Source organism: Kitasatospora sp. NPDC056273, from assembly GCF_042268845.1.
GTDB lineage: Bacteria > Actinomycetota > Actinomycetes > Streptomycetales > Streptomycetaceae > Kitasatospora.
The window spans coordinates 1-48,426 of sequence record NZ_JBHJSJ010000064.1 but is presented as its reverse complement, the minus strand read 5'-3'; the positions used below and the strand labels follow the sequence as shown (position 1 = coordinate 48,426).

Annotated in this window: 38 protein-coding genes and 1 pseudogene; 22 read left to right on the top strand and 17 right to left on the bottom strand. The window is 73.9% G+C overall.

Annotated features, from left to right (window positions below; all coding sequences use genetic code 11):
* Positions 1-9 precede the first annotated feature (9 nt).
* Together ACFCY1_RS35810 and ACFCY1_RS35805 are read right to left on the bottom strand one after the other, a co-directional pair.
* Entirely contained in the window at positions 10-183 is a 174-nt protein-coding gene (locus ACFCY1_RS35810; RefSeq protein ID WP_375877262.1) for a winged helix-turn-helix transcriptional regulator, read from the bottom strand.
* Positions 184-293: 110 nt separating this feature from the next.
* Positions 294-788: an ATP-binding protein gene (locus ACFCY1_RS35805; RefSeq protein WP_375877261.1), complete on the bottom strand. Its 495-nt coding sequence runs from the start codon at positions 786-788 to the stop codon at positions 294-296.
* A gap of 201 nt (positions 789-989) precedes the next feature.
* On the opposite strand from ACFCY1_RS35805, the gene ACFCY1_RS35800 reads away from it, so the two are divergent.
* Positions 990-2,243, top strand: a complete 1,254-nt coding sequence (locus tag ACFCY1_RS35800) for an XRE family transcriptional regulator (protein WP_375877260.1) — start codon at positions 990-992, stop codon at positions 2,241-2,243.
* Positions 2,240-2,752: a GNAT family N-acetyltransferase gene (locus ACFCY1_RS35795; protein WP_375877259.1), complete on the top strand. Its 513-nt coding sequence runs from the start codon at positions 2,240-2,242 to the stop codon at positions 2,750-2,752. Before ACFCY1_RS35800 ends, ACFCY1_RS35795 begins: the two co-directional genes overlap by 4 nt.
* A gap of 75 nt (positions 2,753-2,827) precedes the next feature.
* Here the strand turns inward: ACFCY1_RS35795 and ACFCY1_RS35790 are convergent, their stop codons facing one another.
* From ACFCY1_RS35790 to ACFCY1_RS35775, 4 genes are all read right to left on the bottom strand, one after another.
* Entirely contained in the window at positions 2,828-3,523 is a 696-nt protein-coding gene (locus ACFCY1_RS35790) for a hypothetical protein (RefSeq protein WP_375877258.1), read from the bottom strand.
* Positions 3,520-7,701: an NEW3 domain-containing protein gene (locus ACFCY1_RS35785; protein WP_375877257.1), complete on the bottom strand. Its 4,182-nt coding sequence runs from the start codon at positions 7,699-7,701 to the stop codon at positions 3,520-3,522. Before ACFCY1_RS35785 ends, ACFCY1_RS35790 begins: the two co-directional genes overlap by 4 nt.
* Before the next feature lie 96 nt (positions 7,702-7,797).
* Positions 7,798-10,266, bottom strand: coding sequence for a discoidin domain-containing protein (locus tag ACFCY1_RS35780; RefSeq protein WP_375877256.1), 2,469 nt, complete (start codon positions 10,264-10,266; stop codon positions 7,798-7,800).
* Between the two features lie 252 nt (positions 10,267-10,518).
* Positions 10,519-11,601: a LacI family DNA-binding transcriptional regulator gene (locus ACFCY1_RS35775; RefSeq protein ID WP_079272693.1), complete on the bottom strand. Its 1,083-nt coding sequence runs from the start codon at positions 11,599-11,601 to the stop codon at positions 10,519-10,521.
* Positions 11,602-11,751: 150 nt separating this feature from the next.
* On the opposite strand from ACFCY1_RS35775, the gene ACFCY1_RS35770 reads away from it, so the two are divergent.
* The 7 genes from ACFCY1_RS35770 to manA all read left to right on the top strand — a co-directional run bounded on the left by ACFCY1_RS35770 (position 11,752) and on the right by manA (position 21,743).
* Positions 11,752-13,041 (top strand): ABC transporter substrate-binding protein, encoded by a 1,290-nt coding sequence (locus tag ACFCY1_RS35770; RefSeq protein WP_375877255.1) that lies wholly within the window; start codon positions 11,752-11,754, stop codon positions 13,039-13,041.
* A gap of 226 nt (positions 13,042-13,267) precedes the next feature.
* Positions 13,268-14,140, top strand: coding sequence for a carbohydrate ABC transporter permease (locus ACFCY1_RS35765; RefSeq protein WP_375877254.1), 873 nt, complete (start codon positions 13,268-13,270; stop codon positions 14,138-14,140).
* A 6-nt stretch (positions 14,141-14,146) separates the two neighbouring features.
* Positions 14,147-15,088, top strand: a complete 942-nt coding sequence (locus ACFCY1_RS35760) for a carbohydrate ABC transporter permease (protein ID WP_375877253.1) — start codon at positions 14,147-14,149, stop codon at positions 15,086-15,088.
* An 82-nt stretch (positions 15,089-15,170) separates the two neighbouring features.
* Positions 15,171-16,427, top strand: a complete 1,257-nt coding sequence (locus tag ACFCY1_RS35755) for a glycosyl hydrolase (protein ID WP_117491474.1) — start codon at positions 15,171-15,173, stop codon at positions 16,425-16,427.
* A gap of 41 nt (positions 16,428-16,468) precedes the next feature.
* Positions 16,469-19,516 carry an alpha-mannosidase gene (locus tag ACFCY1_RS35750; protein ID WP_375877252.1) on the top strand — a complete coding sequence of 1,016 codons (3,048 nt, stop codon included), beginning with the start codon at positions 16,469-16,471 and terminating at the stop codon, positions 19,514-19,516.
* 65 nt (positions 19,517-19,581) lie between these two features.
* Entirely contained in the window at positions 19,582-20,514 is a 933-nt protein-coding gene (locus tag ACFCY1_RS35745; protein ID WP_375877251.1) for an ROK family protein, read from the top strand.
* A gap of 20 nt (positions 20,515-20,534) precedes the next feature.
* A complete protein-coding gene (gene manA, locus ACFCY1_RS35740; RefSeq protein ID WP_375877250.1) occupies positions 20,535-21,743 on the top strand; it encodes a mannose-6-phosphate isomerase, class I in 1,209 nt (402 codons plus the stop codon).
* Between the two features lie 60 nt (positions 21,744-21,803).
* Here manA and ACFCY1_RS35735 read toward each other — a convergent pair whose 3' ends face one another.
* The 6 genes from ACFCY1_RS35735 to ACFCY1_RS35710 all read right to left on the bottom strand — a co-directional run bounded on the left by ACFCY1_RS35735 (position 21,804) and on the right by ACFCY1_RS35710 (position 26,812).
* The gene (locus ACFCY1_RS35735; protein ID WP_049660531.1) at positions 21,804-22,199 is read right to left on the bottom strand and encodes a DUF2267 domain-containing protein; all 396 of its coding nucleotides are present in this window, start codon (positions 22,197-22,199) and stop codon (positions 21,804-21,806) included.
* A gap of 246 nt (positions 22,200-22,445) precedes the next feature.
* A complete protein-coding gene (locus ACFCY1_RS35730) occupies positions 22,446-23,024 on the bottom strand; it encodes a thioesterase family protein (protein WP_074005255.1) in 579 nt (192 codons plus the stop codon).
* Positions 23,021-23,218: a hypothetical protein gene (locus ACFCY1_RS35725; protein WP_049657510.1), complete on the bottom strand. Its 198-nt coding sequence runs from the start codon at positions 23,216-23,218 to the stop codon at positions 23,021-23,023. Before ACFCY1_RS35725 ends, ACFCY1_RS35730 begins: the two co-directional genes overlap by 4 nt.
* A gap of 371 nt (positions 23,219-23,589) precedes the next feature.
* Complete coding sequence (locus ACFCY1_RS35720) at positions 23,590-24,552, bottom strand: DUF6528 family protein (protein WP_375877249.1); 963 nt, start codon at positions 24,550-24,552, stop codon at positions 23,590-23,592.
* Between the two features lie 266 nt (positions 24,553-24,818).
* Complete coding sequence (locus tag ACFCY1_RS35715; RefSeq protein ID WP_375877248.1) at positions 24,819-26,207, bottom strand: NAD(P)/FAD-dependent oxidoreductase; 1,389 nt, start codon at positions 26,205-26,207, stop codon at positions 24,819-24,821.
* A 107-nt stretch (positions 26,208-26,314) separates the two neighbouring features.
* Positions 26,315-26,812, bottom strand: a complete 498-nt coding sequence (locus ACFCY1_RS35710; RefSeq protein ID WP_181970499.1) for a flavoprotein — start codon at positions 26,810-26,812, stop codon at positions 26,315-26,317.
* Positions 26,813-27,313: 501 nt separating this feature from the next.
* Between ACFCY1_RS35710 and ACFCY1_RS35705 the strand changes: the two genes are divergently transcribed.
* Positions 27,314-30,001 (top strand): LuxR C-terminal-related transcriptional regulator, encoded by a 2,688-nt coding sequence (locus tag ACFCY1_RS35705; RefSeq protein ID WP_375877247.1) that lies wholly within the window; start codon positions 27,314-27,316, stop codon positions 29,999-30,001.
* A 129-nt stretch (positions 30,002-30,130) separates the two neighbouring features.
* Here the strand turns inward: ACFCY1_RS35705 and ACFCY1_RS35700 are convergent, their stop codons facing one another.
* The 3 genes from ACFCY1_RS35700 to ACFCY1_RS35690 form a co-directional block, all read right to left on the bottom strand.
* Positions 30,131-31,060, bottom strand: coding sequence for an aegerolysin family protein (locus ACFCY1_RS35700; protein ID WP_074005251.1), 930 nt, complete (start codon positions 31,058-31,060; stop codon positions 30,131-30,133).
* A gap of 121 nt (positions 31,061-31,181) precedes the next feature.
* Entirely contained in the window at positions 31,182-31,502 is a 321-nt protein-coding gene (locus tag ACFCY1_RS35695; RefSeq protein WP_117486900.1) for a hypothetical protein, read from the bottom strand.
* A 227-nt stretch (positions 31,503-31,729) separates the two neighbouring features.
* A complete protein-coding gene (locus tag ACFCY1_RS35690) occupies positions 31,730-32,740 on the bottom strand; it encodes an FAD-dependent oxidoreductase (protein ID WP_375877246.1) in 1,011 nt (336 codons plus the stop codon).
* 126 nt (positions 32,741-32,866) lie between these two features.
* On the opposite strand from ACFCY1_RS35690, the gene ACFCY1_RS35685 reads away from it, so the two are divergent.
* The gene (locus ACFCY1_RS35685; protein WP_375877245.1) at positions 32,867-33,775 is read left to right on the top strand and encodes a LysR family transcriptional regulator; all 909 of its coding nucleotides are present in this window, start codon (positions 32,867-32,869) and stop codon (positions 33,773-33,775) included.
* A gap of 97 nt (positions 33,776-33,872) precedes the next feature.
* Here ACFCY1_RS35685 and ACFCY1_RS35680 read toward each other — a convergent pair whose 3' ends face one another.
* Positions 33,873-34,358 (bottom strand): cysteine/serine endopeptidase inhibitor, encoded by a 486-nt coding sequence (locus ACFCY1_RS35680; protein ID WP_049656984.1) that lies wholly within the window; start codon positions 34,356-34,358, stop codon positions 33,873-33,875.
* 260 nt (positions 34,359-34,618) lie between these two features.
* Here ACFCY1_RS35680 and ACFCY1_RS35675 point away from each other — a divergent pair, with 260 nt between their 5' ends.
* The 10 genes from ACFCY1_RS35675 to ACFCY1_RS35630 all read left to right on the top strand — a co-directional run bounded on the left by ACFCY1_RS35675 (position 34,619) and on the right by ACFCY1_RS35630 (position 46,486).
* Positions 34,619-34,810, top strand: a complete 192-nt coding sequence (locus ACFCY1_RS35675) for a hypothetical protein (protein ID WP_049656983.1) — start codon at positions 34,619-34,621, stop codon at positions 34,808-34,810.
* Positions 34,811-35,364: 554 nt separating this feature from the next.
* Positions 35,365-36,366: a TauD/TfdA dioxygenase family protein gene (locus ACFCY1_RS35670; protein WP_375877244.1), complete on the top strand. Its 1,002-nt coding sequence runs from the start codon at positions 35,365-35,367 to the stop codon at positions 36,364-36,366.
* A gap of 38 nt (positions 36,367-36,404) precedes the next feature.
* The gene (locus tag ACFCY1_RS35665; protein ID WP_375877243.1) at positions 36,405-37,643 is read left to right on the top strand and encodes an ROK family protein; all 1,239 of its coding nucleotides are present in this window, start codon (positions 36,405-36,407) and stop codon (positions 37,641-37,643) included.
* 78 nt (positions 37,644-37,721) lie between these two features.
* Positions 37,722-39,308 carry an ABC transporter substrate-binding protein gene (locus ACFCY1_RS35660; protein WP_375877242.1) on the top strand — a complete coding sequence of 529 codons (1,587 nt, stop codon included), beginning with the start codon at positions 37,722-37,724 and terminating at the stop codon, positions 39,306-39,308.
* A gap of 20 nt (positions 39,309-39,328) precedes the next feature.
* Positions 39,329-40,273, top strand: a complete 945-nt coding sequence (locus tag ACFCY1_RS35655; RefSeq protein WP_049655646.1) for an ABC transporter permease — start codon at positions 39,329-39,331, stop codon at positions 40,271-40,273.
* A 4-nt stretch (positions 40,274-40,277) separates the two neighbouring features.
* On the top strand, positions 40,278-41,126 hold the full coding sequence (locus ACFCY1_RS35650; RefSeq protein ID WP_375877241.1) for an ABC transporter permease: 849 nt from the start codon (positions 40,278-40,280) through the stop codon (positions 41,124-41,126).
* Positions 41,123-42,733, top strand: coding sequence for an ABC transporter ATP-binding protein (locus ACFCY1_RS35645; RefSeq protein WP_375877240.1), 1,611 nt, complete (start codon positions 41,123-41,125; stop codon positions 42,731-42,733). The genes ACFCY1_RS35650 and ACFCY1_RS35645 overlap by 4 nt, the downstream gene beginning before the upstream one ends.
* Positions 42,734-42,782: 49 nt before the next feature.
* Positions 42,783-45,200 (top strand): arylsulfatase, encoded by a 2,418-nt coding sequence (locus tag ACFCY1_RS35640; protein WP_375877239.1) that lies wholly within the window; start codon positions 42,783-42,785, stop codon positions 45,198-45,200.
* A gap of 184 nt (positions 45,201-45,384) precedes the next feature.
* Positions 45,385-46,038, top strand: coding sequence for a 4'-phosphopantetheinyl transferase (locus ACFCY1_RS35635; RefSeq protein WP_074005241.1), 654 nt, complete (start codon positions 45,385-45,387; stop codon positions 46,036-46,038).
* 64 nt (positions 46,039-46,102) lie between these two features.
* Positions 46,103-46,486, top strand: coding sequence for a barstar family protein (locus ACFCY1_RS35630; RefSeq protein ID WP_375877238.1), 384 nt, complete (start codon positions 46,103-46,105; stop codon positions 46,484-46,486).
* 31 nt (positions 46,487-46,517) lie between these two features.
* On the opposite strand, the gene ACFCY1_RS35625 is transcribed toward ACFCY1_RS35630, so the two are convergent.
* A complete protein-coding gene (locus ACFCY1_RS35625) occupies positions 46,518-47,438 on the bottom strand; it encodes a polysaccharide deacetylase family protein (protein ID WP_375877237.1) in 921 nt (306 codons plus the stop codon).
* Positions 47,439-47,673: 235 nt separating this feature from the next.
* On the opposite strand from ACFCY1_RS35625, the pseudogene ACFCY1_RS35620 reads away from it, so the two are divergent.
* A pseudogene (locus tag ACFCY1_RS35620) lies at positions 47,674-48,426 on the top strand (phosphoesterase); the annotation flags it as partial.

The window sequence follows — 48,426 nt, the reverse complement described above, 5'->3', positions numbered from 1 at the left end:
GCGGTCGGCTCACCCGAGCCGACCGCCGGGCGGCTCCGTTTCGGCGGCCCACCGGTGGCTCCAGGCGGTGAGCGGGCCGAGGGCGGTGACGAGGTCGGCGCCGAGCGGCGTGAGCCGGTAGGCGTCGTCGTGCGGGGCGAGCAGCCCGGCCTCGGTCAGCTCGGCGATGCGGGTGCTGAGCACGCTCGAACAGCTACGGGCGACCGCCGCCGATCCCGGGCCGGGCCCTTGCCGCCATAGAGGAAGCAGTCGTACCACTTCACCTACGACGAGATCACTCTCAGCGGGACGGCTCACGCCACCAAGCTCTGCGCGCAGAGGTTGCGCGCGGTGCCCCACCCGTACGTGGGGCACCGCGCCTCGTGGGATTCCAGGAAGTCGAACCACACGACCTTGCCCACCCCTTCCACCGGATGCCAGCCCCACGCATGAGCCAGCGCCTCGACGAGGATCAGCCCACGTCCGCTGGTCGCTTCCGGGTCCGCTCCACCGCGTTCGAACACCGGGTTGGAATCCGCGACCTCAACACGCAGCCGCTCGCCCGCGCGGCGAACGGTCACCGTGCAGCGTGCCTTCGAGTGCTCCATCGCATTCGCGATCACCTCGCTCGCACAGAGCTCCAGCTCTTGCAGTGCTTCCCCGGAGAGCGGCACATCCCAGAAGCGGACGATGTCCATCACCAGCCTCCGCGCTGGCGGCACGGCCGCGCTGTCCGGCGGGACATCCCACCCCAGGGGCACCGGAAACCGAGCGGTCTTGAGCGGGCTGACGATCATCTTCCACCCCATTGCTCCTCCATCACCCGTTCGACGGCAACGCGCAGTGAGTCACCAGGTGCGCCCGGTTGCTTCCGACATCAACTCAACGCCGACTCGACGCCGATGGCGAGTGAAAAACCTGGCTGCCAAGGGCGCCCTCAGAAGGAAAAACTGACCTTCCCTTTACACATGGACATGCGCCCTGAGTGACCATCGGGATACGCTGGGCACATGGTGGGCAACGCCGAACTGCGCGCCGTCATGGCGGATCTGGGGCTCACACGGGCCGACCTCGCGCACCTGGTCAACCAGGAACTCGTCGCCCTCGGGTGCCCTGGGACCCTCACCGTGAGGACAGTGGGCACTTGGCTCTCCGGACAGTCCCGTTGGCCTCAGGGCAGGATCCGTACCGCGCTCGAACGCGCGCTGAGGCGGACACCCGAGCAGCTCGGCTTCATCCCACACCGGACTGCCCAGCCCCAAGTGCCCTCGGAGGAACCTGTGCTCCGCCGCGACTTCCTCGCCGCTTCGGCCGCCGCCGCCCTCCCATCCATGATCGCCTCGCGCGGCCAGGCCGTCGGTCACACCGACGTCGACCGGCTCAAGGAGAGTCTCAGGACCCTCACCGCGCTCGATGACCACCGCGGAGGACACGGATCACTTGAGACAGCCGCTCTGGCCGGCTCCGATCAGGCACTCGGCAAGGTGGACAGGACGATCAGCGACAGCGTCCGGCGGCGTCTCTACAGTCTCGCCGCCGACTACACCGCCACCGCCGCGTTCTCGTGCATCGACGACCGCCGCTTGGACGACGCCGAACGGCATTTCGAGACGGCTCTGCGCCTTGCCGGCCTCGGAAACGACCACGTCACCACAATGCGGGTCTTCAACTGCCTCTCCATGGTGGGCTACCACCGCAACAAACCGGCGGTTGCCCTGTCGGCGGCCTGGGCCGCCCAGAACGCCCAGGCAGCCCGCCGCGACCCGCTCCTCGCCTCTCTCGCACACGCTCGGGCCGCCATCGCCCACTCCACCACGGGCGACCGGCAGGCCGCCCTCCGCTGCCTCGGCCACGCCCGTGATGCGCTGAGCCGCGTGGATGACCGCGAGCGCCCCACGTGGACCGACTTCTACGGCTCGGCCGAACTGTTCGCGCTGAGTGCCGTCGTCCACCAACACCTCGACAACAGCGCGGAGTCCGAGAGCGCATCACATCGTGCCCTGGCCGGGATCCCCCCGCAGTTCCGCCGCAACCGCGCCTCCGCCACCGCCCGCCTCGCACTCGCCCAGCTTGGACAGGGGGAGATCGAACAGGCCACCACCACAGCTAACAGCGTGTACACGTTGATGGGTGACGACCCGCTGCCACCGAGGCTGCTGACCCTCCTCGGCGACTTCCATCGCGGCCTGATCACCCTGGCACCGACCTCGGCGGTTACGCGAGAGTGGACCGACCGAGTCCACGCCCAGGGAGAAACCCAGTGACGATAGCCCTCCGCCGCTATGAGGCCGGCGGTCTTCCCTCCGAGCACGCGCAGTTGCTCATCGACGTCCACGCGGATGCCTACCGGGACCAGGCCGACGACCCCTTCGTCCAGCGCTTCCCGTGGTTCGCCAAGCACTGGACGTCCCGGCCCGGCTACAGCTGCGTCATGGCCTACGACGGCGACGAGCCGGTCGGCTATTCCTACGGTGCGCCGCAGGAGGACGGCCGCGAGTGGTGGCGTCAGCACATGCCGCCGCCCGCCGACGCGTCGACGTTCGCCGTCTCCGAGGTCATGGTGCGCCCCGACTGGCGGAAGCTGGGAATTGCCGAGCAGACGCACGAGGCGCTGTTGTCCGGACGGGACGAGGCGCTGGCCGTTCTCTATGTCGACGTGACCCACCCTCGTGTCCAGGCCATGTACGAGCGCTGGGCGTATGGGAAGGTCGGCGAGCACCGTCCGTTCGAGGATGCTCCGCTCTACGCCGTCATGGTCCGCGCTCTTCACTGACCGGCTGGTTCGGGCGGACCGAGGGAGCCATGCCCGCCGCACTCAGGGCGAGTGCGGCGGGCATGGTCAGGGGCGTCAGTGGCGGTGGTGGTTGTCGGGTTGGGCGGGGTCGCCTGGGTGTTCCAATCCCTCGACCAGGGTGAGGCGTTGGGCGCGTTCATGGTCGAGCCAGCGGACGAATGCTGCTCGGCGGGCGGCGGCGCGGAGGGTGGGGGTGGGGTCGTCGCCTTCCGGGGTGGTGTGGGTGGCGAGGAGGGCTGCCGTCCAGGGGCCGGCGGTGACCCACGCGCCGGGTGGGGCTGTGCGGAGGGCTTCGGCGAGGGCGACGGGGAGGGTGGTGGGGTCGGCCTCCAACTCTCCATCGGGGAGGGCCAGGTGCCAACTCTCGGCCGCCGGGCGGGCGGTCAGGGTGCGGTAGTGGGCGATGTCCTCGGGTGAGGGGTCGATGTCGGCCGTCACGGCATCGTAGACGGCGCGGACGGCGGCGCTGCCCTCGTAGGCGGCCGCTGTGATGGAGCCGAGTTCGACGGCGGCCTGCTGGTCGAGGCGGGCGGGGCCGTCAGGAGCCACGGGCAGGTCGCGTTCGGCGGCGACCGTCTCGCAGAGGGCTTCGGTCAACAAGACCTGCGCGACCCAGCGGGTCAGCTGGCGGTCCTCCGAACTGCCCGGTTGTGGCAGGGCGGTGGCGCGCGGGCCGTTCCGGAGGGCGGCGAGGCGGTGGTCGAGGGCCGCACGTGGGAGGGGGCGACCGTCGAGGAGGCCGAGGGTCATGCTTCCACCACCAGGGCGACGGTCGGGGCGTACTGGCAGCGGCCGAACCACATGACCTTCGCCAGGGCCCAGTACGAGCCCGGGTCGGTGGATTCGGCGACGGAGATGGCGAATTCGACCACCGACGAGCTGCCGGCCGGGACGGTGAAGCCGCGGACGGGGTCGGCGATGACGTCCCAGGTGCCCCAGGGGGAGACCAGTTGCAGCTCGCCCCGGATCTCGCCGCGGGTGCGGTTGGTGAGGGTGAGGGAGAGGGCGGTACGGCTGCCGGGGACGACGTGCAGGGTCTCGGTGGAGACCTCGACGTCCAGGCCGGTGTCGCGGCCGCTGGTGGCCTTGGTGCCCTGGGCGATCGTCCAGTCCTCGGGGGTGTCGCCGGGGACGGGCAGCAGGTCGGGCAGGTCGCCGACGGCAATGGTCACCACGTCCTCGATCTGCTGGCCGTCGTGCTCGATCCGGACGGCGGCGAAGTGCAGCCCGGGCTCGGCGTCGGCCGGCGGGGTGAGGGTCACCGGGAAGCGCAGGTGGCCGTCGGGTGCGAGCCGGTACGGGCGGCTGCCGAGGCTCGTGGTCCAGCCCTCGGGCGGGAGTACGACGGCTGTGCCCTCGACGGCCGCGTCCCGCAGCTGGGAGGAGAGGGCGACCGAGAGCGTCACCGGCTCCCCCGCCGTCCGCAGCAGTCCGGGCGAGGCGCCGACGGACACCGGGAGGTAGCCGAGGGGTGCCGGGCCCCGGTTGTGGAGCCAGTAGCGGGCGTGGACGGGCTGGGCCGTCTCCGCCACCGGGCCGAGGTCCGTCTCACCCGCCGGGGCGGTGACGGCCGGGGAGGCGAGCAGGGTGGCGATCTGCGAGCCGGCGAGGTCGAGGGCGGGGCCGTCGGCGGGGCGCGGGCGTTCCAGCAGGTCCGCGGCGCGCACCTCGTCCAGGCCGAGTGCGCCGCTGAGCTTCGCCGTCCGGCCGAGGCCGGTCGACTCGACCAGCCGGACGGTGAGTTCGCTGCCGAGCGGCGCGGCGGAGCCGTGCGCGATCGGGTTGCCGGTCGGCTTGAGGGTGCCGAGCAGCACCTCGCGCTGGGGTTCGACCCGCAGCCAGGAGAGGGTGGCCGGCAGCGGGCCTTCCTGGGCGGGGGCGATCCGGGCGTACAGCGGGTGGTTGAACTCCTGGCCCTGGGCGGGCAGTGTCTGGTCCCGCCAGTCGCCGTCGCCTCCGACCAGTGCGTAGCTGAACTCATGCGTCCAGTGCTGGAGTTGGAAGGAGGCGCCGTCGGGCAGGGTGCGCCGGGGCGGGTCGATCCAGACGCCGGACGGCCAGCCGGTGCAGGAGCGCATCAGCGACAGGTGCAGCGCGCCGGTGGTGTCGACGGCGAAGCCGGGCAGGCCGAAGCTCAGCAAGGCCACGGTGTGGTCGGCGAGTTGGTCCTGGACGGCGGACGGGCAGACGGCGGTGATCCGGGCGTCGGCCAGGTCGTCGACCAGGGCGGAGGGGTCGGAGACGATCAGTGCCGGCAGTGCGCGCAGGTCGCGCAGGTCGGCATCCGGGTGCCAGACCTCGGTGAGCGGGGTCGCCGCCGGTGCCCAGACCGCGCCGTGCGTCTTCAGGGCGGCCGCGTACTCCTCGCCCGCCAGGTCGATCAACTCCCGTGCCACCGGGTTGAGGTCCGGCGAGCCGACCACGATGCGGAAGTCCGGCAGGTTGGAGTCCACGTCCAGCCAGCCGTACCGCGCCCAGTCGGCACCCGAGGTGGTGGCGGTGACCCCGACCCGCGCCAGTGCGACCACCAGGGGGCGGGCGTCGGCGGCGTCGTCCAGGGTGGGGACGACGACCTCGGCCACGCCGAGGGCGCGCGAACCGGTCACCGTCCCCGCGCTGTCGGTCAGTTCGACCCGCGCGGTGGCGCCGAGGCCGAACCAGGTGTTGGCCGGGTTGTCCAGGGTCCACGGCGCCTCCGCCGAGTCCACGTCCGGCATCGCGAAGCCGCGCCCGACGACCGCTCCGGCGACCTCGCTGACCGGCAGGCCGCCGGGGACGTCCACCGGGAAGCGCAGCCGCAGCAGCCGGTCGGCGCCGGAGTAGTCCACCACCCGGGTGCGGCAGTCCACCCGGTCGAGGCCGCGCCACAGGGTGACGGTCTGCTCGTACCGGACGCCGTCGACCGTGCCGTCGATCAGCAGGCGCTCGCCGAGCGGCCCGGTCTCCCGGCGGACGGCGGCGTCGGCTCCCCCGGAGCCGGTCACCGGTCCGCTGGGCACCAGGTGCCAGGGGCCCTCGCCGAAGTCGGGGTGCTGCGGGTACTCCTCGTACACGCGCAGCTCGTTGCCGATCCGGCCGTCCTGGATCAACTCCCGGTCGTACAGGAGGTCCTGAACCGAGCAGAGGCCGCCGCCGCGAGCCGGGTCGGCGGTCACCCGGTACCGGCCGTTGCCGATCGTCAGGCCCGGGGCCACCGTCCACGGCTGCTCCGCCTCCCCCTCCACCAGTCGCCAGGTGCGCCAGCCGAGCGCGGGCACATCGGCGGCGAGGAAGCGCAGGGTGCCCCGGTCGACGGCGCTGGGCACGGGCGATCCGGTGTCGTCCAGCACCCTCACCGAGGTTGCGTCGGAGGGTAGTTCGACGGTGACGAGGTCGGTCCGGTCGAAGGAGAGCGTGTTGGCGACCACGACGGCCTGCCCCGCGCCCGCCGTGGAGATCCGCGCGGTCAACGCGTCCAGCGCCGCGTCCCGGACGCCGGAGGCCAGGTCGTACGCCTCCCGCCAGCCGCCGAGCAGGTCCAGGTACACCTGGTCGGACTCGGAGCCGGTGATCGCGTCGTGGTGGGCGCCGTAGGCGAGTTGGCGCCAGACCTTGTCGAGCGCCGCGGCCGGGTAGCGGCCGAGGCCGTGCACGGAGGCGAGCGTGGCGAGCTTCTCGGCGTCCACGGCCGCGACCTCGCCGGCCCGTTGGGCCTGCTTGGTGTCGATGTACGAGACGTCCTTGCCGGTGTACACCGGGTTCATGTCGCGGGTCTGCGGGCTGGGCCGCCGGCCGGTGGCCGCCAGCTCGGCGCGGACGGCGTCGAGGAAGTCGCGGGGGGTGGCGCAGACGAACCGGGGCCAGAGGTACCTGGCGGCCCAGGAGCGGTGGATCTCGGTGACCCACTTGTTCGGCGGAGTGTAGTCCGTGCCCACCGGCAGCAGCAGGTTCTTCGTCGCGCCCACGGGCTTGAGCTTGCGGTACAGCTCGTAGACGGCCTGTTCGGCGGTGGCGAGGTCCGGGGAGGAGTCCATCCACCAGCCGGCCGAGTAGTGGTGCGGCATGTAGTGGGTGAGCACGCCGTCCCCGCCGGGGGCGATCCACTCGAACTCGCTCGGGAACTGCATCACCCGGGCGTCGTCCTTGGCCTCGCGGAAGTTCTTCTGGATCGGGCCCCACTGGTGGAAGGGGCCGCGCGCCCAGGCGCTGCCGGTGAGGCCGGCCGCGGCGAGGTGGCCGGGGAACTGCGGGTCGTGCCCGAACACGTCGAGCTGCCAGGCGGTTCGGGGGTCGCCGCCGAGGATGTCGCGCTGGTAGCCGATGCCGTAGACGATGTTGCGGATGGTGGTCTCGGCGCCGGTGAGGTTGGTGTTCGGCTCGTTGTAGGTGCCGCCGACGAGTTCGACCTGGCCGCGTTCCAGCAGCTGCCGCAGGGTCTCGCGGCGCTCCGGGTGCTGGTCGAAGTACGGCTTCAGGTAGTCGACTTCGGCGAGCACGAACTTGTAGACCGGGTCCCGCAGGGCGAGGTCCAGGTGCGCGTCGACGAGGGCGAAGCCGTTGCGCTCCCACAGCGGCCGGGTGGTGGCGTCGGCGGAGAGCAGTTCCCACGGGGAGGTGTAGGCGGCCTGGGTGTTCCACCAGACCGGGTCGTAGTGGAAGTGCGAGACCAGGAACATCGTCCAGCCGGGCTCGGCGACCTCGACCACGGATTCGGCGGTGGCGTCGGAGGCCCGGACGGTGACCGGGAGTCGGTCGCCGGTCGAGGCCCCGCTGATCTCCAGCGGGACCTCGACCAGGCCCGTGCCGGTCGCCTCGCCGCGGACGCCCGGGCCGCTGACGGCGATCCGGGCGGCCGGGCCCTCCAGCGTGACCCGCAGCACTTGGCGCGGGGCGTCCTCGGGGCCGACGAACAGATCGGTGCTCTCGACGGCGGTGATGGTGACCGGCACGGGGGTGCTTCCTTTCCTCGAACAGGGCGGCACAGGACAGCGCGGGACAGCGCGGGACAGCGCGGGACAGCGCGGGACAGCGCGGGACAGCGCGGGCTACGCGCCCCAGGCCTCGAACTCGTAGACGCGGGCGGCCGGATCGCCGTTCTGGGTCGGCGTGTTCACGACCAGCCGGACGTAGCGGGCGGCGGTGTCCACCGGGTGGGTGGTGGTGCCGGCCGTGTTGCCGGTGACGTCGGCGACGGTCGTCCAGGGGTCGTTGCCTCCCGAGCGGACCTGGATGGCGAAGTCGCGGGTGTTGAACGAGGCGCTCTCACCGCCCGCCGCCGCGTGCTTGACCACGAACTTCGACAGCTGCTTCGCCGAACCGAGGTCCACCTCCAGCCACTTGGCGGAGGTCAGTGCGCACCACTTGTCGCCGGTCCCGCCACTGACGCTGCCGTTGACGGCCTTGGCCGGGCCCTCGTTGGCGTTGCACTGGCCGGAGGCGGTGGCCGGGCGGTTGAGCGCCAGGTTGGTGGAGGTCGGCGGGGTGCCGTTCCAACCGACGGTCGTGGACGCGGCGGTGGAGCGCCCGTAGGTGGTGGACACCGCCTCGACGTCCAGCGTGGTGGCGTTCTCGCCGCCCGCCCGGTCGAGCCGCCCGACGAAGTACGCGTCGTTGGGCGTGGCGCCGAGGAAGCTGCGGCTGCCGTCCGCGTTGCGGCGGTACACCTCGTAGTGGTGCACGTTGCCGCCGGGCGCCGCCGTCCAGGACAGCCGCAGCGACTGGCTGGAGCCGGCGGTCACGTCGCTCGCGCCGAGCACGGTGAGTCCGGCCGGTGCCGCCGGGGTCTCCACCGAGCCGTCGTAGACCGCGAGTTGGCCGACCCGGAGGTCGTACGAGGGGTCGGACCCCTCGACCCGCAGGGCGATCTGGGCGATGGTGCGGCCCGCGTACGGGGAGAGGTCGAGGGTGTGCCGCTCCCAGCCGGTGCCGGTGTTGGCGCCGACGTCGACCGTGCTGAAGCTGCTCGGGGAGTCCGTGAACGACACCGCGGCCTTGAGCTTCGTGGGCCCGGCGGCCGGGGCCTTGACCACCAGGTCCAGCCTGGTGTTCGCGGCGACGGGCAGCTTGGTCTGGTACAGCCGTACGGTGTTGGCGGCGTCGAGCTTTCCGCTCAACCGCAGGGAGGAACCGCCCTGGTAGGCGTCGCCGAAGTCGACGGACGGGGTGAGCCTGCTGCCGGTCGACTCCACCATCCAGCGGTAGGTGGGCGGGACGTCCTGGAGCGAGAGGTTGTTCCAGCCGCCGGTGGCGACCCGGGTGCCGGCCGCGTTGTAGAAGTCGCCCTGCCCGGTGTCGAAGGTGGTGACGAACGGCTTGGCGGTGATCGGCGAGGATTCGGCGACGTAGCCGGCCAGGCCGGGCCAGCTCGCCGAGAGGTCGGTCCGGGACGGGTCGTTGTTGGCGCCGACCCAGTAGCGGGCGTCCTTGGCGTAGAAGTCGGCGCGGTCGGTGGCGGACTTCCAGGTCCACTCGGGGCGGTAGAGGCCGAGCGAGGTGGTGTGCGGCTGCCCGGACGGGAAGAGGGCGGACCAGTTCACGCCGGTGTTGTAGCCGTTGGCCTCGGTGTCGATACCGGAGTAGAGGTCGTACTCGCTGCGGCCGAGCTGCCGGGCCAGCGCCCGGGAGGAGTTGAGGCCGCTCGCCGACCAGTCGAAGTTCAGGAACATCGAGTCCGAGGTGCGCTTCGAACCATCTTGCAGGAAGGGCGAGTTGGCGGAGGTGAGGGCGTTCTGCCAGTTCACCCCGCCGGAGGTGGTCATCGCGTCGTACCACATGAACTCGGTGCCGCTCTGCGCCTTGGTGTACTGCATCAGGTTGCGCAGCTCGCCCGCCAGGGCCGAATCACCGCCGCCGGTCTCCTGGTTGATGAACCAGCCGTCGAAGCCGTAGTACTGCGCGGCCTGGACGAGCTTGTCGGCGACGGGGTAGCGGCTGCCGGACTTCTGGACGAAGTCGCGCACCCACTGGAGCTGTCCGCCGTACGCGCCGGGCGGGAAGAAGACCGTGCCGTACACCTTGACGCCGTTGCGGTGAGCGGCGTCGATCACGGTCGGGTTGGGGGCGAGGATCAGGCCCTCGCCGGCCGAGCCGCCCCAGAACACCAGCTTGTCGACGTACTGCCAGTAGCCGAAGGCGTAGTAGTTGGGGTCGGCGGAGCCCTGCGAGGGGTTGTTGGAGGTGGGGCCGAAGGAGACCAGCGAGGCGATCTTCCCTTCGCCGGTCCGGGCGTTGGGGTTGGCCCGCAGCGCCGGGTCGCTGGTGCGCGGCTGGAGCGGGACGCGGGAGCGGTTGAAGCGGGCGTCCGGGTCGGTGGCCGGGTCCCAGTTCAGGATGCTGTTGGGGTACCAGTACGAGGCGAAGGGCTGGCTGCCCTGGCCGGCGGTGGCGGCGGGTGCCGCGGCCGGCCCGGCGCCCGGCAGCGCGGCCGGTACCGGGTCGGCCCAGGCGGCGGGGGTGGCGGTCAGGGCGGCCGTCGCGAGGACGGCGCTGAGCAGCAGGGGGAGGCGTCGTGACATGCGGTGGCTCCGATCGAGCGGAGGAGGGTGGGGGCGGGCCCGCCGTCGCGGACGGGGGCCCGGCTGCATGCGGGCGTGCCGGTGCTGGAGCGTGTGGTGCCGGTGGTGGATCGGGTGGGGGTCGCGCCGCCGCCGGGCCCCGGGCGCACCGGAGCGGCGGCGCGGGGAGCGGGACGGTCGGCGGGACGGGCAGCGGGGGCCGGACGGGGTGCGGCGGAGCGGACCGAGCGGCTGCCGCTCGGCGCTGCGAGGCTAAACCGGTTCAGAACCGCTGTCAACGATGCGCGCGACAACCACTCCGGAGGGGGAAGTCCCGGGCGCGCCGGGCGGCGAGGTGGACTCCCGGACGGTCAGCCGCGGCGTGGGCATCTGGAGGTCCCGCCCCGCACCGGCCCCCTCCAGCGCTTCCAGCAGGCTGCGCGCGACCTGCTCGCCGAGCGCGAAGGTGTCCCGGCTGAGCGCGGTCAGCGGCGGGTGCACGATCCGGGCGAGCACCGAGTCGTCGAAGGAGACGATGGACAGCTCGCCGGGCACCGCGACCCCCATCTCCCCGGCCACGCCGAGCCCGGCGACGGCCATCACGTCGCTGTCGTAGACGATCGCGGTGGGCCGCCCGGCCCGGGACAGCAGCGTCCGGGTGGCGGCCGCGCCCTCGGCGTCGCTGAAGTCGGTGGGCACCGACACCGCCTCCTCCAGCCCGAGCCGGCGCGAGGCGTCGCGCAGCGCGCGGATCCGCCGCTGGGTGTGCTGGAAGTGCGGCAGCCCGGCGAGGTGGGCGATCCGCCGGTGGCCGATGGCGGCCAGGTAGTCGACGATCGAGAGCATCGCCTCCCGGTCGTCGGCCCAGATCCGCAGCTGGTTGCCGCCCTTGCCGGGACCGCCCAGCACCACGGCGGGCAGCCCGAGTTCGTCCAGCACCGGCAGCCTCGGGTCCCTGACCTGGAGGTCGACCACGATGAAGCCGTCGACCCGGTGCTCGGAGGCCCAGCCCCGGTAGACCTCGATCTCGGCGGCGGTGTCCTCGACCACCATCAGGTGCAGCGCGATCGAGCTGGCCGAGAGCACCGCCTGGAGCCCGGACAGCAGTTGGCTGAAGAACGGCTCGACGCCGATGGTCCGGGCCGGCCGGGCGATCACCAGGCCGACGGCGTCGGACCTGGCTCCGCCGAGGGCCCGCGCGGCGCTGTGCGGACGCCAGTTCATCTCCTCGGCGACCCGCAGGATCCGGGCCCTGGTCGCCTCGCTGACACCCGGCCGGCCGTTGAGCGCGAAGGACACCGCGCCCTTGGAGACACCGGCCTGGCGGGCGATGTCGGCGATCGTCGGTCTGCCCACAGAACCCGACTCCTCTCTTGACATCCAAGTTTAGGCGGGAGCATAGTCCCTGGCATAGCTAGACCGGTTTAGTTAGTCAGGTTGCGGAATCCGACACAACCCCCGAGCTCGGCACGATCCCCCACCCACCCCCAGGACCGGGAGACCCTCATGCGAAGAATCTGGGCGGCACTGACCACGACCGCGCTCGCCACCGCCGCGCTCACCGGCTGCGGACTCGGCTCCGGCGACACCAAGGACAGCGACGCGGTGGCGAGTGCGGCCGCCACCGGCGAGGTCAAGGGCAAGGTCTCGATCCAGACCTGGTCGCTCAAGCCGAAGTTCACCGACTACATGCAGGGCGTGCTGGACGGCTTCAAGAAGAAGTACCCCGGCGTCGACGTCGAGTGGCTCGACCAGCCCGGTGAGGGCTACTCCGACAAGGTGCTCAGCCAGGCCGCCGCCGGCAGCCTGCCCGACGTGGTCAACCTCCCGCCGGACTTCGCCTTCCCGCTGGCGAAGAAGGACGTCCTGCTGGACATCGCCAAGGCCGACCCCAAGCTCGCCGAGGAGTACGTCCCCGGCGGCGTGGACGCCTACCGGTTCAACGGCTACCAGGGCACCTTCGGTTACCCCTGGTACCTCAACACCGATGTGAACTACTGGAGTTCCGAGCTCCTGACGAAGAACGGCCTGGACCCGCAGAAGCCCCCGGCCAGTCTGGACGAGCTGATCGCCCAGGCCCGGACGATGAAGGAGAAGTCCGGCGGCCAGACCTACCTGATGAGCCGCAAGCCGGGCATCGGGGACCTGTACAACATCGGCGTGAAGATCATGTCCGACGACGGCAAGTCCTTCACCTTCAACACCCCCGAGGCCGCCGCGCTGCTCGACAAGTACCGCGACGCCTTCAAGGAGGGCCTGATGCCGAACGGGGTGCTCACCGACACCTACGCCGGCAACTCCAAGCTCTTCAGCTCCGGCACGGTGGCCTGGACCACCGGCGGCGGCAACTACATCACCAGCCTCGCCACCGACAACCCGACCCTCGCCCCGAAGGTCGTCTCCTCCCCCGCGATGGCCACCCCGCCGCTGTACGTCCAGGGCCTGTCCATCCCGAAGAACACCAGGAACCCGGCCGCCGCGGTGGCCCTCGCCCGCTGGGTGACCAGCCCCGAGAACCAGGCCGCCTTCGCCCACCTGACCAGCGTGTTCCCGTCCACCAAGGCCTCCGCGAACGACCCGTTCTTCAGCAAGAGCGACGGCACCAACGCGGGCGACGCCAAGGTGACGGCCTTCGCCTCGCTCGCCAAGGCCAAGCTGATCCAGCCGGTCGAGGTCGACGACGCGATGGGCACCATCATCAAGCAGCAGTTCGCGCTGGCCATCAGCGGCGACACCAGCTCCAAGCAGGCGCTGGACACCGCCGTCGAGCAGTGCAACAAGCTGCTCAAGGGCTGATCCGACGCCGCCCCGGCACCAGCCCCGCGGTGCCCCACCCCGCACCGGCGAAGCACCGGCGAAGCACCGGCGAAGCACCGGCGACGTACCAGAGACGTTCCGGCGCGGCACCGGAGACGTACCGGAGGCGTACCGGCGCAGTACCGGTGAAGCGGCGGGCCTCCCCCACGCCCGCCGCTCCCCGGGAATCACCCGCACCACCCCCAGGCCCCAGGAAGGCAACGGCATGACCCACCGGCGTTGGTTCACCCCCTGGCTGCTCGCCGGGCCCGCGATAGTCTGGCTGGCCGTCTTCAACCTCTGGCCGGCCGTCAACACGGTGATCCTCTCCTTCACCAACGCCAAGCCCCTGGGCGGCGGGCAGTTCACCGGCCTGGAGAACTACGGCCGGCTGCTGGACGACGACCAGCTCGCCGACGCCCTGGTCAACAGCATCGTGTTCATGCTGGTCTGCCTGCCGCTGCTGACCGTCCTGCCGCTGCTGCTCGCCCTGCTGGTGCAGCGCAAGATCCCCGGCATCACCTTCTTCCGCACCGCCTTCTACACCCCGGTGATCGCCTCCGCCGTCGTGGTGGCGCTGATCTGGGGCTGGGTGCTGGACGAGCGGGGCCTGGCCAACGGCCTGCTGCGGCAGACCGGGTTGGCCGACTCCCCGGTCGCCTTCCTGACCGACCGCTGGCTGCTGCTGTTCAGCGCGATCGCCCTGACCGTCTGGAAGGGCCTCGGCTACTACATGGTCATCTACCTGTCCGCGCTCGCCAACGTCCCGCGCGAGCTGCACGAGGCGGCGGCTGTGGACGGCGCCGGACCGCTGCACCGGTTCTGGCACGTCACCCTGCCCGGGGTGCGCCCGACCATGATCCTGATCTCGGCGCTGATCTCGGTGAGCTCGCTGCGTGTCTTCTCCGAGCTGTACGTGCTCTCCAACGGCCTCGGCGGCCCCGGCGGCCGGGACATGTCGGTGGTGATGCTGATCCAGATGTACAGCCGCGGCTTCAACGGGCACCTGGGCTACGCCTCGGCGCTCAGCCTGCTGCTGTTCGTCGTCACCCTCGGCCCGATGCTGTTCCTGATGCGGCTGAACCGGAAGGCGGCCTGACCCCCCATGACCACCGTCCGCACGCCCCAGTCCCCCGACACCCCCGCCGAGCCCGCCAAGGCCGCCGAGGCCACCAGGCCCACCGGCCCCGCCGGGCCCGCCAGGCGCTCCCGGAGCTTCAACACCCCCTCCACCGCGCAGACCGCCGCCCGCTACCTGCTCCTGGTGCTGGTCCTGCTGCTGGTCATCGGCCCCTTCCTGTGGCAGCTGTCGACCTCCCTCAAGGGCCCCGCCGAGGACGTCTACACCCGCACCCCGAGCTTCCTGCCCGACCAGCCCACCCTGGGCAACTACGGCAAGGTCGCCGAGGTCATCCCGGTGTGGACCTACGCGCTCAACTCGGTGATCGTCGCCGTGGTCTGCATCACCGGCAACGTGGTCGGCTGCACGCTGGCCGGCTACGCGCTCGCCCGGCTGCGCTTCCGCGGCGCCAAGCTCGTCCTCGGCCTCTTCCTCGCCACCCTGATCCTGCCCGGCGAGGTCACCATCGTCTCCCAGTACGTGCTGGTGCGCGGCCTCGGCCTGGCCGACACCCTGGCCGGCGTCGCGCTGCCCGGCTCGATCGCGATGCTCAACGTGCTGCTGATGCGCACCGCCTTCGCCGCCGTCCCGGCCGAGTTGGACCAGGCCGCGCTGGTGGACGGCGCCAACGTCTGGCAGCGGCTGTGGCACATCGGCCTGCCGAACGTGCGCGGCATGCTCAGCGTGATCGTGATCTTCACCTTCATCGGCGCCTGGGACGACTTCCTGTGGCCGCTGATCGTGCTCAACGACCCGCAGAAGTACACCCTCACCGTCGGGCTCCAGTACCTCAACGGCACCTTCGCCGCCAACCCCCGGCTGATCGCGGCCGGCACCATGATCGCCTTCCTGCCGATCGTCGTGGTGTTCGGCGTCTGCCAGCGCTTCTTCTTCAAGGGCGTCGAGGAAGGAGCCGTCAAGGGATAGCCCGACCGGGGACCGCCCCCGCCGGTGACGACCCACCGTCCGTACGCCCCACACCCGTTGAGGAAGCCCTCCGATGACCCCGATGACCACCGCTCCCCGCTTCGGCGTCAACTACACGCCCAGCGCCGGCTGGTTCCACCACTGGCTCGACTTCGACCTCGACGCCGTGCGCGCCGACTTCGACTCCATCGCCGCCCTCGGCCTGGACCACGTGCGGGTCTTCCCGCTCTGGCCGGTCTTCCAGCCCAACCGCACCCTGATCCGCCCGCGCGCCGTCGAGCAGCTGACGGCCCTGGTGGACGCGGCCGGCGAGCGCGGTCTCGACGTCGCGGTGGACGGCCTGCAGGGCCACCTGTCCAGCTTCGACTTCCTCCCGTCCTGGACGCAGACCTGGCACCGCCGCAACATCTTCACCGACCCCGAGGTGCTCGACGGCCAGGCCGCCTACCTGCGCACCCTCGCCGACGCGCTGAGCGAGCGGCCCAACTTCCTCGGAATGACGCTCGGCAACGAGATCAACCAGTTCTCCGGCGCCCCGCACCCCGACCCGGACCGGGCCACCCCCGCCGAGGCGGAGGCCTGGCTGCGCCGGATGCTCGACGCCTGCGAGCAGGGCGCCCCCGGCCGGCTGCACCTGCACGCCTCGTACGACGCGGCCTGGTACCTGGACGAGCACCCGTTCACGCCCTGGCACTCGGCCCGGATCGGCGCCGCGACCGCCGTGCACTCCTGGGTGTTCAACGGCACCGCCCAACGCTACGGCGCCCACTCCACCGCCACCGCGCAGCACGCCGCCTACCTGGTCGAGCTGTCCAAGGCCTGGGCGGACGACCCGGCCCGCCCGGTCTGGCTGCAGGAGGTCGGCGCGCCCGCCCCGCACATCACCCCGCAGGACGCGGCGCGCTTCACCGGCGCCACCGTGGAGGCCGTGCTGGACTGCCCGGACCTGTGGGGCGTGACCTGGTGGTGCTCGCACGACGTGGACCGCTCGCTCGCCGACTTCCCCGAACTGGAGTACAGCCTCGGCCTGTTGACCACCGACCGGACGGTCAAGCCGGCCGGCGCCCGGCTCGCCGAGGCCGCCGCCGAGGCCCGCCGCTCCTGGCAGCCGCCGAAGCCGCGCAGCACCGCCGTGGTGGTCGCCACCGGCGACGAGGCCCTCTCGCCCCGGCGCTCGGTCTGCGGCCCCGGCGGCCCGGTGTACGAGGCGTTCATGCGCCTCGCCGAGGAGGGCGCCCGCCCGACCACGGTGCTCGCCGAGCGCGCCGAGGACCGCGAGCACCTCGCCGCGCGCGGCATCACCGAGGTGGTCCACCCCTCCGACGTACCGTCCCTCTAGCCAGTCCGTTTCCCCTCAGCCACGCAACGGAGCCCGCTGACATGCACGATGACCGCACCCTGGTCGAGTCCCGCCTCAAGCGCGTCCTGGACGAGCGCATCCGCCCGGCCGTCTACCCCGAGTCCGTCCCGCTGGAGGTCGGCATCTGGACGGCTCCCGGCGAGCCCGTCCCGGTCGCCGAGGGCCTGGCCGCCCCGCGCACCCCGATCGCGGTCGGCGACGCCTGGGGAGCGCCCTGGGGCACCAGCTGGATCACCGTGACCGGCACCGTCCCGCAGGAGTGGGCCGGGCGCACCGTCGAGGCGCTGATCGACCTCGGCTTCGACGCCAACATGCCCGGCTTCCAGTGCGAGGGCCTGGTCTACCGCCCGGACGGCTCCCCGGTGAAGGGCCTCAACCCGCAGAACCAGTGGGTGCGGATCGCCGCCCCGGCGGCCGGCGGCGAGCAGGTGCTGCTGCACGTCGAGGCCGCCTCCAACCCGGTCATCCTGGACTACCACCCCTTCCTGCCCACCGAGTTGGGCGACAAGGAGACGGCCGGCGACCAGCCGCAGTACAAGCTGACCCGGATGGACCTGGCGGTCTTCGACGAGACGGTCTGGCAGCTGGTGCTGGACCTGGAGGTGCTCGGCGAGCTGATGGCCGAGCTGCCGGTGGAGGGCGCCCGCCGCTGGGACATCCTGCGCGCGGTCGAGCGGGCGCTCGACGCCGTCGACCTCCAGGACGTCAACGGCACGGCGGCGGCGGCCCGTTCGGAGCTGGCCGGTGTGCTGGCCGCGCCCGCCGTGCCGTCCGCGCACCGGATCAGCGCGATCGGCCACGCGCACATCGACTCGGCCTGGCTGTGGCCGCTGCGCGAGACCGTCCGCAAGGTGGCCCGCACCACCGCCAACATGACGGCGCTGCTGGAGGACGAGCCGGACTTCCTCTACACCATGTCCCAGGCCCAGCAGTTCGCCTGGATCAAGGAGCACCGCCCCGAGGTGTACGCCAGGGTCCGCAAGGCCGTCGCCGAGGGCCGGTTCGTCCCGGCCGGCGGCATGTGGGTGGAGTCCGACACCAACATGCCGAGCTCGGAGGCGATGGCCCGGCAGTTCGTGCACGGCAAGCGGTTCTTCCTGGACGAGTTCGGGGTGGAGAACCACGAGGCCTGGCTGCCGGACACCTTCGGCTTCACCGGCGGCCTGCCCCAGATCATCCGCAACGCCGGTTCCAAGTGGCTGCTGACGCAGAAGATCTCGTGGAGCCAGATCAACAAGTTCCCGCACCACACCTTCCTCTGGGAGGGCATCGACGGGACCAGGATCTTCACCCACTTCCCGCCCGTGGACACCTACAACTGCTCGATGAAGGGCAGCGAGATCGCCCACGCGGCGAAGAACTTCAAGGACAAGGGCGTCGCCCGGCACTCGCTCGCCCCGACCGGCTGGGGCGACGGCGGCGGCGGCACCACCCGCGAGATGGTCGCCAAGGCGGCCCGGATGAAGGACCTGGAGGGCTCGGCCACCGTCCACTGGGAGAAGCCCGCCGAGTTCTTCGCCAAGGCCGAGGCCGAGTACCCGAACCCGCCAGTCTGGGTCGGCGAGCTCTACCTGGAGCTGCACCGCGCCACCCTGACCAGCCAGGCGAAGACCAAGCAGGGCAACCGGCGCAGCGAGAACCTGCTGCGCGAGGCCGAACTCTGGTGCGCCACCGCCGCGTTGCGCACCGGCGCGGAGTACCCGTACGAGCAGTTGGACCGGATCTGGAAGACGGTGCTGCTGCACCAGTTCCACGACATCCTGCCCGGCTCGTCCATCGCCTGGGTGCACCGCGAGGCCGAGGCGACGTACGCGGCGCTGGCCGGGGAGCTGGAGGCGCTGATCGGCGCGGCCCAGCAGGCGCTGGCCGGGACGGCCGCCGGCGGGCGGGAGCTGGTGTTCAACTCGGCGCCGCACGGCCGCTCGACGGTGCCGGCCGGCGGGGCCGCCGCGGTCGGCCTGCCGGACGGCACCTGCGAGGCGGTCGAGCACCCCGGGGGCGGCGTCACGCTGCGCAACGGCCTGCTGGAGGTCGTCGTGGACGCGGACGGCCTGATCGCCTCGGTGGTCGAGACCGCGACCGGCCGGGAGACCGTCGCCCCCGGCAGCCGGGCCAACCTGCTCCAACTGCACCCCGACTTCCCCAACATGTGGGACGCCTGGGACGTCGACCAGTTCTACCGCAACACCGTCACCGACCTGACCGGCGTGGACTCGCTCACCGCCGCGTCCTCCCCCGCCGGGGCCTCGGTGCGGATCGCCCGCTCCTTCGGCTCCTCCACCGTCGTCCAGACCCTCACCCTGCCGGCCGGCGAGCAGCGGGTGGACATCGACACCGAGGTCGACTGGCACGAGACCGAGAAGTTCCTCAAGGCCGCGTTCCCGCTGGACGTCCACACCGAGCGCTACGCCGCCGAGACCCAGTTCGGCCACCTCTACCGGCCCACCCACACCAACACCAGCTGGGACGCGGCCAAGTTCGAGGCCTGCAACCACCGCTTCGTCCACCTCGACGAGCCCGGCTGGGGCGTCGCCCTGGTCACCGCCTCCACCTACGGCCACGACGTCACCCGCACCGTGCGCCCCGACGACGGCGGGACGACCACCACGGTCCGCTTCTCGCTGCTGCGCGCCCCGCGCTTCCCCGACCCGGAGACCGACCAGGGCCTGCACCGCTTCCGGCACGCCCTGGTGCCGGGCGCGGCGATCGGCGACGCGGTCCGCGAGGGCTACCGGATCGGCCTGCCCGAGCGGACGGTCACCGGCAGCGCCGAGCGGGTCGCCCCGCTGGTGGAGCTGGACAACGACGCCCTGGTGGTGAGCGCCGTCAAGCTCGCCGACGACCGCAGCGGGGACCTGATCGTCCGGGTCTACGAGGCCGGCGGCGGCCGCGCCCGGGGCCGGCTGACCACCTCCTACCCGCTGGCCGGCGCCGTCCCCTGCGACCTGCTGGAGCGGCCCTGGGACGGCACCCGCGGCGAGGTGGCGGTCGAGGACGGCGCGGTGCGCCTCGCGCTGCGCCCGTTCGAGCTGGTCACCCTGCGGCTCAGCGCCGCCCGCCGGGGCTGATCTACGCTGTTCGGCGCCCCGGTCCCCGCGGCCGGGGCGCCGCCCCCTACTTCCTGGAGCCCACCGTGCCGTTCACCCCGCTGTTCGCCGCCCTCGACATCGGCGGCACCAAGATCGCCGGGGCGCTGGTCGACGCCGACGGACGGCTGCGGCACCGGCTCCAGCTGCCCACCCCCGCCACCGAGCCCGGCGCGGCCGTGCTCGCCGTGGTGCACCAGGTGCTGGAGCGGCTCGCCGGGACGGCCGACTGGGCCGCCGTGACGGCCGTCGGGATCGGCAGCGCCGGCCCCGTCGACCTCGCGGGCGGCACCGTCAGCCCGGTCAACATCCCCGGCTGGCGGGACTTCCCGCTGGTCGCCGCGGTCGCCGCGCACCCCGCGGTGGCAGAGCGCACGCTGCCCGTCCACCTCGCCGGGGACGGCGTCGCGATGGCCGCCGCCGAGCACTGGCAGGGCGCGGCCCGGGGCGCCGACAACGCGCTCTGCCTGGTGGTGTCGACCGGCGTCGGCGCCGGACTGGTGCTCGACGGCGCGGTGCGCCCCGGCCCCAGCGGCAACGCCGGCCACCTCGGCCACATCACCGTCGACCTGGACGGCGAGCCCTGCCCGTGCGGCTCCCGCGGCTGCCTGGAGGGCCTCGCCAGCGGCACCGCGATCGCCCGCCGGGCGCTCGCCGAGGGCTGGCGGCCCGAGGACGGCGACCGGACGGCCCGCGCCGTCGCCGCCTCCGCCGCCTCGGGCGACCCGGTCGCGCTCGCCTCCTTCGACCGCGCCGCCCGGGCACTGGCCGCCGGGATCGCCGCCACGGCCGCCCTGGTGGACCTCTCCCGGGTCGTCGTCGGCGGCGGCGTGGCCGAGGCTGGGGACGTGCTGTTCGCCCCGCTCGCCCGCCACCTGGACCGCTACGCCGCCCTCTCGTACATCCGCGGCCTGGACGTGCGCCGCGCCGAGCTCGGCACCGACGCCGGGCTGATCGGCGCGGCCGCGCTCTGCCGCTGAGTCTCCCCGGAGCCGCCCGCATGCCGCCGTTCGCCCTCCTGAAGAACCCCGTCCGCCGCTACGCCTGGGGTTCGCCCACCGCCATCCCCGCGCTCACCGGCGCCGCGCCCGACGGCACCCCGCAGGCCGAACTCTGGCTGGGCGCCCACCCGTCGGCGCCGTCCCTGCTGTGCGGGTCCGGCGACGGCGGAGACGGCAGCGGCCCGCGGCCGCTGGACCGGCTGATCGACGCCGACCCGGACGGCCTGCTCGGAGCGGACACCGTCCGGCGGTTCGGCCCGGCGCTGCCGTTCCTGTTCAAGGTGCTGGCCGCCGACCGGGCGCTCTCCCTCCAGGTCCACCCCACCCGCGCCCAGGCCGAGGCCGGGTACGCGGCGGAACAGGCCCGGGGCATCCCGCTGGACGCGCCGGAGCGGGTGTACAAGGACCGCGGGCACAAACCCGAACTCCTCTGCGCGCTCGGTGACTTCGAGGCGCTGTGCGGCTTCCGCCCGGCCGCCGACACCGCCCGGCTGCTGGACGCGCTCGGCGTGCTCGCCCCCTGGGCCGCCGCCCTGCGCACCCGGCCCGCCGAGGCCGTGCTGCCCGAGCTGCTGCGCTCCGGCCTGAACGCCGACGGCTCCGAACTCGCCGCCGTCACGGGCGCCCTGCGCCGCACGGCGGCCGCCGGCGGGCCGTACGGCGCGAGCAGCGCCGCGTACGCCCGCCTCGCCGAGGAGTACCCCGGCGACCGGGGGCTGCTCGCCGCCCTGCTGCTCCACCACGTCCGGCTCACCGCCGGGCAGGCGCTGTACCTGGACGCCGGGGTGCCGCACGCCTACCTGCGGGGCGTGGGCGTGGAGTTGATGGCCAACTCGGACAACGTGCTGCGCTGCGGCCTCACGCCCAAGCACGTCGACGTGGACGGCCTGCTGGCGGTCACGGACTTCCGGCCCCGGGAGGTCGAGCCGCTCGCCCCGCGCCCGACCGGCGACGGCTTCGAGGAGGAGTACCCGTCGCCGGCCGAGGAGTTCAGGCTCTCCCGGCTGCGCCCCGGCGCCGCCGCCGTCCGGGTCGACCGCCCCGCCCCGCAGATCCTGCTCTGCGTCTCCGGGCGGGCCCTGCTGCGGGCCCCCGACGGCTCCGAACTCCCGCTTCCGGCGGGCGCGTCGGCCTACCTGCGCCCGGGCGCCGGGCCGGTCGGACTGACCGGCCCGGGCGCGGAGCTGTTCCGGGCCACCACGGGGTAGCCGCGCCGACCGGCCGAGGCCGCGGGCGGCGGGCCCAGACGGCAGGCACCGGCCGCGGACTCAGGCCGGTGCCGGGTGGCCGAACAGCAGGTCGTAGCCGTCCGGGAGTTGCTCGATCACCTGGTCCAGCAGCTCGCCGGGGACGAGGTCGGCGACGGCGCTGAGCACGGCCCCGATGTCCCACTGCGCCGTCGCCGGGGTCGCCCCGTCGATCCACCCCACCACGGCCTGTACGAAGCGCTCGGCGGTCAGCGGTTCGGCCGCGGGCTGGGCGTCGCGCAGCAGCGAGGCGTAGGTCTCGGGCAGCGCGTCGGCGAGTTCGCCCCGCTCGGACCCCACCAGGTGCTCGCCGAGCAGGGCCAGCACGACCCGGGTGGCGTGGTCCGCCTCGGCCGCGCCCCGGTACTCGCCGCGCTCCACGACGCGGGCGAGGAAGTCCTCCCAGGAGATGGTCATCGCGTCCTCCTTCCGGTCGGCGGGCTCGGCCGGACCGACGGCGGCGCGCTCGCCCTGGGCCAGGACGGGGATCGCGGTCCGTGACCGCCGTGGGACGTACCGGTGCCCGTGCTGCTCAGCGTAACTCGCCCCGGCGCCTTCGGAACCGGCCGCCGCCGTCGATCACGCCACCGCCCCGGGGCAACGGTCCGTCCTGCGGTCCACCGGGCTGTTCACCGCACCGCACCCCACCGCCCACCGCGCCGTTCACCGCGCCGAGGCGTGGCACCGCCTGCGCGGCCGCCGGGACGGCAGCAGCCCGCCGGTGACCGGGCCGGCCGCCACGCGCTGCGCCGGGGGCGCCGCGCTCACCGCTGCCGCCGCGGTCACCGTGGTGGCCGCCAGGACCGCCTGGGCCCGGGCCGGGTCCGGCATAAACGCCGAGAGAAAGATCCGTTCCGCCGGGCTCAGCGCCCGCGAGCGGCCGGATTCGCGGTCCCGGGCGACCACCACGGTCCGCGCCCGCATAAAGGTGAGCCGGTCCCGGCAGACATTCACCTCGACCTGGGCGGAACTCCGTCCGAGCCGTTCCACGGTGAGCACCACCGAGAGCGGCTCGGGCCGGTGGTGCAACTGCTCCAGGTAGTCGATCTCGTGCCTGGCGATAATGAACCCGGACGGGAACAGCGACTCCCGGACGGCGGTTTCGTGGTGGCAGAACAGGTCGTAAATCCCCTCCTGGATGTAGCCGACCAGACGGGCGTTGTTGATGTGCCCGTTCTCGTCGACGTCGCTCCACCGGGTGGGGCAGGACAGCACGTGCACGCCCGGCAGCACCGCGCTCACTGCCGGGTCAGCCCGGCACCGGCGGGGAGCAGCGCGCGCTGCAACCTGGCGTAGTAGCCGGAGTGTTCGGCCGCCATCCGGGCCGCGGTCCAACCCTCCTCGGCCGCCTCGGCGGCGGCCTGGACGACCAGGCTGTCCAGCACCGCGTCGACCGCGCGGCACAGATCGTGGACGGCCGCGAGCCGCTCGGTCACATCCGCCCCGCTCCCTGCGTTCCGGGACGGGAAGGCGGCCAGTGATTCCATCGCGAGTTGAAGGTCGTCGACTCCGTCTGGCCGGTTTTCCGCAGGGAAATTCCGCATGATTTTCTCCATGACTCATTCGGCCATTACGGCCCAGTAGCTAGCGTTCGAATGCACCGGATCGGTGTCGACCCCCCGACCCCACGACGCTATCCCAGCCGACGGGGGTCGACGGATGGTTTGCCGACCGCGACGGAAAACTGACCTCCATCGGAGTAGTTTGTCGGTGTACACAATATGCCCCATCAGTCGAATGCCGTCCGCAATTCGAGTGGTATCCACGACGCGCGGCCCCGGATCGACTCCTCGGGGAACGAAATCTGCTACCAGACGCTCCACCACCTCGCCTTGTACAGGTGCGAGCCCCGCAACGACCGCGTCCCCTCCGGCCGGTGCAGGGTGATCACCGAGGTGCACCAGTCGCACGGCGCCTCGTGTTCGGGCGCCACCGTGAGCAGCCGGCCGGTGCCGGGTTCGTCGCCGACGCTCTTGAGGTCCCGCTCGGCGGCCGGATCGGCCAGGTGCACGGCGGTGAAGCGGTCGGTGGCCGGGTCGAAGCGCCACAGGCCGGTCAGCGTGGCCACCCAGAACCGCCCGGGATCCGCCAGGACGGGCGCCAGGTCGTGCCCGCCGCGGTCGGGCAGCGGGCTGCTCCGCACGACGGTGAGGGCGGGCGCGGCCGAGGTGCCGCCGACCCGCAGCGCGGTCAGCGCCGTGTCGCCGAGCACCCAGAGCAGGCCGGTCCGCCCGTCCCAGTGCACCCCGTGCGCGCCGGGCAGCGGGAAATCCGCGTACGCCGCGGCCCGCGGGCCCTGCGAGGCCGCGTACAGCCGCACCCAGCCGCCCGCGCTCGCCGCCACGGCCACGTTGCCGTCCGGCAGCAGCTCGATGCTGTGCGGGTTGACGGCCGTCCCGAGGTCCGTCGCCCAGTGGACGCGGCCGGTGGTGGTCTCCACGACGGCGGCCAGCCCGCCGGAGGCGGTGGTCAGCAGGAAGCGCCGCCCCTGCCGGATCCGGGACTTGGCCTCGTCCGGGTTGGTCCAGCTGCGCGCGGGCGCCAGATCCGTCAACTCCGGTGCGCGGTCGGCACTCCAGCCCCACACGACGGGCAGTCGGCCCGGGCCGCGGTAGGCCATCAGCTCCTCGGCGCTCTGCAACACCAGCACGCTGCGCGAGGCCTGGTCCACGACCGCCACCTGCCGGCCCGGCGACCTGGCCCACGCGCCGCTCGTCGGCGCGCAGAGCAGCAGGGCGACCGCGAGGGCCGGCAGTGTTCTCCTCAGCACGCCTTCACCGTGGGTGCTGCGGGCCGACTCCGCTCGGCGGCACGTCCGAACGGACGATCGAAGCGACGGCCGTGGATCGTGCGGCGCCGGCGGCGGGTCCGCCTCGTTCACTGTCATCCGGACATCCTGGCGGGACGACCGCACCGGCGGCCGTCGCACCGGGTCGGCACGCCGCCGGACCGTCAACCCGGCGCCGCCCGCACCCGTTCAACACCCGGTTTCCCGAAGGTCCGAGGCCCGGCGCCCGGAGGCCCGGCCCCGGAGGCTCAGCGCCCGGCGACCAGGTCCGCGGCCCGGGCGATCGGCGAGGTGGTGGCCCGGCCGGCCGCCTCCTGCCGGTCGGCGGCGTGGTACGCGGCGTACATCGCGTGCACCCCGAGCCAGCGCAGCGGCTCCGGCTCCCAGCGCCGCACGGTGTGGCCCACCCAGGGCAGCCGGGTCAGCTCGGTGTCCCGGCCGAGCACCAGGTCCCGCAGGGTGCGGCCGGCCAGGTTGGTGGTGGTCACCCCGCTGCCGACGTACCCGCTGGCCCAGCCGAGCCCGCTCACCCGGTCCAGCTCCACGGTGGCGCACCAGTCCCGGGGGACGCCGAGCACGCCCGCCCAGGCGTGGTCGATCCGGGCCTGCGCGGCGGCCGGGAAGAACCGGTCGAGGACGGCCCGGAGCTGGCGCACCGTCTCCACCTGGGTGCTGCCGTCCGAGTCCGTCCGCGAGCCGAACCGGTAGGGCACGCCCCGCCCGCCGAGCGCGATCCGGTCGTCGGCGGTGCGCTGCGCGTACATGTAGGCGTGCGCGAAGTCGCCCAGCACCTCGCGGCCCTCCCAGCCGGCCTCCGCCCAGAACTCCGCGGGCAGCGGCTCGGTGGCGACCATCGCGGAGTTCATCGGCAGCCAGGTGCGCTTCTCGCCGCGCAGCCCGGCGGTGAACCCCTCGGTGGCGCGCAGCACGTGGTCGGCGGTGACGGTGCCGTACGGGGTGACGGCGCGGGGCTTGCGGTAGCCGCTGCCGGGCAGGATCGCGGTGACCGCCGTCCCCTCGTACACCTCGACGCCCAACTCGCGGACGGTTCGGGCGAGTCCGCGGGCGAGCCGGGCGGGCTGGATGCGGGCGCCGTGCGCCGTCCAGCAGCCACCGAGGGTGCCGGCGACGTTGATCCGCTCGGCCGCCTCCTTGGCGCCGAGCAGCTCGACCCGGCCCTCGCCGTAGGCCCGCTCGGCCTCGACGTGGGCCCGCAGGCGCTCCAACTGCGGCTTGCTGCGGGCGACTTCGAGGACGCCGCCGCGCACGATGTCCGCGTCGATCCGCTCGGCCCCGGCAACGCCGACGACCTCCCCGACCGCCTCGTCCATCGCCCGCTGCATCGCGGCCGCGCGCTCCCGCCCGTACCGCCTGGCGAAGGCTCCACGCCCCGCGAAGCCGTTGTACAGCCAGCCGCCGTTGCGCCCGGAGGCGCCGTAGCCGCAGAACCGCCGTTCGAGGACGGCGATCCGGAGGCCGGGGTCGGCCTTCTTCAGGTAGTAGGCCGTCCAGAGCCCGGTGTACCCGCCGCCGACCACGCACACGTCGACGTCCCGGTCCCCGGGCAGGCCGGGGCCCGGCTCCGGCACCCCGTCCGCCGCGTACCAGAACGACACCTCGCCGTTGACCGCCGCCACCGGAAACCTCCCGTACCCTCGCTGACCTGCCCGGACGCTACCTCCGCGGGTTCGGCCCGGGCCACCCCCCACACTGCAAGGATCACCGGGCCCGATCAGCCACCCTGTCAGTCCCGCAGCAGCTCCAGGGCCCGCGTCCAGTCGTACGAGCCCGGCGTGAAGTCCGCGATCCGCACCCCCATCCGCCGCAGCCTCGCCAGGCTGTCCGCATAGGCCGGATGCGCCGCCTGCGCCGCGCTCAGGCAGGGCTGGACGGCGACCGGGACTCCCCAGCCGTACGACTCGCAGAGGATCCCCAGCGCCAGGGTGTCCGAGATGCCCAGGGCCCACTTGTTGAGCGTGTTGAAGGTGGCGGGGGACACGACGAGGGCGTCCGGGTCCGGCAGCGGCCGGGGCTCCCCCGGCTTCCGCCAGGCGGAGCGGATCGGGTACCCGGTCCGCGCCTCGATCGCCTCGGCGTCGATGAACCCCATGGCCTGGGGCGTCGCCACCACCCCCACGTCCCAGTTCTGCTCCTGCGCGGCCGAGATGAGCTCCCCCACCCCGCCCGCGACCCCCGCCGCGCACACCACGACGTACAGCACCGGCTTCCTCGCCTCGGACACCCTCAGCCTCCCCACTCTCGGACTGCCCGCTCTCGACCCGCCTGCGGACCCCCGAACAGTAAGCCGCCCCCGTGGCCCGCTCCACCCGCCCGGTCGACGCCCGACGGAATCGAGCGGTATTCGAACAACCTGGCCGGGCCCCACCAGTACGCCGACGAACCGAGTGGGCACGGCCGCCCGCCCGCCGCTCCGCTCCGGGACCCCGCCCGACGGGCCGGGCGGCCGGGTGCGGCCGTCGTCGCAGGCAGGACGCCCTGCGGGAAACCCGGCGGTAGCGTCGGGATCAAGCTTCGCCATGAGCATGATCACGCCGTTTTCCGTTTCGACCGGCCGCCTCGCACCACCCGTGGGTGAAGATCGAACCGGAAAGAGATCGTTCACGATGTTCCTGCGGAATACGGCTCCGACGACCGCGGAAACCCCTGTCCGGACCGCTGGGGACGGCCCGGACCGGTACCACGCGCCGGACCGGCCGAACAGGACCGACAGGATGGGGAGCACATGCTCTTGGAGCGCGACGAGGTGCTGGGCACGGCCTCGGCGGCCGCGGCGGCGGCGCGGACGGGCAGCGGACGCTGGGTCCTGCTCTCGGCACCGGTGTCCGGCATGGGACGGACCGCCGCGCTGGAGGCGATCGTCCGGCAGCAGGCCGACGGTGACGCCGTCCGCGTCGGACGCGCCCGCGGCGTACCGGAGGAGACGGCGTTCCCGTTCGGGCTCGTCCGCCAGCTCTTCGCGGACGACGAGGCCGTGCCCTTCTCGGTCGCGGCCGGAGCGGACGAACAGCGGCTGTTCCACGGGCTGGTGACCAGGCTGACCCGGTCCGCCGCCGAGCGGCCGGTCCTGCTCGCGGTGGACGACCTCCACCACGCCGACGAGCCGTCCCGGCGCTGGCTCGGCTACCTCGCCCGCCGCATCGCCGAGATCCCCGTCCTGCTGGTGCTCACCGAGCGCGCCGACCCGTCCGGTCCGGCCCCCTTCCCGCCCGCCACCGGCACGGCCGTCGCCCTCCCCGCGCTCAGCGTCCCCGCCGTCATCCGCCTCGCCCGGGACGCCGGCCTCGACCAGGGCTCCACCGTGGCCTGCGTCGAGGCGGGCATCGGCAACCCGGCCCTGGTGCGGGCGCTCGTCGCCGACTTCGCCGACGGGGCGCTCCCCCGCCCGTCGGCCTCCCCGTCGCGCAGCCGCTTCCGCGACACGATCGCCCGCTGGCTGGGACGGGCCGACCCCTGCGTACGCCACGCCTGCCTCGCCCTCGCCGTCGCCGCCGAGGGCGGGATGCCCGTCGGCCCCGGCCTGCTCCACCAGCTCTCCGACCTCTGCACCGCCACGCGCTCCCCGGGCGAACGGTCGGCGCGCCGCATCAGCAGGCTGCTGGACCACCCCCTCGCGCGGGAGGCCGTCCTCGCCGTCGCCGCGCCGGAGGAGATCGCCGCACTGCACACCCGCGTCGCGGAACTGCTCGACGAGAGCGGCGCGCCCGCGACCGCCGTGGCCTCCCGGCTGCTGCGGGTCGAACGGCCCGGCGAGGCGTGGATGGCCCGCTCGCTGTCCGAGGCCGCCGAGGAGGCGATGCGCGCCGGTCACGTCGCGGAGTCCGCCGCGTACCTGCGCCACGCCCTGAGCGGCCCGCTCGATCCGGACCGCCGGGCCGCCCTCACCATGCGCCTCGGCGCCCTGGAGCTCCCGCACAACGCGACCGCCGGCATCCGCCGGCTCCGCACCGGACTGGAACTGCACACCGACCTCCGGGACCGGGCCACCGCGGCCACCGCCCTCTGCGCGGCCCACGTCGCGCGCCGGGATCCCGACACCGCGCTGGAGGTCCTCCGCCGGGCCGGTCGCGGCGCCGACGACAACGAACTCGTCCAGGTGCTGGGGACCCTCGGCGCGCTCGTCTCCTCGCACGACAACGACGCCTGGCGCGGCGCCGTCGCCGGCCTGCGCGCGCTCGCCCCGACCGCGCCCCCCGCCATCGAGCCCCTGGTGTGCGGACTGATCACCGAGTACGAGGCCGGGGCCGGCCTCTGCTCGGCGGCCGAGGTGCTCGACCGGGTCCGGCCGCGGCTGGCCGCACCGGTGGACCCGCGGCTGCGGACCGCCTGGCTCGGCAGCGCGGCCACCCTGCTCCAGTGGGCGGACCGCCTGGACGAGGCACGGGAGTTGACCGGCCAGTGCCTGCCCGCCCCGCCCGTCCCCCCGGACCTGACCGACGTGGGCCTGCAGTGCCTGCTCAGCGTCCGGGCCGAAGCAGCGCTCTGGGCGGGGGAGTTCGACCGCGTCATCGCCGAGAACGCCCCCCTGGTGGAGGCGACCGCCGGACAGGGCGTCCGACTGCCGCACCTCGCCGCCATGGTGGCGACCGCCCGGCGCGAGACCGGCCGGCGCTCCGCGGCCTGGGAGGCCGTGGCCCTGGTCGGTCCGTCCGGCAGCGACAGCTCCTGGGAGTGGAACGAACTCAGCTACACCCGGGCCCTGTTGCACGCCGCGGACGGCGACTGGCAGGCCGCCCTCGACGACTACCTGGTCTGCGGAGCCGGCCAGCTCGCCCACGACTTCGTCAGCCCGGTCGCCACGCCGTGGCGCTCCGGAGCGGCGCTCGCCCTGGTACGGCTCGGACGGCGGGACGAAGCCCGCGAACTCGCCGAGGAGGAACTGCGCCACGCCCGGACCTGGGGCACCCCGCGCACCGTCGGCCGGGCGCTGCGGGCGTACGCCGCTGCCGTGGGCGGCCGGCTGGCCCTGTGCTCGCTGACCGAGGGCGCCGAACTGCTCAGGCCGGCCGCCGCGCCCGTGGAACTCGCGGAGGTGCTGATCGACCTCGGCCGGGCCCACATCGAGGCGGGCAGCGGCCGCAAGGGCCGCGACACGCTGCGCGAGGCGCACGCCGTGGCCCTGCGGCTGGCCGGGCCCGCCCCGGAGACCGGCGGACCGGCCCCGGTCGGCCGTCTCCTCGGCGCGGCGGAGGAGGCGCTGCGCGAGGGCGGGGTGCGGAACCGGGACGGCGGGCACGCCCTGAGCCCCGCCGAACGGCGCGTGGCCGAACTGGCGGCGGCGGGGCACACCAACGCCCAGATCTCCTCCGCGCTCTGCCTCACCCGCCGCACCGTGGAGACCCACCTCACCAACGCCTACCGGAAGCTGCGGATCGCCCGGCGCACCCAGCTGGTGGCGGCGCTGGACCGGTAGCGGCCGCGGACGCGCCCCCGCCCGGGTGCGGATGCACCCGGGCGGGGGGCGGCCGGTTCGACCCGGCCCGGCGTGATCAGGGCCCCGGCACCGGATCCCGCGTCAGGACTCGGCGTCAGGACGTCGGCGTCAGGACTTCGACAGGGTGAAGGAGACCGCGGCGTTGTCGCCACTGCCGCCCTGCCAGGTGCACTTGTACCCGGCCGGCGCGTCGCAGCTGTAGCCGTTGCTGCCCCAGTACGGGTTGTTCCAGTGCACCTTGACCTGGTTCTGCTCCCCGGCCACGTTGAAGCTGACCTCACCCTCGGTGCCGGTCATCACGCCCTCGGACTCGCTCGCCCACTTCGCGGTGACACCGGGCTGGACCATCGACGGCGGCATCATGTTGTCGGACCAGATCCCCCACTGCAGGCTCGCGCCGGAGCGGGTGAGCAGCTTCCCCGAGTTGTTGGTCAGGTTGATGCTCGTGCTCCGGGAGGCGCTGGTGAGGCTGGGCATCTCCGCGGCGGCGGCCTTGGCCCGGCTGCGCCCGATGCTGAAGGTGACCGCGGTGTTGTCCCCGCTGCCGCCGCTCCGGGAACAGGTGTACCCGTCCGGGACGGAGCAGCTGTAGTCGTTGCTGCCCCAGTACGGGTTGTTCCAGTGCAGCTTGACCTCGCCGCCGTTGTCGAGCGTGTAGGTGATGTTGCCCTCGGTCCCGGTCGCGAACCCGCAGGACTCGCTCTGCCAGCTGGAGGACTTCGTGTTGGGGATGTAGTCGGACGGCAGCATGTCGTTCGTCCAGCAGCCGTGGTCGAGCTTGTCCCACGTCTTGGTCAGGCCGGACCCGCTGCCGTTGGAGAGCGTGACCTTCGTGGAACGGTCCGCGGCGACCAGCGGCACGTTCGCCGCCGCGCTCTCGGCGGCCGGGCGCTGCGCCGCCGAGGCCTGCGGCCCGTCCTGCCCGGCCGCGGCCTGCGCGGACGGGGCGAGGGCGACCGCTCCGGCCGCCATCAGCACGGCGGTGAGGGCGCCCGCGGCCGTGCGGCCCAGACCGGTCATGGAGGTCGTACGCTGCATGGGTCTACCAACTCTCTTCTCGGCTGGACGAGCGGACACGCGTCACGCTCGCCTTGGTCCCGTCCGGAGGGGGGCGCCGCGGCTGGGTGCCGGCGCCGGGTGACTCACTGGCTGTGGAGACTCACTGGATGTAGAGCTCCCAGGTCTCCACGCCGTTGTCCCAGATCTTCTCGATCCTCATCGCGATGGCGCTCCCGAGGCCGTACAGCACCCAGTACGCGGCCTCGGCGGCGAACTGGGAGTTGTACCGGCCGACCCAGTGCCAGATGTCGAGCGCCTGCGCCGACGCGCCTTCCTGGACGGCGGGCGCCGCGACGGGCGCCGGCGCGGCGTGCGCCGGGGCGGGGGAGGCCGCGGCGGCGTAGGCCTGGGCGGTACCGCCGACGAGAACCGCGGCCGCGAGAGCCGCGCTGAGCGAGGCCGCTCCGATTCGCCTGTTCATGACAAGTATCCCTTCTGGGCGTTCCACGTGAACAGCCGGTCACCCGGGGCCGATCGGTCCCGCCCCGACCCGGCTGCGGGGTGCGGTGGCAGTCACAGACTGGCATCCGACCACCACGCTCGGGCATCGTGGAAAACCGCGAACTTGGCACGGCGGGCGTCCGGCCGAAGGCCCCCGAGCGGCGCCGCGACGGCGCGCTCGGGGGCCGGTACGCACCCGTGACGGGGTCAACTCGCCGCAGCGGCCGCCAGTTCGGCCGCGGCGTCGGCGCAGCCCCAGCTGAGCGTGACGCCGGCGCCCCCGTGGCCGTAGTTGTGGACGGTCCGGCCGTCCGGCTCCGCCTCGAGGCAGGGACCGCCGTGGCGGGCGGGCCGCAGGCCGACGACGTGGCCGAGGACGCGGGCCTCGCGCAGTGCGGGGATCCGGGCCGTGCAGCGGGCGAGGATCGCCTCGGCGGTGGCCGGATCGGCGACGGTGTTCCAGTCGTCCGGCTCGAAGGTGCCGCCGAGGACGACGTCGGTGCTGCGGGGGTGGATGTACGTGTAGCCGGCCGGGTCGTCCTGGATCCGGGTCGAGGTGGGCAGGCCGGGGTTGCGGACGAGGACGAGCTGGCCCCGGATCGGGTGCACGGCCGGGTCGTCGCAGAGCTGCCGGGCGCCGATCCCGGTGGCGTTGACGACCACGGGCGCCCAGGCGCGGGCCTGGTCGAGGGTGTCGAGGCGGCGGTGGACGATCCCGCCGCCGTTGTCGACGAACCGGCCGAGCAGCCACGGCAGGTAGAGCGGCATCTCGACGGCGGGCGCGGTGAACGACCAGCCGTCCGCGCAGTCCGCCCCGCGTTCGGCGGCCGTCAGCCGGCGCAGGTCGGGGACGGCGTCGCCCCACCAGGGCTGGCCTACCGACTGCCGCTCGTGCTCCAGCATGCGGGTGCTGCGCATCGAGACACCGGGCACGCCCTCCTCGGCCTGGCGGGCGAACTCCGCGAAGGCCGTCGCGGACCAGTCCGCCACCCGGCCGCCGGTGCCGGTGGCGACCGGGAACCAGACGGCGGCGGCCACCGCCGAGGTCGTCGACAGCAGCCCGTCGGCCGTCACCACGACGACCCGAAGTCCCTTCTCCTGCAGGCGTATCGCCGTGGTGAGCCCGATGATCCCGCTCCCGACCACGACGACGTCCATCACGCCGTCCACCGTGCCGCCCGTCGCACCGTCCGTCGTGCCGTCCGTCGTGCCGTCCATCGCGAACCCCTCCCTCGAAGGCCGCCCGCCGGGTGCCGGCGGCCCTCACCAGGAAAGCGGCTCGCGCCGGAAGCCGTCCAAGACCGGTTCTGTCCGGGAGCGATAAGCCGCCCTTATCATCGCCGGATGGATCTGCGGATGGATCTGCGGCGCATGCGCTACTTCTCGGTGCTGGCGGAGGAGTTGAACTTCACCCGGGCCGCCCGCCGGCTGCACGTGGCGCAGCCGGCACTGAGCCAGCAGGTCAGGGCGCTGGAGCGGCAGCTGGGCGTGGAGCTGGTCGAGCGCACCACCAAGGGTTGCGCGCTGACCCCGGTCGGGCGCGCGGTCGCCGAGGAGGCCCGGCGGGTGCTGCGGGAGGTGGCGGCGGCCGAGGAGCGGGTCGCGGCGGTGGTCCAGGGGCGGGAGGGGCGGCTGCGGGTGGCGTACACCCGCTCCGCCCGGGGCGGGGTCTGCGACGCCCTGGTGACGGAGTTCCGCAACCGCTACCCGCGGCTGGACGTCGCCCTGCAGACCGGTTGGACCTCGCACAACGTCGCCGAGCTGCTCGCCGGGCGGCTGGACGCGGCGTTCGTCCGGCCGCCGCTGGACGTCCCCGGGCTCGACTGCCGGATCGTCGCCGAGGAGGAGCTGCTGCTCGCCGTGCCGGCCGGCCATCCGCTCGCCCGCACCCGGGCCCGGATCGGCCGGCACCGGATCGCGGACGAGCCGGTGGTGCTCTGGCCGCGCCAGAACGGGCCCGGGATGCACGCGCTGATCACCGGGCAGCTGTGGCCGGGCCGGTCGCCGCGGATCGTGCGGGAGGAGCCGGACGACGAGCAGCTCCTGCTCGCGGTGGCGGCGGGGTACGGCATCGCGCCCATCCCCGAGGGCCGGGCCCGGGTGTTCCGGATCCCCGGCGTCTGCCTGCGCCGGCTGACGGCCCCGGTGCCGACCGTCACCCTGGGGCTGGCCCACGATCCGCGGACGGCTCCCCCGGCCGTCCAGCTGCTGCTGGCGATGGCCCCGCGGCTCGCGGGGTCCGCGGGCGCCTGACCGGACGCGGGAGGACGACCGGACGCGGAGAGACCGTGCCCGCCCCCGTCATGCCGCGGGGGCGGGCACGGCCGTCGGGGCCGGCGTCGGGGCCGGCTCAGCCGATGGTGGAGCCGGTGACCGGGGCGGAGAGCTCGACGGTCTCGCCCTTGAGGCCGGTCTTGACGAACTGCCAGCTCAGGCCGGTGATGACGCCCTTGTCCAGCGGGGCCAGCTTGGCGAAGGCGGGCTGGCTGAGGTCGATGTGGGTGGAGTCGCAGGAGGGACACTGGTCCTTCACCGGGACGGTGACGGTCTTGCCCTGGTAGGTCACCTTGACCGAGATGCCCTTGCAGACCGGGTCGTTGTTCGGGTTGGCGGTGGTCCACCAGGTGTGCGAGACGGCGACCAGCATCTGGGTGGAGGCGTTGATCTGGGTGCCGCAGGCGCCGTAGCCGGCGTCGGTGTAGTAGGTGGCCTTGCCGGTCATGGGCTGGTTGATCGGTATCGCCGCGCTGGCGGAGCCGGCCGTGAGGGCGATCAGGGCGGCCGCGGCGAGCGGGGCGCCCGCGAGGATCCTGAGGTTCTTGCCGATGGCGCGCATGGTTCGTTCCCTTCGATTGCCGTGAAGGTCATGAGCATGACAGGCAGAAGTCGGCACATTCGTACGGAAGTTCACCGACCGAACGCCTTTGTTGAGGAAACGTATGCGCCTGACCGCAAGGTGGTCCAGACCTCCGCGATGTTGGCATGAACACAAGGCAAGAATCTTTACCAATGCGGCCGAAGGGGCGAAGATGCGTGACCGCCTTGCCACGGAGGGTGTTGACAGGCCGTCACCCGAGCCCCCGGAGGCCCCCTCAGATGCGCACCTCGCTCGTCGCCCTGCTCCTCGGCAGCGTCCTGCTCCCGACCACCGCCCCCGTCACCGCCGGCGCCGCACCGCGCGAGGTGAACCAGGGCTACAGCATCCCGGTCGCCGGCGTGACCGACCTCGGCGCGCTGCCCGTCCTCGCCAGTCTCGGGCTGGACTTCGCCCGCCTGCTCGGGCAGTAAGGACCGCACCGCCGTCACCGAACGTCACAGCCGCACCGACATCCGGGCAGGCGTCGGCCCCGAGGCGGGAACCACCCGCGCCGGCCCGGATTACTTCCGCTCCGAAAATTAGTAACCCCGCCCCCGGGCCACAAGCCCGAACCCCCGCCCGCAGTGCGCCCGCCATCCCCCCGTCATCCGCCGCAACACCCGGCAAACGGCCGCAAGCCGCCGCAACGAAGCGGCAACGCCCTTTCCCACCAGCCAAGATGACGATTGACAGGGGCCCGGGCGGTTCAGCACGATGAGGCCCGAGCCCATCCGCAGCGACCAGGAAGGAGGGCCGATGGCCACCGTCGTCCGCCCCGCCCCCCGCCGCTGCCCGCGCCGCTGTTGTCGCGGCACCCTCGCCCGCTGACGTCCGCCGAAGCGGACCGTCGCGCCCCCGTACGCCCGCTGCCCGCTGTGCGGAGCCGTACGCCCACCGCCGCCTGACGCCGCTCCGCGCGCCCGCCATCCGTCACGCTGCGTAGCCGTATCCGCCGTCACCGCACCCGTCCCGAAAGGGCCCCGCCATGACCACCGCCCCCGCCTCGCCCGCCTCCCCCGCCGAACCGACCACCGCCGACGCCACCGCCCCGACCGCGCTCCGCCTCACTCCCGTCGCCGGCCGGATCGGCGCGCTCGTGCACGACATACGCCTCGGCGGCGACCTCCCCGCCGGGACCGTCGCCGCCCTGGAGGCCGCCCTGTACGAGCACAAGGTGCTCTTCTTCCGCGGCCAGCAGCACCTGGACGACGCCGGGCAGGAGGCCTTCGCCCGGCTGCTCGGGCAGCCGGTCGGCCACCCCACCGTGCCCAGCGCGGACGGCCGCTACATCTTCGAGCTGGACGCCACCAAGGGCGTGCGCGCCAACAACTGGCACACCGACGTCACCTTCGTCCCGTCCTACCCCAAGGCCTCGATCCTGCGCTCCCTGGAGGTCCCGCCGGCCGGCGGCAGCACCGTCTGGGCCAACACCGCGGCCGCCTACCGGGACCTGCCCGCCCCGCTGAAGACGCTCGCCGAGAGCCTGCGCGCCGTCCACACCAACGACTACGACTACGCCGCCCGGCTCGCCCTGCGCCCCGAGCTGGCGGACAACGCCGAGGTCGCCAGGCTGTTCCGGGACGTGTTCGTCTCCACCGCCTTCAGGACCGAGCACCCGGTGGTCCGGGTCCACCCGGTGACCGGTGAGAGGACCCTGCTGCTGGGCGCCTTCGCCCAGCGCGTCCAGGGCGTCTCGGGCGACGACAGCAAGGCCCTGATCGACCTCTTCCAGCGCTACGTGGAGCGCCTGGAGAACACCGTCCGCTGGGACTGGCAGGTCGGCGACGTGGCGATCTGGGACAACCGCGCCACCCAGCACTACGCGGTCGCCGACTACGGCGACGAGCCGCGCCTGGTGCGCCGGATCACCCTGGACGGCGACCTGCCGGTCGGCGTGGACGGCACCCCGAGCCGGCTGCTGGAGCCCGCCGACCCGCCGCGGGTGCCGGGCCTGGTGCCCGCCGAGGAGCTCGAAGCGGCCAACTGACCGGGGCCGCGAGGGACCACGGCAGAAGATCCGCGCCGATGACCACGTCCACCGCCCCGCGCGCCGGCGACGACCGCCGGGACGCCAACGCCTCCGCCGTCCTGCGCACGGTGCTCGACCACGGGCCGATCGCCCGCAGCCGGGTCGCCGCGCTCACCGGGCTCAGCGCCTCGGCCGTCTCCCGGCAGGCGGTGGACCTGGTCCGGCTCGGACTCCTGCACGAGCGGCCCGAGTTGGCGGCCGCCGGCACCGGCACCCTGGGCCGCCCCCAGCTGCCGCTCGACCTCGACCCGGACCGCCTCGCCGTGGCCGGGCTGCACATCGGCCTGCCGTTCACCACCGTCGCGCTGCTCGACCTGCGCGGCCGGGTGCTGCGGCGCAAGGAGGTCCCGCACCGCGGCCGGACCGGCCCGGACCTGCTGCGGCCGCTGCTGGCCCGGCTGCCCCGGCTGATCGACACCCTGCGCGGCGACCGTACGGTGGTCGGCCTCGGCGCCGTCACCGGCGGCTCCGTCGACCCGGCGGCCGGGGTGGTCGTCCGGCACGATCCGCTGCGGTGGCGGGACCTGCCGCTGCGCGAGCAGCTGACGGCCGCCACCGGACTGCCCGTCCAGGTGGACAACCACGCCCGGGCGCTCACCCTGGCGGAGATCCTCTTCGGCCACCCGGCGGCCCGCCGCAGCATGGTGCAGCTGTTCGTCGGCCACGTGGTGGACGCGGCGCTGGCGGTCGCGGGCACCGTCCACCTGGGCCCGCCCTCGGCCACCGGCGACCTCGGCCACCTCCCGGTCTCCGGGACGGTCACCGACCCGGACGCGGACAGCCGGGAGCGCTGCCACTGCGGGCGGCTCGGCTGTCTCTCGGTGGCCGCCTCGGACACCGCGCTGTTCGCGGCGGCCGCCGCCGAGGGGGTCACCGCCGCACCGGACCGGGCCCAGCTGATCGCCGCCGTCCGGCGCGGCGACCCGACGGCCGGCCGGCTGGTCCGCAACCGGGCCAGGATCGTCGGCCGCGCGCTCGCCCTGCTCGCCGACGTGGTCAACCCCGACCTGGTGGTGCTGACCGAGACCTTCGCCCTCCTCGACCCGGCCCATCTCGACGTCGTCCGGGCCGAGTTCGCGCTCCGCTCGCACCTGCACCGGGACGCCGGCCTGCTGATCGCCCAGCCGCGCGGCCGGGACGTGCTCGCCGTGGCCGCCGGAGCGCCGGTGCTCGGCGAGCTGTACGCCCGGCCGGTCCACGCGCTCACCGCACCCCGCGCCACCCGCCGCCCGTAACCGCCCCGATCCCGCGAAAACCGCCCCCGACCCCGCGAAACCGCCCCGATCACCCGCAGCCGCCCCCGAAGGACCGCCATGACCGCGCTCCCCCGTCCCCCAGCCCCGAGCCGCCGCGCCCTGCTGCGCGCGGGCCTCGCCGGAGCCGGACTGCTGACGCTCGCGGGCTGCCGCTCGGCCGTCGAGCACGCCCGGAACGCGGCCGGTGCCGTGGACGCCGACTCCCCGCGCCGGGGCGGCGTGCTGACCGTCGCGACCGGCATCGACATCACCCCGAGCCTGCTCTTCGCCGTGAGCGCCAACACCCTCGTCCAGCGCCTCGCCTTCAACACCCTCACCCGGTACGACGACCGGCTCCGGCCGCAGCCCGAGCTCGCCACCGCCTGGGAGGTCTCGCCGGACGGCCTGAACGTGACCCTCGAGCTGCGCGAGGACGTGCTGTTCCACAGCGGCCGCCGGTTCACCGCCGACGACGTCGTCTTCGCCGTCCGGAACCTCCAGAACCCGGCCCGCTCCGCCCAGTTGAGGTCCACCGCCGCCGCCGTCACCGACTTCCGCAAGAACGGCGACTTCGAGCTGACCCTGGTGCTCGCCCACCCGGTGAGCAACCTCTTCGACCTCTTCGAGTTCATGATCGTCCCGGACCGGGAGAGCATCGAGGACGCCGTCACCGGCACCCGGCTGATCGGCACCGGCCCGTTCGCCCTCACCGGGCGCAAGCCCGGCTCCTCGCTCTCCTTCGCCCGCAACGAGCAGTACTGGAACCCCGGCCGCCCCCACCTCGACGGCGTGGAGATCCGGATCATCCCGCAGGCGGAGTCGCTGCTGTCCTCGCTCAGGACCGGCCAGACCCACCTGTCCTACAACGTCCGCGGCAAGGACGCCGCGACCCTGGTCGACGACCCGCGGTTCCGGATCAGGCAGTACGACACCGGCTCCGGCGCCCACTACATCGGCGTGGACGTCACCGCCGAGCACGTCCGGGACAAGCGCGTCCGCCAGGCCATCGCCTGGGCGGTCGACCGCGACCGGCTCGTCCAGCAGGCCCTCGGCGGCTACGGCACCGTCTCCTCGGTGCCCTGGCCCAAGTCCTCCCCGGCCTACACCGAGGCCGGCGCCACCCACTACCGGCACGACCCGGAACGGGCCCGGGCACTGCTCCGGGAGGCGGGCGCCGAGCACATCACCCTGCCCTTCGCCCACTCCAACGAGGCCGGGCCGACGGCCATCGCGCAGATCCTCCAGTACGACCTCCGGCAGGTCGGCATCGAGACGGTGCTCCAGCCCGCCGACTCCCCGACCATGCAGAAACAGCTGATCTCCCAGTCCATGCCCGCCCTGTGGACGCTCAGCCACGGCTTCGCCCAACTCCAGCCCGCCACCCTCGCGGTGAGCGCCTACCCCTTCAACGAGGCCAGGAACAGCTCCCGCTTCGCCTCCCCCGCCTACACCGACGTGGTGCAGCGGGCCTGGAACCGCAGCGACAGCGACAGCCCCGAGGCCAGGGCCCTCCACCAGCAGATCACCGACGTGCTGCTGGACGAGGAGTTCGTGATCGACCTCGCCATCGCCGGACTGGTCGAGGTCGCGGGCCGCCGGGCCCGGGGCGTCACGCTCAACAAGTTCGGCTACCTCAACCTCGACGACGCCTACCTCACGGCCTGAGCAGGACGGCCCGGAACCCCATGCGCACCTTCCTCCTGAAACGCCTCCCCAGCGGACTGCTCGTCCTCGCCCTCGCCTCCTTCCTGGTCTTCCTCATCCTCCGGCTGATCCCCGGCGACCCGGCCACCACGCTCGCCGGGCCGGACGCCTCCCCCGCCACCGTCGCCGCCATCCGCGGTCGACTCGGGCTCGACCAGCCGCTGTTCGGCCAGTACGTCAGCTGGCTCGGCCACCTGCTGAGCGGCGACCTCGGGCCGAGCTACGCGATCGGCGGCCAGGTCTCCGACCTGATCGGCAACGGCCTCGGCGCCACCGTCCAACTCACCCTCGGCGCCCTGCTGCTGGTGGTGCTGATCGCCCTGCCGCTGGGCGTGGTCGGTGCCACCACCAGGCGCGGCCCGGTCGCCGCCGCCGTCCAGGCGGTCACCACCGGTGTGCTGGCGGTCCCGCCGTTCGTCACCGGCGTGCTGCTGGTCCTGCTGTTCGCCGTCTCCTTCGAACTGCTCCCGGCCGGCGGGCACGAGTCCCTGCTCGCCGAACCGGACCTGGCCGTGCAGTACCTGGCGATGCCCGCCCTCTGCCTGGCCCTGCCCAGCGCCGCCGTGCTGGCCCGCTACCTCAAGGACGGCATCGAACGCGCCCTCGCCGAGGACTACGTCCGCACCGCGACCGCGCTCGGCGTCTCCCGGCGGCGGATCGTCTGGCGGCACGCCCTGCCCAACGCGCTGCCCTCCGCCGTCACCGTCCTCGGCCTCCAGACCGGCCACCTCGTCGCCGGGGCCGTCCTGGTGGAACGGATCTTCGCCTGGCCGGGCCTCGGCCAGCTGATCGAGCAGGGCGTGCTGCGCCGGGACTACCCGCTGGTGCAGGACCTGCTGCTGCTCGTGGTCGCGGTCTACGTGGCCGTCCAACTGCTCACCGACCTGGCCTACACCTGGCTCGACCCCCGGATCCGCTGGGAGTGACCCGATGACCACCGCCGCCCTTCCCCTCAAGTCCGCCGCACCGCGCGGCCGTTACCGCGCCGCCCTGCTCAGCCCGCGCGGCCTGACCGGCCTCGCCCTGGTCGGCGCCGTCGCCCTGGCCGGACTGCTCGCACCGCTGCTCACCGGCACCGACCCGAACGCCCAGAGCGCGCTCGCCCTGGCCGGCCCCGGCGCCGCGCACCCCTTCGGCACCGACGACCTCGGCCGCGACCTGTACAGCCGGGTGCTGCACGGCATCGGCACCGACCTCGCGCTGATCGTCACCGCCGTCCCGGTCGGCGCCCTGCTCGGCTGCTCCGCCGCCCTGCTCGCGGCCACCTCCCGGTGGTCCGACCTCGCCGTCCAGCGCGCCTTCGACCTGCTGCTCGCCTTCCCCGGGCTCATCCTCGCGCTGGCCGTCACCGCCGTCCTCGGCCCGGGCCGCTGGCCGGTGGTGATCGTCATCGCGCTGGCCGAGATCCCCGGCTACGGACGGCAGTTGCGGGCCGGCATCCTCGTCCAGCGGGAGCGCGAGTACGCCCTGGCGGCCCGGGTCGGCGGCGCCTCCCGGGCCCGGGTGCTGCTGCGGCACGTACTGCCCAACGCCGTCGACCCGCTGATCGTCCAGACCGCCGTGGCGCTCTCGCTCGGCGTGTTCATCGAGGGCGCGATGAGCTTCCTCGGCCTCGGGGTCCGCCCGCCGGAGCCCACCCTGGGCAGCATCCTCAGCCAGTCCGTCGCCTACCTGGCCACCCACCCGACCTTCGCGGCCGCCCCGCTGGCCGCCACCACCGCGCTGGTGCTCGGCTTCACGCTGATCGCCGAGGCCCTGAACCGGGGGATCCGCCGATGACCACCGTGCTCCGCGTCACCGACCTCACCGTACGGTTCGGCGATTCCGACTCCCAGGGCACCACGGCCGTCGACGGCGTCTCCTTCGACCTCGGAGCGGGCGACACCCTGGGTATCGTCGGCGAGTCCGGCTCCGGCAAGTCCACCACCGCGCTGGCCCTGCTGCGGATGCTGCCGCCCGGCGGCCGGATCACCGCCGGCTCGGTCCACCTCGCCGGGCAGGACCTCGCCGCCCTCCCCGAGACCGCGCTGCGCGCCCTGCGCGGGCGGCGGATCGCCATGGTCTTCCAGGACCCGATGTCCTCGCTCAACCCCGTGCTCACCGTCGGCCGCCAGCTGGACGAGGCACTGCGCGCCCACGGCGGCACCCGGCGGAAGGCCGAACGGCAGGCCCGGGCCGCCGAGTTGCTCGACCTGGTCGGCATCCCCGACGCCGCCGGCCGGCTGCGCGACCACCCGCACCGGTTCTCCGGCGGCCAGCGCCAGCGCATCATGATCGCCCTCGCGCTCGCCCACGACGCCGAGGTGCTGGTCGCCGACGAGCCGACCACCGCCCTCGACCCCACCGTCCAGCAGCAGATCCTGCGGCTGCTGACCCGGATCAACCGGGAGACCGGCACCGCCCTGGTGGTGATCAGCCACGACCTCGGGGTGATCGCCCGGACCTGCCGCCGACTGCTGGTCATGCGGCACGGCCGGGTGGTCGAAAGCGGCGCCACCGCCGAGGTCCTCGCCCGGCCCGAACACCCCTACACCCGCGAGCTTTTGGCCGCCGTACCGCGCCTGGAGGAGCCCTCCCGGGCGGCCGCCAACAGCACCCCGGGCACCCGGCCGCTGCTCACCGTCCGCGGCCTGACCAAGACGTACGGCTCCCGGCGGCGCGCCGTCACCGCGCTGCACGGCGTCGACCTCGACCTGCACCCCGGCGAGACGCTGGGCCTGGTCGGGGAGTCCGGCTCCGGCAAGTCCACCCTGGCCCGGGCGCTGGTCCAGGCGCACCCGCCGTCCGGCGGCAGCATCCGCTTCCGCGGCGAGGAACTCGGCCGCGGGGCACGGCGCGGCGGGCCGCACCGCGAGGTCCAACTCGTCTTCCAGGACCCGTACTCCTCGCTCAACCCCCGGATGACCGCCGGGCAGATCATCGCCGAGCCGCTGATCGCCCACCGCCTCGGCGACCGGGAGCAGCGCGCCGCCCGGGTCGCCGAACTGCTGGAGCAGGTCGGGCTGGACCCGGCCGTGGCCGACCGCCACCCGCGCGCCTTCTCCGGCGGCCAGCGCCAACGCATCGGCATCGCCCGGGCCCTGGCGCCCGAACCGAGCGTGCTGGTCTGCGACGAGCCGGTCTCCGCGCTGGACGTCTCGGTGCAGGCCCAGGTGATCGAGCTGCTCGCCCGGCTCCAGCGCGAACTCGGCCTGGCCGTCCTGTTCATCGCCCACGACCTGGCGGTGGTCCGCCGGGTCAGCCACCGGATCGCGGTGATGCACCGCGGCCGGATCGTCGAGACCGGCCCGGCCGACCGGGTCGTCACCGCGCCCGAACACCCCTACACCGCCGAGCTGTTGGCCGCCGTGCCGGGCCTGGAGCCCGCTCCGACCGCCAGCCGCTGAGCCGGCGCCCACTGAGCCGCCACCCGCCCGAGCCACCCCGGAGCACCGCATGAGCACCCCGTCCGACCCGCACCTCCGGCCGACGCCGCAGCCCGACCCGCACCGCCGCGACCCGTACGCGGGCTTCCCCGGCACCGTCGGCCGCACCTTCGCCGAGTCCGTCCCCGCCTGGCCGCGGCGGGTCCGCCCGCGCGAGGGCGCGCCCAACATCGTCGTCGTGCTGATCGACGACATGGGCTACAGCGACATCGGCCCGTTCGGCGCCGAGATCCCCACCCCCACCCTGGACCGCCTCGCCGCCACCGGCGTCCGGCTCGCCAACTACCACACCATGCCGCTCTGCTCCCCCGCCCGGGCGGCCCTGCTCACCGGCCTCAACCCGCACCGGGTCGGCTACTCCTTCGTCGCCAACGCCGACCCGGGCTTCCCCGGCTACGGCATGGAGGTCGCCGGGGACATCCCCACCCTGGCCGAACTGCTGCACGACGCCGGCTACGCCACCTACGCGGTCGGCAAGTGGCACCTCACCCGGGACTCCGCCTCCAACGCCGCCGACGACCGCGCCAACTGGCCGCTCCAGAAGGGCTTCGACCAGTACTACGGCGTCCTGGAGGGCCTGACCAGCCTCTTCCACCCGCACCAACTCGTCCGCGACAACAGCCCGCTGGACATCGACGAGTTCCCCGACGGCTACTACTACACCGACGACATCACCGACCAGGCCGTCAAGATGGTCACCTCGCTGCGCGCCCACGACGCCGACAAGCCGTTCTTCCTCTACCTCGCCCACAACGCCGTGCACGGCCCGCTCCAGGCCAAGCCCGAGGACCTCGCCCGCCACCGCGGCCGCTACGACGGCGGCTGGGACGAGCTGCGCCGCACCCGCTTCGCCCGCCAGCTGGCCGCCGGACACTTCCCGCCCGGCACCGAGCTGCCCGAGCGCAACTCCGAGGCCGGGTACGAGGTCGGCCCGTGGGACGAACTCACCGACGTCCAGCAGACGTTGTGCGCCCGCTACATGGAGGTGTACGCGGCGATGGTCGACAACGTCGACCAGAACCTCGGCCGGCTCACCGACACCCTGGCCGCCCTCGGCGAACTCGACAACACCATCATCGTGTTCACCAGCGACAACGGCGGCACCGGCGAGGGCGGCGCCGAGGGCACCCGCAGCTACTTCAGCCGCTTCGTCCACCACCCGAACCTGCCGGCGGACTGGAACCCGGACGTCCGGCGCGAGATCGACCTGATCGGCGGCCCGCGGAGCCTGGTGCACTACCCGCGCGGCTGGGGCATGGCCTCCAACACCCCCTTCCGCCTCTACAAGGGCCAGACCTACGCGGGCGGCGTCCGCGTCCCCTTCGTGCTCTCCTGGCCGGCCGGCCTGCCCCGCGCCGAGGGCGACACCGGCGTCCGCACCCAGTACCAGTACGTCACCGACATCCTGCCCACCCTGCTCGAACTCGCGGGCGTGGAAAGGCCGTCGGAGCGCCTGGGCCACCCCGTCCAGGAGCTCGACGGCACCGGCTTCACCTCAGTGCTGCGCGACGGCGCCGCGCCCGGCACCCACCACGAGCAGTACTGCGAGATGACCGGCAACCGCAGCTACTACCGCGACGGCTGGAAGCTGGTCACCCTGCACCGCCCGGGCACCCCGTACGACGACGGCGAGTGGGCGCTGTACGACCTGCGCACCGACCCCACCGAGATCCACGACCTCGCCGCCGAACACCCCGACCTCGTCAAGGAGTTGTCCGCCGCCTGGGAGGCCGCCGCCTGGCGCGACGGGGTCTTCCCGCTCGCCGACGGCAGCGGCGCCCTCGCCCTGCGCGGCCCCGAGGCCGAGCGGCTGCGCCGCCCGGTCACCCTGCTGGCCGGCACCCCCGAACTGGAGCGCTACCGCTCCTCCCGGCTGATCGCCTTCCGCTCCTTCACCGTCGAGGCCGCGCTCGACGGCTACCGGCCGGGCGACCAGGGCGTCCTGGTCTCGCACGGCGACCAGGGCGGCGGCTACAGCCTCTACGTCGAGGAGGGCCGGCTGCGCCTCGCCTACAACCAGTACGGCGACCTGCTGGAGGCCGACGGAGGACCGCTGCCGGCCGGCGCCCGGCTGATCACCCTGGAGGTCACCGCCGTCGCCGACCTCAGATGGGAGTTCCGGCTGCTCGTGGACGGCCTGCCGGTGGACGGCCTGCCGGTGGGCGACACCGGGGACGGCGCCGCGGCCGGGGCGGAGCCCGCCCTGCTCGGCCCGGTCCACCAGCTGATCGGCATGGCCCCGTTCCAGGGCATCAGCGTCGGCATCGACCGCAAGTCCCCGGTCTCCTGGCCGCTGTACGAGCGGCACCGCTCCTTCCGCTACACCGGCGCCCTGCACTCCGTCACCTACCGGCCCGGCGAGCCCGCGCCGTACGACCCGGGGACGGTGGCCCGGGCGCTGCGCGAGGCGGCGGCCGCCTTCGAGTAGCCGGGCCCAAGCCGGGCCGGACCGGGCCCAGACCGGACCCGGACCGGACTCGGACCGGCCGGTCCGCGCCAGTCGGGCCGGGCCGGTCGGCCATGATCCCCGATCACCCGCCAAGATCCCCCCACCCGGGTTACCCTCGTCCCGCGCGGCAGCCCGGCCGCGCGGCCGACCGAGGGGGGAACGGATGATCGGGGACCTGCTGCCGGACGTCGTGGTGACCGAGGTGGCCTACGAGGACCCGCCGGAGGCCCGGCTGGAGCCCGAGGAGGAGCCCGCCGTCGCCCGGGCCGTCGACAAGCGGCGCCGCGAGTTCACCACCGTCCGGCACTGCGCCCGGGCGGCCCTCGCCCGGCTCGGCGTCCCGTACCGCCCGCTCGTCCCGGGCCTGCGCGGCGCGCCGAGCTGGCCGGACGGCGTGGTCGGCAGCCTCACCCACTGCGACGGCTTCCGCGCGGCGGCCGTGGCCCGGGCCGGCACCCTCGCCTCCGTCGGCATCGACGCCGAGCCCGCGCTGCCGCTGCCGGAGGGCGTCCAGGAGGCCGTCGCGCTGCCGGTCGAGCAGCAGCGGCTCGCCAAGCTGGCCGCCGAGCACCCGGACGTCCCGTGGGACCGCATCCTGTTCAGCGCCAAGGAGTCGGTGTACAAGGCCTGGTTCCCGCTGACGCAGGTCTTCCTGGACTTCGAGGAGGCCGAGCTGGACCTCTCCCCCGACGGCACCTTCACCGCCCGGCTGCTCGTCCCGGGCCCGGTGGTCAACGGCCGGCGGCTCGACGGCTTCGACGGCCGCTGGGCGGTCCGGGACGGGCTGCTCGCCACCGCGATCGCCGTCGCCCCCTGACCGGCGACCAGGCCCCGGGCCGTCACCAACCGGCCCTCGACCGGGGCGGCATATCCTCGACCCCGTGACGGTGACCTATGTGATCGACGGCGACGAGATCAAGACCCTGGAGGACTTCTGGGACGTGGTCGGGCGGACCATCGGCGTGGACGGCTACTTCGGCCGCAACCTCGACGCCTTCGCCGACTGCCTGCGCGGCGGCTACGGCACCCCCGAGGACGGCGACTGGGTCATCGAGTGGCGCCACCACGAGGTCTCCCGCCGCAACCTCGGCTACCCGGAGACGGTCCGGCAGCTGGAGCTGCGGCTGGCGCGCGCCCACCCGACCAACCGCGCGCGGATCACCGCCCAGCTGGACGCCGCCCGGGCGGGCAGGGGGGCGACGGTCTTCGACTGGCTGGTCCGGATCATCGAGGAGGAGCACCCGGGCGGCCTGCGCCTGGCCTGACCGCCCCGGGGCCCCGGCTCCGGACGTTCCGCTACAGCACGTCCGAGAGCCGGACGAAGCGCCGCCCCGCCGCCAGCAGCCCCGGCACCGCCGCCGCCACCCCGGGGGCGGTGCCGCCGCCCGGGCGGTTCATGTGCCCGATCACGATCGCGCCGGGCGGGGCGGAGGCGACCTCCCGCCGCACCTCGGCGGACCGGAGCGTCGCCCCGTCGTCCCCGTTGACGGTGAATCCGGCCACCCGCTGGCCCAGGTCGGCGACCACCCGGGTGGCGACGTCGTCGTAGTGCGCGGTGCCGGAGCGGAAGAACCGGGGCGGGTGCCCGAGCAGCCCGGTGAGCTTCTCGGCGTTGCCCGCCACCTCGTCGTACACCTCACCGACGCCGCGCGTGCCCGCGATGCCGTAGGCGGAGCGGCCGGTCACCGAGAGCGGACGGTGGACGGTGCCGTGGTTGCCGATCTCGAACAGCGGGTCGGCGGCGAGCTGCTCGAACTCGTCCGGGTTGGCGTCGATCCAGCGGGCGTTCAGGAAGAGCGTGGCCGGCACCCCGTGCGCCCGCAGGGCGTCGATCAGGTCGGCGTCGTAGCCGCTGCCGCCGGGGCCGCCGCAGGCGTCGAAGGTGAGCGCCATGGCGCTCTCGCCCTCCGGCAGCTCGGTGATCACCCCGGACACGTCCAGCCCCCACTCGGCCGGGGCCAGCGCGCCGTACCGCTCGACCACCTCGGCCCGGGTCGCCGGGTGCGGGGGCTGCTTCGCGGGGTCCGGCGCGGGTGTCGGCGCGACGGCCTCGGTGGGCCCGCCGGACGGCGTCGCGAGCGGTTCGGTGGACGGTTCGGTGGACGGTGGCGCCGAGGCCGAGGGCGAGGCCGGATCGGTGCCCGCCGCCCTGCTCCGGCACCCCGCCAGCGCTCCTCCGGCCACCCCCATGAGCAGCGCCCGCCGACTCACCGACACGCCCGTCTCCCATCCGCGCCATGTCTCGCACAAGCCATGCCTCATATAACCCGATGGCATGTAAACCGATGACATGACTATGAACCGACCATTCGTCACTCCCCGCAACTCGCCCCCGCCCCCGCCCGGCGCCTCTTCACCGACCCGCCCCGCCGCCGTGGGCCACGACTCACCCCCGGTTCACCCGCCCGGGTAAGCCCGCGAGCGACCCGCCCGCCCCGATCCGGAGACCTCGATGCCGACCGAGCCCAGCACCCCGCGCCCGAACCGACCCGCCGACCAACCGGCCGACCAGCCGACCCACCCGCCGACTCCGCAGCCCGCCCGCCGCGACCTGCTCCGCACCGGCCTCGCCACCGGCGCCGCCACCGCGCTCGGCCTCGCCGCCACCACCGGCCGGGCGGACGCCGCCCCCTCCGACGGCCCCGCCGCCGCCCCAGGCGCCACACCCCCCGACCGCACCCTCACCCTCACCGGCCACCTGCCCACCGGCTCCCCCGACTTCGTCTACCTCCCGGTCGAGGTCCCCGAGGGCGTCCGCGAGATCGCCGTCTCCTACGGCTACGACAAGCCGCCCGTCCCGGCCGGCACCCCCGGCAACTCCTGCGACATCGGCATCTTCGACGAGCGCGGCACCGACCTCGGCGGCCCCGGCTTCCGCGGCTGGTCCGGCGGCTTCCGCACCGAGTTCAGCCTCTCCCGCGCCGCCGCGACCCCCGGCTACCTCCCCGGCCCGGTCAACCCCGGCACCTGGCACGTGGTCCTCGGCCCCTACCAGGTCGCCCCGCAGGGCCTGGAGTACCACGTCGAGGTCACCCTCCGCTTCGGCGCCCCCGGGCCGCGGTTCACCCCGCACTACCCGGCGGAGCGGGCCCGCGGCCGCGGCCGCGCCTGGTACCGGGGCGACTGCCACCTGCACACCGTCCACTCCGACGGGCGGCGCAAGCCGGAGGAGGTGGCCGCCGGGGCCCGCGCGGCCGGCCTGGAC

Coding starts and splice junctions, on each gene's coding strand:
- ACFCY1_RS35695 (WP_117486900.1), bottom strand. CDS start 31,502: ATGAACAGGCGAATCGGAGCGGCCTCGCTCAGCGCGGCTCTCGCGGCC.
- ACFCY1_RS35635 (WP_074005241.1), top strand. CDS start 45,385: ATGATCGGGGACCTGCTGCCGGACGTCGTGGTGACCGAGGTGGCCTAC.
- ACFCY1_RS35765 (WP_375877254.1), top strand. CDS start 13,268: ATGACCCACCGGCGTTGGTTCACCCCCTGGCTGCTCGCCGGGCCCGCG.
- ACFCY1_RS35670 (WP_375877244.1), top strand. CDS start 35,365: ATGACCACCGCCCCCGCCTCGCCCGCCTCCCCCGCCGAACCGACCACC.
- ACFCY1_RS35680 (WP_049656984.1), bottom strand. CDS start 34,358: ATGCGCGCCATCGGCAAGAACCTCAGGATCCTCGCGGGCGCCCCGCTC.
- ACFCY1_RS35655 (WP_049655646.1), top strand. CDS start 39,329: ATGCGCACCTTCCTCCTGAAACGCCTCCCCAGCGGACTGCTCGTCCTC.
- ACFCY1_RS35690 (WP_375877246.1), bottom strand. CDS start 32,740: ATGGACGGCACGACGGACGGCACGACGGACGGTGCGACGGGCGGCACG.
- ACFCY1_RS35790 (WP_375877258.1), bottom strand. CDS start 3,523: ATGACCCTCGGCCTCCTCGACGGTCGCCCCCTCCCACGTGCGGCCCTC.
- ACFCY1_RS35755 (WP_117491474.1), top strand. CDS start 15,171: ATGACCACCGCTCCCCGCTTCGGCGTCAACTACACGCCCAGCGCCGGC.
- ACFCY1_RS35805 (WP_375877261.1), bottom strand. CDS start 788: ATGGGGTGGAAGATGATCGTCAGCCCGCTCAAGACCGCTCGGTTTCCG.
- ACFCY1_RS35640 (WP_375877239.1), top strand. CDS start 42,783: ATGAGCACCCCGTCCGACCCGCACCTCCGGCCGACGCCGCAGCCCGAC.
- ACFCY1_RS35760 (WP_375877253.1), top strand. CDS start 14,147: ATGACCACCGTCCGCACGCCCCAGTCCCCCGACACCCCCGCCGAGCCC.
- ACFCY1_RS35685 (WP_375877245.1), top strand. CDS start 32,867: ATGGATCTGCGGATGGATCTGCGGCGCATGCGCTACTTCTCGGTGCTG.
- ACFCY1_RS35800 (WP_375877260.1), top strand. CDS start 990: ATGGTGGGCAACGCCGAACTGCGCGCCGTCATGGCGGATCTGGGGCTC.
- ACFCY1_RS35645 (WP_375877240.1), top strand. CDS start 41,123: ATGACCACCGTGCTCCGCGTCACCGACCTCACCGTACGGTTCGGCGAT.
- ACFCY1_RS35675 (WP_049656983.1), top strand. CDS start 34,619: ATGCGCACCTCGCTCGTCGCCCTGCTCCTCGGCAGCGTCCTGCTCCCG.
- ACFCY1_RS35735 (WP_049660531.1), bottom strand. CDS start 22,199: ATGACCATCTCCTGGGAGGACTTCCTCGCCCGCGTCGTGGAGCGCGGC.
- ACFCY1_RS35750 (WP_375877252.1), top strand. CDS start 16,469: ATGCACGATGACCGCACCCTGGTCGAGTCCCGCCTCAAGCGCGTCCTG.
- ACFCY1_RS35770 (WP_375877255.1), top strand. CDS start 11,752: ATGCGAAGAATCTGGGCGGCACTGACCACGACCGCGCTCGCCACCGCC.
- ACFCY1_RS35700 (WP_074005251.1), bottom strand. CDS start 31,060: ATGCAGCGTACGACCTCCATGACCGGTCTGGGCCGCACGGCCGCGGGC.
- ACFCY1_RS35660 (WP_375877242.1), top strand. CDS start 37,722: ATGACCGCGCTCCCCCGTCCCCCAGCCCCGAGCCGCCGCGCCCTGCTG.
- ACFCY1_RS35705 (WP_375877247.1), top strand. CDS start 27,314: ATGCTCTTGGAGCGCGACGAGGTGCTGGGCACGGCCTCGGCGGCCGCG.
- ACFCY1_RS35650 (WP_375877241.1), top strand. CDS start 40,278: ATGACCACCGCCGCCCTTCCCCTCAAGTCCGCCGCACCGCGCGGCCGT.
- ACFCY1_RS35665 (WP_375877243.1), top strand. CDS start 36,405: ATGACCACGTCCACCGCCCCGCGCGCCGGCGACGACCGCCGGGACGCC.
- ACFCY1_RS35780 (WP_375877256.1), bottom strand. CDS start 10,266: ATGTCACGACGCCTCCCCCTGCTGCTCAGCGCCGTCCTCGCGACGGCC.
- manA (WP_375877250.1), top strand. CDS start 20,535: ATGCCGCCGTTCGCCCTCCTGAAGAACCCCGTCCGCCGCTACGCCTGG.